The sequence below is a fragment of the Pseudomonas sp. PDM22 genome (assembly GCF_014851965.1).
In the GTDB taxonomy this organism is placed as follows: domain Bacteria; phylum Pseudomonadota; class Gammaproteobacteria; order Pseudomonadales; family Pseudomonadaceae; genus Pseudomonas.
Map to the genome: position 1 here is coordinate 281485 of NZ_JACVAR010000004.1, position 56709 is coordinate 338193.

A 56709-nucleotide genomic window follows, 5' to 3' on the forward strand; every position below is an offset into this window, starting at 1 on the left:
CAGAGCCAGTCGGCCTCGGCCACGGCGGGGGCTGCGTCCTCGACGCGCACCAGCCAGGGCTCGATGGCCAGCTGGAAGTGGCTGAAGGTATGGGTCAGGCCGGGCAGCTCGCGCCGCTCGCCCAGGCGCAGGGTGTGGCGCTGGGCCAGTGGGTCGAGGGCGGCCAGGTCGTCCAGTTCGGGGAAGCTCCACAGGCCGCCCCAGAGTCCGGTCGACGGACGGCGGTAGAGCAGGATGTCGCCCTCGCGGTTGGCCAGGATCGGCATCAGCGTGCGTTTCTGCGGCAGCGCCTTGCGCGGCTTGGATACCGGGAAGTCGGTCTCGCGGCCGAGAAAGTGCGCGCGGCAGCCCTCGCGCAGCGGACAGAGCAGGCAGCTCGGCTTGCTGCGGGTGCAGAGGGTGGCGCCCAGGTCCATCATCGCCTGGGTGTAGTGGTTGACCCGCTCCTGCGGCGTGAAGCGCTCGGCGGCGTCCCACAGCTGTCTGGCGACCTTGGGCTCGCCCGGATAGCCGTCGCAGGCGATGTAGCGCGCGAGCACGCGCTTGACGTTGCCGTCGAGGATCGGTGCACGCAACCCCATGGAGATGCTGGCGATGGCGCCGGCGGTGGAGCGGCCGATGCCGGGCAGCTCGGCGAGCTGTTCGACGTCGCGGGGGAATTCTCCGCCGTGCTGCTCCATCACCGTCTTCGCGGTCTTGTGCAGGTTGCGGGCACGGGTGTAGTAGCCCAGGCCCGTCCACAGGTGCAGCACTTCGTCTTCCGGCGCGTTGGCCAGGTCCGCCACCGTCGGCAGCGCCGTCATGAAGCGGTCGTAGTAGCCCATCACGGTGCTGACCTGGGTCTGTTGCAGCATGATTTCCGAGACCCACACCCGGTAGGGCGTGATGTTCTGCTGCCAGGGCAGGTCATGGCGGCCGTGCGTGTCGAACCAGTCGAGCACGGCCTGATTGAAGCTTTGCGGGGTCACTTCTTGAACAGCCCTTTGAGTGCGTCTTTGAGTTCGGGACTGACCTTGTCGCCGAGCTTCTCTTCGAGTTTCTGGTTCAGCCGGTCCCCGGCCAACCGTGCGGCGATCTTGCCGATGCCGTCCTTGTCCAGGCGGCAGGCCTTGGCGCCCAGTTCCAGCGGGCCGCGGCAGCGCAGCGGCCATTCGATGCCGACATAGCGCTTGTTCACTTCGCAGGCGGGGTCGGGCATGTCGCTCTTGTCGCCTTCGATGGTGACGCCGACGCGGTAGTCCATACCCAGCACGCGCAGGTCGAGGTCGCCGTCGGCCTTGACAGTCAGACCGGGAATGCTGGCCTTGAGGTCCGGGTTGCTGGCTACGCCATTGCGGAACACCAGGTTGCCCTGCAGCTCGCGGAACGGAGTGTCCTTGCCGCCATGCTCGCCAGTCAGCGACTTGCGGTTGAGCGTGGCGATGCCCTGGCACAGCTGCTGTTCAAGGTTGGCATTGAGCAACACGCCCTGGGTCAGGACGAAGTGCGCGGTGCCGTTGAGGTTGTCGATCCAGGCCTTTTGACTGTTGCCCTGAGTGGTGATGTCGGCGTCGAGGTCGAGCAGGCCCTTCACCGGCGGCTTCTGGCCCTGGGATTCGAGCAGGCGCTCTACCGGTACGTCGGCGATGTGCTTCTTCGCCTGCAGGGTCGGTACGTCCTGGCGCACGTCGAGGGTGGCGGTGGCGTTGAATTTGCCGTCGTAGAGCTCGCCGCGCAGGTCGTCGAGGTTGAGCAGGCCGCCCTGGCCGCGCAGCTTGAGCACGGCGTTGTCGATGGGCAGCTTGTCCAGGGTCAGCTGGCCGAGGTTCAGGCCGGCGTCGAGGTCCAGTGCGCGCAGGCGGGCGATGGGCAGCAGCGGGGCGTCGCTCCAGGCCTGCTGAGTCGGCTGGCTGGGCAGCGGGGTGTCGCCCTTGATGGCGTTCTGCGCGGTGGCGTCGACTTCGGCCTTGCGCGCGCTGTTGGTGGCGTCCTGGGCTTTCTTGACCTTGGCCGGCAGGTAGCGGTCGAGGTTCAGCTTGTCGCCGGACAGTTGGGCGCGGATCGCCTGCTTACCGAAGTCGGCGATGCCGAGATTGCCGCTGAAGGCGCTGTCGTCCAGCTTCAGGTTGATGTCGTTCAGGGCCAGGCTGTTGCGAGTACCGCTGATGCGAGTGGCCAGCTCCAGCTTGGTGAGGGTGGTGGTGTCGGCCATTTCCGGCAGGGTCTGGCCGATGCCTTCGAGGAATTCGCGCAGGTTGAAGGGTGCCAGCGACAAGCCGCCATCGAACTTGGGCTCTTTATCCAGCTCGCGGGCCTTCAGCTCACCCAGGGCGCGCAGCTGGTTGACGGTGACCTTCAGGCCGTTCCACTCGGCGACCTGGGCGGCCTGGTCGAGTACCAGCTGGCCCTGGGCGCTGTAGTTGGCGGTCTTGCCCTGGAACGGATCGCCGGAGACTTCGCCGGAGAGCTTGGCGTCTTCGAGCTGGTAGCGCTTGAGCGCGCGGTCGAAGCGCAGGTTGCCGGTCAGTTCGGTGCGCGCGCGGATCACCGGCTGGTTGGTGCCCAGGTGGGCGCTGAGCTTGAGCGGGATGTTGCTGCCTTCGCGGATGGCGCCGGTGGTCAGCTCGATGCCCTCCACGCTGTAGTTCTTGCCGCTCTGGGCATCGGCGTAATCGATGCGGGCGTTCTTCACGCTCAGGCTGTCGATGTCCAGCTTCATCGCCTGGTGGCCTTCGCCAGCGGCGGGCTTCGCCGGCTCGCTCGGCGCGGACGCCGGTTGTGCGGCGGGCGGGGTGCCGGCGGCCGGCTGGGCGGGCTTGCCGATGCTTTCCCAGTTGCCGACGCCGTTCTTGTCCTTGTTCAGGGAAAGGGTCAGGCCTTCGACGCGGATGTCGCTCATCTGCACTTCTTTACGCAGCAGCGGCAGCACGCGTACGGACATGGCCAGCAGCTGCGCGTCGGCGAACGGCTTGTCCGGTGTCTGCAGGCTCGCCACGCTGGTGTCATGCAGTTCCAGGCCCAGCCAGGGGAACAGGCTCCAGCCAATGTCGCCCTTGAGGTTCAGTTCGAGGTTGGCCTTGTCCCGGGCGAGCTGGCGGATCTCGTCCTTGTAGTCATTCGGATCGAAGAAATGGCTCAGCACGAAGCCGGCGGCGACGATGAGCAGCAGCAGGACCAGGGCAATGATGCCGATGATTTTGCCGAACGCTTTCATGGACGGGTCCTTGTTCAGGCGGCGGGTGGAATAGCGGGAAAGTATACCAATGACGCAGCGGCGCCCCAGCCCGGAAAGGCAGGCGCAGGTATTGCGGGGTTTGAACGGGGACTTGCGGCGCGGTTCCCCGGTGATGGCGGGTCAGGCTGGCAACAGTGTCAGGCCCAGGTGCTCGGCGAAGCGCGCGGCTTCGGGTTGATCTAGCGGAGCGCTCAGGCGCAGCGCGGCACCCTGCAGGACGGCCAGGCGCTGGGCTTCTTCCAGCAGGCGCCGGGCGACGCCACGGTTGCGGGTAACCTGGCGCACGCACAGGCGGGAAAGCCGCCAGGTGTCGTCGTCTCGCTCGATCCACGCAGCGCCCAGCAGGCGGTCGTTGAAGCGCCCGGTGAACAGCCGGCCCTCGGCAAGCCCGCGGGTGACCAGTGCATCGGCATCGGTGAACGGCGCCAGCAGCCATTGTGGCGCGTCGGCGTAGATCTTCAGCAGGTCCTGGCGGTCCTGGTCGCTGGGCTGGGTCAGGTGCTGGACGACGACGGGCATGGGCAATCCTCGGAAGGCGAGCCGCGCAGTGTAGGACTATCGGCCAGCGCCGACCACCGCCCATAGCCGCGCAGCGCCCGGCGCGCCTATAATGCCGCCCCTTCTTATAATTACGTGCAGTGTTAGCTGTGGAGCTGGTGATGGCCGAACGCAAGGCATCCGTCGCGCGCGACACCCTGGAAACCCAGATCAAGGTTTCCATCGACCTGGATGGAACGGGCAAGGCCCGCTTCGATACCGGGGTTCCCTTCCTCGAGCACATGATGGACCAGATCGCCCGCCACGGCCTGATCGACCTGGACATCGAATGCAAGGGCGACCTGCATATCGACGATCACCATACCGTCGAAGACATCGGCATCACCCTCGGCCAGGCCTTCGCCAAGGCCATCGGCGACAAGAAAGGCATCCGCCGATACGGCCATGCCTACGTGCCGCTGGACGAGGCGCTGTCGCGCGTGGTCATCGACTTCTCCGGCCGCCCCGGCCTGCAGATGCACGTGCCGTTCACCCGCGCCAGCGTCGGTGGCTTCGATGTCGACCTGTTCATGGAGTTCTTCCAGGGCTTCGTCAACCACGCCAACGTCACCCTGCACATCGACAACCTGCGCGGGCACAACACCCACCACCAGATCGAGACGGTGTTCAAGGCCTTCGGTCGCGCGCTGCGCATGGCCATCGAGCTGGATGAGCGCATGGCCGGCCAGATGCCGTCCACCAAAGGGTGCCTGTAATGCAGACGGTAGCCGTCATCGACTACGGCATGGGCAACCTGCACTCGGTGTCCAAGGCGCTTGAGCGCGTGGGCGCCGGTCGCGTGCTGGTGACCAGCGACGCCAACGTGATCCGTGAGGCGGACCGCGTGGTGTTCCCCGGCGTCGGCGCGATCCGCGATTGCATGGCCGAGATCAAGCGCCTGGGCTTCGACAGCCTGGTGCGCGAAGTCAGCCAGGACCGTCCGTTCCTCGGCATCTGCGTCGGCATGCAGGCGCTGCTGGAGCGTAGCGAGGAAAACGACGGTGTCGATTGCATCGGCCTGTTCCCCGGCCAGGTGCGCTTCTTCGGCAAGGACCTGCACGAGGACGGCGAGCACCTGAAGGTGCCGCACATGGGCTGGAACGAAGTGGCACAGAGCGTGGATCACCCGCTGTGGCACGACATCCCCGACCGCGCGCGTTTCTACTTCGTGCACAGCTATTACATCCAGGCTGGCAACCCGCGCCAGGTGGTCGGTCGCGGCCATTACGGCGTCGATTTCGCCGCCGCGCTGGCCGATGGTTCGCGCTTCGCCGTGCAGTTCCACCCGGAGAAGAGCCATACCCATGGCCTGCAGCTGCTGCAGAACTTCGCCGCCTGGGACGGGCGCTGGTAAGCCATGGCCCGCCAGAAGGACAAGCCGGCGATCCTCGAGCTCGACGGCGCCCAGCGCCAGAGCGCGGCGCGGGCGATCCAGCGTTTTCTCGAAGATCGCTTCGAGCTGGACGTCGGTTCCTTCGAGGCCGAAGAGGCGCTGGACTTCTTCCTGCGCGAGTTCGGCCCGCTGTTCTACAACAAGGCGATCTTCGACGTGCAGTCTCACCTGAAAGACCGGTTCGAGAGCATCGAAATCGACTTGTGGGCGCTCGAGAAGAGCTGACCCGACCCCATTCATCTTTGGATTCGAGCAGGTTCAACCCATGCTGATCATCCCCGCAATCGATCTGAAAGACGGCGCCTGCGTGCGCCTGCGCCAGGGCCTGATGGAAGACGCCACGGTGTTCTCCGACGACCCGGTGTCCATGGCCGCCAAGTGGGTGGAGGGCGGTTGCCGCCGTCTGCACCTGGTGGACCTGAACGGCGCCTTCGAAGGCAAGCCGGTCAACGGTGAAGTGGTTACCGCCATCGCCAAGCGCTACCCGAACCTGCCGATCCAGATCGGCGGCGGCATCCGCTCGCTGGAAACCATCGAGCACTACGTCCGCGCCGGCGTCAGCTACGTGATCATCGGCACCAAGGCGGTCAAGCAGCCGGAATTCGTCGCCGAAGCCTGCAAGGCCTTCCCCGGCAAGGTGATCGTCGGCCTCGACGCGAAAGACGGCTTCGTCGCCACCGACGGCTGGGCGGAAGTGAGCTCGGTACAGGTCATCGACCTGGCCAAGCGTTTCGAGGCCGATGGCGTCTCGGCGATCGTCTACACCGACATCGCCAAGGACGGCATGATGCAGGGCTGCAACGTCGAAGCCACCGCTGCCCTGGCCAACGCCACGCGTATTCCGGTGATCGCTTCGGGCGGCATCCACAACCTGGGTGATATCCAGAAGCTGCTGGACGCCCGTACGCCGGGCATCGTCGGCGCCATCACTGGCCGCGCGATCTACGAAGGCACCCTCGACGTCGCCGAAGCACAGGCACTGTGCGACAGCTTCAAAGGCTGACCTGAACGCAGGCCGGGCGTGCCGCGAAACGGCATGGCCCGGCACTGAGGACCTGGGGTGGTCCGGCAGCATGGGTATCGCTGCGCTCCACCCATCCTACGAGAGCATTGCTATGGCACTGGCTAAACGCATCATTCCCTGCCTCGACGTGGACAACGGCCGCGTGGTGAAGGGCGTCAAGTTCGAGAACATCCGCGACGCCGGTGACCCGGTGGAAATCGCCCGTCGCTACGACGAGCAGGGTGCGGACGAGATCACCTTCCTCGACATCACCGCCAGCGTCGATGGCCGCGATACCACCCTGCATACCGTCGAGCGCATGGCCAGCCAGGTGTTCATCCCGCTGACCGTGGGCGGCGGCGTCAGGACGGTGCAGGACATTCGCAACCTGCTCAACGCCGGTGCGGACAAGGTCTCGATCAACACCGCGGCGGTGTTCACCCCGGAGTTCGTCGGCGAAGCCGCCGCGCGCTTCGGCTCACAGTGCATCGTGGTCGCCATCGACGCGAAGAAGGTCTCGGCGCCGGGCGAAGCGCCGCGCTGGGAGATATTTACCCACGGCGGGCGCAAGCCCACCGGGCTGGACGCGGTCGAATGGGCGAAGAAGATGGAAGGCCTGGGTGCCGGTGAAATCCTCCTGACCAGCATGGACCAGGACGGCGTGAAGAGCGGCTACGACCTGGGCGTGACCCGCGCCATCAGCGAGGCCGTGGGCGTGCCGGTGATCGCCTCCGGCGGCGTCGGCAACCTGGAGCACCTGGCTGCCGGCATCATCGAGGGCAAGGCCGACGCGGTTCTCGCGGCGAGCATCTTCCACTTCGGCGAGTACAGCGTGCCGGAGGCCAAGGCCTACCTGGCCAGCCGCGGTATCGTCGTGCGCTGATCCCTTCCGGGCCGGGGTTCTCCCGGCCCGATGGCTCTCTCATGGGCCGTCCTTCCCCTGCGTCCGGTGGCCGCATTCCCTTTATGCGCATGAAGCTTGCTAGCTCAAGGCTTCGGTCAAGGTTATGGCGCATCCTGGTCAAGGTACTGGCGTTTTTGGATCGGGATACTGGCGTATCCATGTCCCATCGCCATATTCATAGGGTTTATTGACGTCAATTCTCCGAGTAAGCTCTGCGCCTTCTCAGAAATGTCATACGCAGGAAATATCTCGATGCTGAAGCGCATTCTGCTCGCATGGCTAGGCTGCGGCCTGCTTCTGGCCAGTGCGGCAAGGGCTGAAACGGATTCTTCGGACTACAGCGTGGTGCTGCTCACCGAGAACTTCCCTCCCTACAACATGGCCATCAACGGCAAGAACTTCGCCCAGGAAGACAGCATCGACGGCATCGCCGTGGATATCGTCAAGGAGATGTTCAAGCGTGCCGGCGTGCAGTACAGCCTGACCCTGCGCTTCCCCTGGGATCGCATCTACAAGCTGGCGCTGGAGAAGCCCGGCTACGGCGTGTTCGTCACCGCGCGCCTGCCCGAGCGCGAGAGCCAGTTCAAATGGGTCGGCCCGATCGGTCCGGACGACTGGGTCCTGCTGGCCAAGGCCGACAGCCCCATCGCCCTCAATAACCTGGATGAAGCGAAGAAATACCGCGTCGGCGCCTACAAGGGCGATGCCATGGCCCAGTACCTCGGCGAGCATGGCTTCGAGCCGGTGCTGGCGCTGCGTGACCAGGAGAATGCCGCCAAGCTGCGCGACGGTCAGATCGACCTCTGGGCCAGCGGTGACCCGGCGGGCCGCTACCTGGCCAAGCAGGTGGGCGTCACCGGCCTGAAGACCGTGCTGCGCTTCAACAGCGACCAGCTGTTCCTCGCACTGAACCGCGAGACTCCGGATGCCGTGGTGCAGAAGCTGCAGTCGGCGCTGGACAAGATGCGCGCCGAAGGCTTCGTCGACGACGTGCTCAACAGTTACCTGTAACACCCGAAGGCCGGCCACTCGCCGGCCTTCGTGTTTGGCGCCGACATCCCTCGGCGCCGGTTTTGCCACGGAAGGCAGACGAGCGAAGTATTCCGTCCCCCCTGCAGGGATGCCGCAAGCCCAATAACGATAACCAAGCGAGCGGTATGACCATGCTGAAAGTCCTGATCAAGACCCTTACCCTGGGTCTGTTGCTGGGGGCCGCCACGGCCCGCGCCGAGTTGCCCGCCGATTACAAGATGGTGCTGCTCACCGAGAACTTCCCGCCGTTCAACATGGCGGTGGATGACAAGAACTTCGCCCGTGACGATGGTATCGACGGCATCAGCGCCGACATCGTCCGCGAGATGTTCAAGCGCGCCGGCATCCAGTACAGCCTGAGCCTGCGTTTCCCCTGGGATCGCCTGTACAAGCTGACCCTCGACAAGTCCGACTACGGGCTGTTCTCCACCACCTACACCCCTGAGCGCGTGCCGCTGTTCAAATGGGTCGGGCCGATCGCCAAGACCCACTGGGTCCTGCTCGCGCCGCCGGGCAGCTCGATCAAGGTGAAGGACCTCAAGGACGCCGCCAAGTACAAGCTCGGCGCCTACAAGAACGACGCAGTCAGCCAGAACCTGGAGAGCCAGGGCATTCCGGTGCTCAACGCGCTGCGTGACCAGGAAAACGTGAAGAAGCTGACCACCGGCGAGATCGACCTGTGGGCGACCACCGACCCGGTGGGTCGCTACCTGGCCAAGCAGGAAGGCGTGTCCGGCCTGCAGACCGTGTTGCGCTTCAACGAGGCGCAGCTGTACCTGGCGATCAACAAGGACACTCCGGACGAGGTGGTGGCGAAGCTGCAGAAGGCGCTGGACGAAATGCGCGCCGATGGCTTCATCGAGCAGGCGACCAATAACTATCTGTAGGCCTGCAGTCCGGGCGCCCAGGCCTGACTGCTCTTGGTAGGAGCGAGCTTGCTCGCGAACCGCTCTCGGAAACTCCGGTGCCGGGGCTGTTCGCGAGCAAGAACTAGGCGTCCCCCTCGCTCCTACGAAAAGCCCGCGTCTAGCGGTAAATTCCGTTCTGCCCATGCCCCGCCATGGCGCGGTTGCCGCGCTCGGCGATCATCAGCGACGGCTGCACCAGCTCGAAGCCCTGGGCCTTCAGGGTCGGCAGCACGCGCTTGAGCACCGCCAGGGTCGCCGGCTTCGGGTGGCCGATCATCACCACCGTGCCCTGCTTGCGCGCCAGTTTCAGGCCGCGCTGCATCTGCTCCATCACCGCCGCTTCGCTCGGATCGTCGTCGAGGAAAACGTCCCGCGACAGGCTGGCGAGGCCGATCTTCTGTGCCTCGGCAGCAGCCACGGTGGCAGCGCTGGTGCGGCTGTCGAGCAGGAACAGGTGGCGCCGCTGCAGCTCAGCAGCCAGCCAGGCCATGGCCGGGCGGTCGGCGGTCATGCGGCTGCCTTCATGGTTGTTCACACCCTGCACGTAGGGCACTTTCGCCAGCGCGGCGTCGAGACGGCGCGCGCGCTCTTCCTGGGTCAGTTCCGGGGTCCAGGCGTAACCACCGCCGGCCGGGTCCATCGGCATGTGCAGCATCACGGTGCGCCCGCGCTGGTGCGCCTCGCGTGCCAATTCGGCGGCGTGGGGTGTATCGGGGATGATCGCCAGGGCGATGGCGGGGGAGATGTCGAGCACCTGGCGGTCGCGCGCCAGGTTCTGCCCGAGGTCGTCGATGACGATGCTGACCAGCGGCTTGCCGCCGTCCGGCCGGGGCGCGGCAGCCACCGGCAGGCACAGCAGCGCGCCCAGGCACAGGCCGAAAAGCAGCCGGGCCGGGCGCATCGGTCAGTTGTTGCCGCGGCTGACGCTGAGTCCTTTCAGCAGGCTGAGGGCTTGGCTGAGCTGGTAGTCGCCATCCTGCGGGCGATCCACCGGCGGTTTGCCGGAAGTGGTCGGACGGTCCTGGCCGCCATTGCCGTTGGCCAGGTGGCCCTGCAGGTCCGCTTCCTTGAAGCCGTCGAATTCGCTCTTCTCGCGGGTTACCTTGGCGCGTTCCACCTCGATGTCCGGGGTGATGCCCTGGGCCTGGATGGAGCGGCCATTGGGGGTGTAGTACAGCGCGGTGGTGAGCTTCAGGGCGCGGTCGTTGTTCAGCGGAAGCACCGTCTGTACCGAGCCCTTGCCGAAGCTGTCGGTGCCCATGAGGATCGCGCGCTTCTGGTCCTGCAGGGCGCCGGCGACGATCTCCGCCGCCGAGGCGCTGCCGCCGTTGATCAGCACCACCAGCGGGACGCCGTCGCTCGGGTCGGCCGGGTCGGCGGAGAAGCGCAGCTCGGAGTTCGGGATGCGGCCCTTGGTGTAGACGATCAGGCCCTTGGTGAGGAAGGCGTCAGCCACTTCCACCGCGGACTGCAGCACGCCGCCGGGGTTGTTGCGCAGGTCCAGCACAATGCCCTTGAGCTTGCCCTTGTTGTCATTGCGCAGCTTGGACAGCGCCTTGACGGTCTCCTCGCCGGTGTTCACCTGGAACTGGGTGATGCGCAGGTAGCCGTAGCCCGGTTCGAGCAGCTGGCTCTTCACGCTCTTGACCTTGATGACGGCGCGCTTGAGGGTGACGTCGAACGGCTTGCCGCCGCCGCGCACGATGGTCAGGGTGATGGGCGAGCCGGCCTTGCCGCGCATGCTGTCCACCGCCTCGTTCATCGACTGGCCCTTGGTCGGCTTGCCGTCGATCTTGACGATCAGGTCGCCCGGCTGGATGCCGGCGTTGGCGGCGGGGGTGTCGTCGATCGGCGAGATCACCTTGACGAAGCCATCCTCGCTGCCGACCTCGATGCCCAGGCCGCCGAATTCACCGCTGGTGCTTTCCTGCAGTTCGGCGAACTCTTCCGGGCCGAGGTAGGCGGAGTGCGGATCGAGGTTGCTGAGCATGCCCTTGATGGCATTTTCCAGCAGCGTCTTGTCGTCCACCGGTTCGACGTAAGCCGCCTTCACCCGGTCCAGGACCTCGGCAAAGGTGCGCAGCTCGTCGAGCGGCAGCGGAGCCTCCTTGCCGTTGGCCGCAGGGGATGCGGCCGGCGCGTCGGCGGCCTGGACCGCACCGACGCCGAGCAGCAAGGCCAGGGCCAGGGTAGTGAGACGGAAAGCTTGCGACATGTTTGGCTCCTAATGCGTGATCGCCGCTTATCCCTGCGTGCGACACCAGGTCGAAGGGTCCGCCGGGCGGCCCTGATGGCGAATGGCAAAATACACCGCCGGGGTACTCTGACCCCCGCTGGCTCCCACGGTTGCAATGGGATCGCCTGCTTTGACGGTATCGCCGGCGTCCTTCAGAAGACTTTGATTATGCCCATAAAGGCTGAGGTAGCCACCACCGTGGTCGAGAATGACCAGCAGGCCTGAGCCGCGCAGCCAGTCGGCGAACACCACGCGGCCGCCATGCACGGCGCGCACGGTACTGCCGGCGTTGGCGCCGATCAGCACGCCATCCCAGGTGGCGCGGGGGTCGTCGCCGCGCGGGCTGCCGTAGCGCGCCAGCACGCGGCCATCCACCGGCCAGGGCAGCTTGCCCTTGGTGGCGGCGAAGGCGCCGCCGAAGCCGGAGCCGCTGGAAACCAGCGGGCCGCTGTAGTCGGGGCGCCTGGAGGGCGTTGCGGGCTTCTCGCCGCGCGTGGCCAGCTCCTGCTCGCGCTTGACCCGCTCGCGCTCGGCGGCCAGGGCGCGCTGGCGCGCTTCCTCGGCTTCGCGGGCCTGGCGGGCGAGGGTTTCCTCGATGGTCTTGAGGACCTTGTTCAGGTCGTCCTGGCTCTGCTCGCGGTCCTTGAGCTTGCTGCTGCCGTCCTTCAGGTCGCTGTTGAGCTTGGCCAGGGTCTCCTGGCGCGCCTTGCGGGCGTCGGCCAGCTCCTGGCGGCGGGCTTCGAGGGCGGTCTGCTGGGCGACCTGCTCGTCCTTCTGCGAGGTGATTTCCTGTTCGACGTTGCTCAGCTGGCGCAGGGTCTCGTTGAAGGCCGAGAGCTGCTCCAGGCGCGCCTTGTTGATGTAGTCGTAGTAGGTGAGGGTGCGGCTGAACTTCTCGGGGTGTTCCTGGTTCAGCAGCAGCTTGAGGTATTCCTGGCGGCCGCTCTGGTAGGCGGCGCGGGCCTGGATGGCGATCAGGCGCTGCTGCTCAAGGCGTGCGCCCTGGAGTTTTTTTTTCTCCGAATCGAGGCGCTGGAGCTCTTCCTCGTTCTTCTTCATCTCGTCCTGGATCTGCCTGATCTGCTTTTCCAGGTCGCCCATCTGGGTTTCGGTGGACTTGAGCTGCTTCTGCACCCCGGACTTCTCGTCCTGGATGTTCTTCAGGTTCTTCTTCAGCTCATTGATGTCTTTCTGCGTCTGCTCCAGCTGACGTTGGGCGTCGGCACGTTCGTCGGCAACGACCGCGAGCGGGCTCAGGAGGCAGATCAGCAGCAGCGGGAGGAGGGCGCGGGGCATTGGGCGGCGGGCACCTGGATTCTGGACCGGGCTAGTATGCCCGTGGCGGGCGCTAAAAAAAACGCCCCAGGCCGCATGGCGTGGGGCGTTTGCTCTGACCGACGGGAGATGGCTCACGTTCCCGCGCAATCGTCGTCCTTAAAGGAGGGTGACGATCGATTTGCCGGTCATCTCTTTGGGCTGTTCCAGACCCATCAGATTCAGCAGGGTCGGGGCCACGTCGGCGAGCACGCCGCCCTCGCGGATGCTGACCTTGCGCTTGCCGACGTAGACGAAAGGCACCGGCTCGCAGGTGTGCGCGGTGTGCGCCTGGCCGGTCATCGCGTCTTCCATCTGCTCGACGTTGCCGTGGTCGGCGGTGATCAGGGCTTCGCCGCCGACCTTGTCCAGCGCCTCGACGATCCGACCGACGCAGGTATCCAGGCACTCGACGGCTTTCACCGCGGCCTCGAACACGCCGGTGTGGCCGACCATGTCGCCGTTGGCGTAGTTGACGATGATCACGTCGAAGCGCTGGTTCTCGATGGCGTCAACGATCCGGTCGGTGACTTCAGGCGCGCTCATTTCCGGCTGCAGGTCATAGGTGGCGACCTTGGGCGATGGGATGAGGATGCGTTCTTCGCCTTCGAACGGCTCTTCGCGGCCGCCGGAGAAGAAGAAGGTCACGTGGGCGTACTTTTCGGTCTCGGCGATGCGCAGCTGGGTCTTGCCGTTCTTGGCCAGGTACTCGCCCAGGACGTTGTCCAGGGATTCGGGCTTGAATGCGCTGGGTGCCGGGATGCTCGCCGCGTACTGGGTGAGCATCACGTACTGCGCCAGGTGCAGCTCGCGCTGGCGCGGGAACTCCTTGAAGCCTGGCTCGACGAAGGCGCGCGACAGTTCGCGGGCGCGGTCGGCACGGAAGTTCATGAAGACCACGGCGTCGCCGTCTTCCACACGCACCTGCTCGCCAATGCGCGTGGCCTTGACGAATTCGTCGCTCTCGCCGCGCTCATAGGCGGCGTTCAGCGCGCCCACGGCGGTGTCGGCGGTGAATTCGGCGGTGCCGTCGGTGATCAGGTTGTAGGCGGCTTCGACACGGTCCCAGCGATTGTCGCGGTCCATGGCGAAGTAGCGGCCGATGATGCTGGCGGTGCGGCCTTTGCCGATGCGGGCGAAGGCGTCGTCGAGCAGCTTCAGCGAAGGCTCGGCGCTCTTGGGCGGGGTGTCGCGGCCGTCGAGGAAGGCGTGCAGGTAGATCTTCTGCGCGCCACGCTGCGCGGCCAGTTCGGCCATGGCGATCAGGTGGTCCTGGTGGCTGTGCACGCCGCCATCGGAGAGCAGGCCGAGGATGTGCACGGCCTTGCCGGCACCCGCTGCCTTGTCGACGGCGCCGGTCAGTACCGGGTTCTGGAAGAACTCGCCGTCGCGGATGGCCTTGGTGACGCGGGTGAAATCCTGGTAGACGACACGGCCGGCGCCCAGGTTCATGTGGCCTACCTCGGAATTGCCCATCTGGCCGTCGGGCAGGCCGACGTCCATGCCCGAGCCGGAGATCAGGCCGTTCGGCTGGCTGGCCAGCAGGCGGTCCCAGTTGGGCTTCTTCGCGGCGTAGATGGCATTGAATTCAGGGCTATCGCTATGGCCGAAGCCGTCCAGGATGATCAGGACCAGCGGTTTGCGCGTTGCAGTCATAGGTACGGCTCTTTCCGAGAATAGGGGTCAGAAAAGGACCGACATTTTACCGGTTGGTGCCGACAGACGCCATGATTGGCAGGGTTCAGCCGTCAGATACGCGCGTGTATACTGGCCGGCATTTTTACGTCTGGATGTCCTGCGCATGTCTTCGTTTCTTCCTCGTCTGATCGAATTCGCCACCAACCACTACCTGCTGGTCGGTGCCCTGGTCATCCTGCTGGTGCTGCTGGCCCTGCACGAAATGCGCAAGGGCGGCCGCGCGTTGTCCACCCGCGAGCTGACCGCCATGGTCAACGCCGAGCAGGCCGTGGTGCTGGATATCCGTCCGACCAAGGAGTTCGCCACCGGCCATATCGTCGGCGCCCTGAACATCCCGGCGGACAAGCTGAACGCGCGCCTGAGCGAGCTGGACAAACACAAGGCCAAGACCATCATCGTGGTCGACGGCATGGGCCAGCATTCGGGCACCTGGTGCAGCGTGCTGCAGAAGGCCGGCTACACCGCCGCCAAGCTCTCCGGCGGCATCGGCAGCTGGCGTGGCGACAACCTGCCTCTGGTGAAGTGAGATGTCGTCGACCTTGATCTACACCAGCGCGTGGTGCCCTTATTGCATCCGCGCCAAGGCCCTGCTGGACAAGAAGGGCGTCGCCTACGAGGAAATCTCCGTGGACGGCAAGCCTGGCGTGCGCGCCGAGATGGCCAGCAAGGCGGGTCGGACTTCAGTGCCGCAGATCTGGATCGACGGAACCCACATCGGCGGCTGCGACGATCTTTACGCGCTGGAACGCGCGGGCAAGCTGGATACGCTGCTCTCGGCGTAATTCCTCATTCTGAAACGATGCACAAGAAGGTCCCGAAATGACTGAACAAGCCAGCAACGGCGCAGCCGAACAAGACAACAACCCGCAGTTCTCGCTGCAGCGCATCTACGTGCGTGACCTCTCCTTCGAGGCCCCCAAGGCTCCGGAAATCTTCCGTCAGGAGTGGCAGCCGAGCATCGCCATGGACCTCAACACCCGTCAGAAGCAGCTGGACGGCGACTTCTACGAAGTGGTCCTGACCGTTTCGGTGACCGTGAAGAACAACGAGGAAACCGCTTTCATCGTTGAAGTGCAGCAGGCTGGCATCTTCCTGATCAAGGGCCTGGACGCGTCCAGCATGAGCCACACCCTGGGTGCCTTCTGCCCGAACATCCTCTTCCCGTACGCCCGCGAAACCCTGGACAGCCTGGTTGTCCGTGGTTCGTTCCCGGCGCTGATGCTGTCCCCGGTGAACTTCGATGCGCTGTACGCGCAGGAAATCGCCCGCATGCAGGCATCCGGCGAGATCCCGGCCCAGTAAGCACTGACGCCGAACGAGAAAGGCGCCTTCGGGCGCCTTTTTCTTTGCCTGCGATTTTGGGGTGATCGATTTTTGATCAGGTCTGCGCGTGCTGCGTGGCTCCTGGCTCAGGCACGCTTATCCACAGGCTGTTCCAGTATTTGCTCAGGGTTGCTGTGGGTAAGGGCCGCGCGTTCAAGTTTGGTGCATGCGCACTAGCAGGGCGCAGCGGGCGGCGCGGCAGGGAGGCCCTGGGAGCCCCGTTTTAGAGGCCGGCGTGCGCTGCTTCGAGCGTTTGTGGAGATCCCTGGAAGCGCCTGGTTACGGGGCTTTCAGCCAGCCAGGGCGCGGCTTGTGACTGAGGCGGAATACTCGGCGAGCAATCTTGGCACGCCCTCTGCAATACCTCTGATAACAGCGATTTCAGGGGCCTCGGTACAGGCAGGCTGGGGAACCCCTCTTTTACAACTTGCGAGCGTGCCGTCCGAAGCGGTGGCCGTCGCAGCCGGTTCGGGGGTCCTGGTACAGGCAGGCCGGGAAAGCCCCCTTTTTATGCCCGCAGGCGCGCTAAGGCGAGCCGCGCACCCGTTAGGGGTCCTGGTACAGGCAGGCCGGGTAAACCCCTCTTTTATGCCCGCGAGCCTCCTTTCGGAGGGTTCGCTTCCCGCTTCGGGGCCCCGGACCAGGCAGGCCGGGAAAACCCCGCTTTTATTCGGGCCGCGCGCTGATGGTCAGGCGCCACCGGCCCCCGACCTCGGCGCTGTCCCAGTTGCCCTGCAGGCGCCGGGTCGACAGCAGCGTCAGCAGAACCCCGCGCTCCCTTGGTTCCAGCTTCCAGCGCACCGGCGCATCGCCGATCCGCAACTGGCCCTGCTGCGCGTTGCCGCTGGCCTCGATCTGCACGGCCAGGGCGCCGTCCAGATGGCCGGCGCGAACGGCGGGCTGCGCGTCCAGAGTGACTACCAATCCATCGGCAGAAGGCTCTACCGCAAGGATCTGCGGGGGGCCCTCGTGTGGCGGATTCACCAGGCGGCCAAGCATCAGTCCCAGCAGCAGGCCGAGCACGCACAGCGAAACCAGCACCTTCAACCAGGGCCTTGGCCGCATTTGCTCCTTGGCGGGGGTAGAATGCCCGCCGTTCTCAGGCTCGGAGCGCTGCATGTTCCACGTAATCCTTTTTCAACCGGAAATCCCCCCAAACACCGGCAACATTATCAGGCTGTGCGCCAACGCGGGTTGCAGCCTGCACCTGATCGAGCCGCTGGGCTTCGAGCTGGACGACAAGCGTCTGCGTCGCGCCGGGCTGGATTACCACGAGTACGCCAGCGTGCGCCGTTATGCGAGCCTGGAAGAGTGCCTGGAGCAGCTCGGCCAGCCGCGCCTGTTCGCGTTCACCACCAAGGGGTCGCAGCCGTTCCACGAAGTGGCCTATGAGCGTGGCGACGCTTTCCTGTTCGGCCCGGAAAGCCGTGGCCTGCCGGAAGAAGTGCGCGACGCCCTGCCACCGGAACAGCGCGTGCGCCTGCCGATGCGCCCCGGTTGCCGCAGCCTGAACCTGTCCAACACCGTGGCCGTGACTGTCTATGAAGCCTGGCGTCAGCACGGCTTTGCGATGGATTGAGCGTTTTCTGATCGATTCGCGCAAACCCGCGCGGGGCGGGGAGCGCAGCGGCTTGCCCCAAGCTTATCCACAGGCGGGCACACAGTGGATGTGGGCAAGCCGGAAATTCCTGCACAGAAACCACGCAAACCTCCAGACCGCGCGTGCTCTGGGCTGTAGCACGTTCCTTCCCCGTTCCGTGCACAGTGTTATCCACAGGTTCTGGGGATAGATGTTGCCGGGATATGACCGCGTTCAGCCTGCGCAGCCCTTGGGCCAGGGGCGTTTTTGAGGAGCGCCGCGCAAGAAAAAAGGGGCCTTCTGGCCCCTTTCTCGTGGAAGGACGTCAGTCCTCGCCGTCGTCGTCCGGGCCGTCGATCTTCATGCCCAGTTCCTTGATCTTGCGGGTCAGGGTATTGCGGCCCCAGCCCAGCAGCACGGCGGCATCGCGGCGGCGGCCGGCGGTGTGCTTGAGCGCGGTCTCGATCATGATCCGTTCGAAAGCTGGAACGGCGGTATCCAGCAGGCTGGACTGCCCGCGGCCCAGCGCCTGGTCGGCCCAGTGGCGCAGGGCCTGCTCCCAGTTGGCGGCCGGTACGTTGTCCTGCGGCTGGGTCATCAGCTCCGGCGGCAGGTCATCGATGTGCACCTCGCGGCCGGAAGCCATGACGGTGATCCAGCGGCAGGTGTTCTCCAGCTGGCGCACGTTGCCCGGCCAGCCAAGGTTCTTCAGGTATTCCTCGGTTTCCGGCTTGAGCAGCTTGGGCTCCACCGCCAGTTCCTGCGCGGCGCGGGAGAGGAAGTGCCGGGCCAGCGCGGGGATGTCTTCGCGGCGGTCGGCCAGGCGCGGGATGTGCACGCGGATGACGTTCAGGCGGTGGAACAGGTCTTCGCGGAACTTGCCCTCGCGCACCAGGTTTTCCAGGTTCTGGTGAGTCGCGGCGATGATCCGTACGTCCACCTTCACCGGGGTGTGGCCACCCACGCGGTAGAACTCGCCGTCTGCCAGTACGCGCAGCAGGCGGGTCTGGGTGTCGGCCGGCATGTCGCCGATCTCGTCGAGGAACAGCGAGCCGCCGTCGGCCTGCTCGAAGCGGCCGCGGCGCTGGTTGGCCGCGCCGGTGAAGGCGCCTTTTTCATGGCCGAACAGCTCGGACTCCATCAGGTCCTTCGGGATCGCCGCCATGTTCAGGGCGATGAACGGCGAGGCCGCGCGAGGGCTGTGGCGGTGCAGGGCATGGGCAACCAGTTCCTTGCCGGTGCCGGACTCGCCGTTGATCAGCACGGTGATGTTGGAGTGCGAGAGGCGGCCGATGGCGCGGAACACCTCCTGCATCGCCGGCGCCTCGCCGATGATCTCCGGGGTGCGCGTCTGGTTGGTCGGCGCTTCCAGGCCCTGCTGCTCCTGGGCGTGCTGGTTGGCGCGCTTGACCAGGGAGACCGCCTCGTCGACGTCGAAGGGCTTGGGCAGGTACTCGAAGGCACCGCCCTGGTAGGAGGCCACGGCGCTGTCCAGGTCCGAGTGCGCGGTCATGATGATCACCGGCAGGCGCGGGTGCACCTCGCGGATCTGCGCCAGCAGGTCGAGGCCGCTGGAACCGGGCATGCGGATGTCGGAGATGATCACGTCCGGCTGCTGCCGGCCCAGCCGGCTCATGACGCTGTCGGCGCTGTCGAAGCTGACGGTGGTCATGCCTTCCTGTTGCAGGGCTTTTTCCAGTACCCAGCGGATGGAGCGGTCGTCGTCGACGATCCAGACGGTCTCTGATCGGCTCATGGTCAATGCACTCCTTGTTCCAGGGGCAGGAACAGACTGAATACGGTGTGGCCCGGATGGCTTTCGCATTCGATCAAGCCCTGGTGCTGGCTGATGATGTTCTGGGTAATCGCGAGGCCCAGGCCGGTGCCGTCGGCACGGCCGCTGACCATCGGATAGAAGATGGTGTCCTGCAGTTCGGCCGGTATGCCTGGGCCGTTGTCGATGATCTCCACCTTGCACACCAGGCGATGGCGAGTGTGGCCGATGGTGAACTGGCGCAGGGTGCGGGTGCGCAGGGTGATGCGCCCCAGCTTGAGTTCGTTCTGCGCGGCGATCGCCTGCATGGCGTTGCGCACGATGTTGAGCACGGCCTGGATCATCTGCTCGCGGTCGATCAGCAGGTCAGGGATGCTCGGGTCGTAGTCGCGCACCAGCGGAATGCTGCCCTGGGTCTCGGCCTCCACCAGGCTGCAGACGCGTTCCAGCACTTCGTGGACATTGGTCACCGAGAGCTGCGGCAGCTTGTTCGAGCCGAGCATGCGGTCCACCAGGTTCCTCAGGCGGTCGGCTTCTTCGATGATGACGTTGGTGTAGTCCTTGAGCGATTCCTCCGGCAGCTCGCGGGAAAGCAGCTGCGCCGCGCCGCGAATGCCGCCCAGCGGATTCTTGATCTCGTGGGCCAGGCCGCGCACCAGCAGCTTGGTGGTTTCCTGCTTGGACAGCTGCGCCTCTTCCTTGGTGATCCGCAGCAGTCGGTCGCGCGGGTGGACTTCCAGCAGCAGCAGGGTGTCGCGACGGTCGAGGATCGGCGTCACCGCGTAGTCCACGGTGATGGTCTGACCGGTCAGCGAGGTCAGGCTCGCCTCGCGCTTGGTGAAGGGGTGCGCCTCCTCCACCGCCTGGCGCAGCGACTGCAGTGCTTCGGGCGATTCGGTGAACAGCTCGCTGATGAACTGCCCGTGGCTGCGCTGGCCGCTGACCGCCAGCAGCATTTCCGCCGCCGGGTTCATGTACTCCAGGCGCAGCTCGGCATTGAGCAGGATCACCGCCGTGGTGAGGTTGTCGAGCAACAGGCGGAGCTGGGTTTCTGTAGGCATGGCGTAAGAGATGTCCCAAGACTGTGCGGGAAAATGCAAAAAGCAAACCAGGCCCTGAAAAGACGCGTATTTCGCGGCATCGCGCTGATTTGCGGTGCGCAAGCTGCCGATCCGGTCAGTCGGAGTGACCCGAAATGGGGAGAGTATAGAAAGTGGTGCAGGCGTATGCACCGATATGGTGCATTTGTGCCTGGCCGCACGCCGCGTCAGCGGTTGGCGGCGGCGAGCGGGTGGGTAGTCTCCAGATCGGCCGCTTCGGCCACGGAAACGCGGAACATGTGGAAGGGCTGGCTGGGCGTCTGCTCGATGGTGCGGCCGAGGGTGTCGATGATCTCTACCGAAAGCTGGTGGGTGCCCCGGTCGATGTTGTTCAGCGGGAACACCGGGCTGCGGCCGGGCTCGCCCACGGGCTTGCCGTCCAGCAGCAGGCGGTAGAGATGCCCGGGCAGCAGGGCCGGGTCGCTGGTGGCAGAGACGATCAGCGCGCCGTCATTGGCTCGCACGGTGGCATCGGGCTCCGGCACGATGATGCGCAGCAGCTGGTAGGCCGGTGGGCCGGGTGGCAACTCGGGTGTGGCCGGTGCGTAGAGCGGTGGCGGCATGCGCACGCCGTTGGGCGAGCCGGGTTGGGAATTGATCGGCGCCAGCTGCAGCTTCTGCGCGTTGCCGCGCGGCGGCTGATCGGTGAAGACGCGATTACCTTCCTTGTCGATGTAGGTGTAGACCTCGGCGCTGGCTGACAGGCAGAACAGCGCCGACAACAGGGTCACCGACAAGAGAGTCACCAGATAGCGCATGGTCAGCCGCCCGTCCTGGGCTGGACCTTGGGCCGTTGCGGGCTGTTGGTGCTGATGCGTTGCAGGGTGAAGTTCACCGGCGCGCTGGCCTGGATCACACGGCTGCCCTGCAGTACCTGGACCGCCAGGGTATGGTCGCCACGGTCGAGGCTCTGCAGGCCAATGCTGGTGCTGCTGGTCGGTGTGCCATAGGGCTGGCCGTCGAGCACGAGTTGCAGTTGATGGCCGCCAGCCAGGGCGGGCTGCACCACGACATTGACGATGAAGGTGCCGTTGTTCTGCCGCAGTGATTCGTCGTCCGGCAGGTTGCTCAGGGCGAGAATCGCGTAGGCGTTGCTGGCCTGGTTCGCAGTGCCGCTGTCGGCGGGCACTGCGACCGGACCTTGCGGGCCGACGGTGTTGGTCGGCGGCAGCTCCACGGGCTTGGCGTCGACATTGGTCGGCGGCTGGTTGGTGAACACCGTCTTGCCGTTGGCGTCGGTGTACTTGTAGATCTGCGCGCTGGCAGGCAATGCGGCGGCGAGCAGCAGGGCGGTGAGGATCAGGCGCATGAAGAATCTCCGGATGGTCATGCCAAGCCTTGCACCGCCGACGGCGGCTGGCAAGTTGCCTATTGTCTTTCAGCGGGGCGCCGCGCGTTGTGCGCTGCTGCTCGTGGGGGGACCTTTCCTGCGTGGGACGGGTCCGAGCCTGGCGCCGGCGTCTGTATGATGCGGGCAAGCGTGATTGTCCATGTTGGTGGGGTATGCCTGTGAGTCCGATTCGTTACCTGCTTCGTCAGTGGCTGCTGCTGTGCTGCCTGGGCCTCGGCTTGTCCGTCGCCGGGCCAGCGCTGGCGGCGCTTCCCGGGCCCCTGGCCGGGGTGACGGGAGGTGGCGAGGCGAAGGTCAGCGATGCCCAGCTGGAGCAGTCGCTGAACCAGGTGATCAAGACCCTGGAGAATGACCAGCAGCGCGCCGACCTGCTGAAGAAACTCAAGCAGTTGCGCGACGCCACGCAGAAGAGTTCCGAGGACCAGGGCGGAGTGCTCGGCCTGATCGGCGATACACTGGGTAGCCTGGAGCGCCAGTTCGAGGGCGCCAACAGCCCGGTGGTGCGCTGGAGTGAGCTGTTCCAGGGCGCCGGCTTTGAGCTCGACGCCCGCACCCCGTCGCTGGCGGAATGGCCGGGGATGATCCTCGATTTCGCCCTGGTCATCCTCATCTGGGCCTGCGTCGCGCTCGGCCTGCGCTGGATCGCCGGGCGCATGCGCAAGCGCTTCGGCCTGGAGGGCGAGCTGCCGCAACACCCCAAGACCCGCGACCTGCTGCTGTTCGCCCTGCGCAAGCTCGGTCCCTGGCTGGTGGCCTTCCTGATCACCGTCTACCTGTCCCTGGTGCTGCCCAGCTCGCTCGGCAAGCTGGTGGCGATGGTGATCGCCTACACCCTGGTGTGCGGCACGCTGTTCTCCGCGCTGTGCGTGATCTCCCTGTCGCTGCTCAGCGGCCCGCACCGCATGCGTGCGCTGGACATCCTGCGCCGCCGCGCCTTCCGTCCGCTCTGGCTGATCGGCAGCCTCGCGGCGCTGGGTGAAGTGATGCACGACCCGCGCGTCATCGAGAGCCTGGGGATGAACATCTCGCTGTTTGTCGGTTCCGTGGCGAACATCTGTGCCGCGCTGCTCACTGCACTGTTCGTCCTGCAGTTCCGCCGGCCCATCGCCCACCTGATCCGCAACCAGCCGCTGGAGCGTCGCCTCAAGCGCCGGGGCCTGAGCGACCTGGTGGAGCTGATCGGCTCGATCTGGTTCCTGCCGGTGCTGGTGCTGGTGGGCATCTCGCTGTTCGCCACCATCGTCACCGCCGGCGACAGCAGCTACGCCCTGCGCCGCGCCCTGGTCTGCGCTGCCGTTGCGGTGGTGGCGATGACCGTCAACGGCCTGATCCGCCGCGCCCACCAGCGCTCCGCGCGGCGCGGTGCGCGTCGCCATGCGCCGTACATCGAGCAGTTGCAGAGCTTCGGCTACACGCTGCTGCACATCGGCAGCCTGCTGTTCTTCCTGGAGATTGGCTTGCGCGTCTGGGGCATGTCGCTGGTGCGTTTCGCCGAAGGCGACGGCTCGCAGATCAGCCTCAAGCTGTTCAGCTTTGGTACCACCCTGCTCGTTGCCTGGCTGGTCTGGATTCTTACCGACACCGCGGTGCAGCACAGCCTCGGCCTGGGCGGCAAGAAGAGCGCCAACGCCCGCGCGCTGACCATGCTGCCACTGATCCGCAACGTGCTGTTCGTGACCATCGCGGTGATCGCGCTGATCGTTGCGCTGGCCAACATGGGCATGAACGTCACGCCGCTGCTTGCCGGTGCCGGTGTCATCGGCCTGGCCATCGGCTTTGGTGCGCAATCGCTGGTGGCGGACCTGATCACCGGCCTGTTCATCATCATCGAGGACTCGCTGTCCATCGACGACTACGTCGACGTCGGCGGCCACCTCGGCACGGTGGAGGGCCTGACCATCCGCACCGTGCGCCTGCGCGACCTGGACGGCGTGGTGCACACCATCCCGTTCAGCGAGATCAAGAGCATCAAGAACTACTCGCGGCAGTTCGGCTACGCCATGTTCCGCTGGCCGGTGCCGGCGAGCATGCCGATCGACGACGCGCTGGCGCTGGTCAAGGAAGTCTCCGGCGAGCTGCGCGGCGACCGCACCATCAACCGCGCCATCTGGTCGCCGCTGGAAATCCAGGGCATCGAGAGCTTCGACGCCGGCCAGGCGATCCTGCGCTTCCGCTTCAAGACCGCGCCGATCCGCCAGTGGGAAGTGCAGCGTGCCTTCAATCTGCGCCTGCGGCAAAAGCTCGACAAGGCCGGGCTGGAGCTCTCCATGCCGCGCCTGAACGTGCAGCTCTCGCGCATGCGCAAATCGCGCCGCGAGGACGACGAGGAGCAGGGCGTGCCGGCGGACGGCGGGATCTGATCCAACTGCTTTTCGTAGGAGCAAGCTCGCTCCTACAGGTCGGTGACGCCGCGCTCGCCTGTAAGAGCGGGCCATGCCCGCGATCGCGCGCATGAGGCGCTCCTGCAAAGGCGCCTGCGCGCTTTCCTGAGCCCATAAAAAAGGCCTCCCGAAGGAGGCCTTAATGGTGTCGCTATTTATAGGTATTCGTGGATCAGACGCTGTAGTACAGGTCGTATTCCAGCGGGTGCACGAAGGTGCGCACCTTGATTTCTTCTTCCGACTTCAGCTCGATGTAGGCATCGATGAACTCGTCGGTGAACACGCCGCCCTTGGTCAGGAACGCACGGCCCTTGTCGAGTTCTTCCAGCGCTTCTTTCAGGCTGCCGCAAACCTGCGGGATTTCCTTCGCCTCTTCCGGCGGCAGGTCGTACAGGTTCTTGTCGGCGGCATCGCCGGGGTGAATCTTGTTCTGGATGCCGTCCAGGCCAGCCATCAGCAGTGCGGCGAAGCACAGGTAGGGGTTGGCAGCCGGGTCCGGGAAGCGCGCTTCGATGCGGCGGGCTTTCGGGCTGGAGACGTACGGGATACGGATCGAGGCGGAACGGTTGCGAGCCGAGTAGGCCAGCATGACCGGGGCTTCGAAGCCCGGAACCAGACGCTTGTAGGAGTTGGTGGCCGGGTTGGTGAAGCCGTTCAGCGCCTTGCCGTGCTTGATGATGCCGCCGATGAAGTACAGGGCGGTATCGGACAGACCGGCATAGCCTTCGCCAGCGAAGGTGTTCTTGCCATCCTTGGAGATGGACATGTGAACGTGCATGCCCGAGCCGTTGTCGCCGTACAGCGGCTTCGGCATGAAGGTCACGGTCTTGCCATAGGCGTCGGCAACGTTGTGGATGCAGTACTTCAGGGTCTGAACTTCGTCAGCCTTGGCAACCAGGGTGTTGAACTTCACGCCGATTTCGTTCTGGCCGGCAGTCGCCACTTCGTGGTGGTGAACTTCGATGACCAGGCCCATTTCTTCCATGGCGTTGCACATGGCGGTACGGATTTCGTGGTCGTGGTCGACCGGCGGTACCGGGAAGTAGCCGCCCTTGACGCCCGGACGGTGGCCTTTGTTGCCGGTCTCGATGTCAGCGTCGGTGTTCCAGGAGGCCTGCTCGGAGAAGATCTTGAACATCGAGCCGGAGATGTCGGACTTGAACTTCACTTCGTCGAAGATGAAGAACTCCGGCTCCGGGCCGACGAATACGGTGTCACCGATACCGGTGGACTTCAGGTATTCCTCGGCGCGCTTGGCGATGTTGCGCGGGTCGCGCTCGTAGCCTTGCATGGTGCTCGGCTCGATGATGTCGCAAACGATGATCAGGGTCGGCTCTTCGGTGAACGGGTCGAGCACGGCGGTGCTGTCGTCCGGGAGCAGGATCATGTCGGAGGCTTCGATGCCCTTCCAGCCTTCGATGGAGGAGCCATCGAACATCTTGCCGGCTTCGAAGAACTCGTCGTCCAGCGCGTCGCGGGCGGGCATGGTGACGTGCTGCTGCTTGCCTTTGGTATCGGTGAAGCGCAGGTCAACCCACTTCACGTCATGATCTTTGATCAGTTGTTGCGACTTGTACGACATGCTGTCCTCCAGGAGGGATTAGAGCTGGGAGCTTTCTGTGCCCCAGTAACGGGTGATGCCGGCCGGCATAGTCGGCCAGGGCAACCTGCCTCACAAGAGAGCAAGTTGCGTGCCAGTGCCCGTAAATGGGCAGAGGCCCTGAAATCACGGGGTGTGGCGGGTGTTATAGAGGATTGCGCGATAATAGTGCACCGCTTTGGTGCTTCATCGTGGTGCGTCAGTCCATTTTGGTGCACTAAAAAGAAAGTCTCCGATTTCTGCTCAAGTCTTGAGCAATTTCGGATATAATTCCGCCCCTTTTTTTCAGTCCCATGGCAATCGCCCGATCCGCATGAAACTCATCGTCAAGGTCTTCCAGGAAATCACCATCAAGAGCCGGCCGGTGCGCAAGCGCTTCATCCGCCAGCTGGCGAAGAACATTCGCACGGTGCTCCGCGATCTCGATCCCGAGCTGCTGGTCGAAGGCGAGTGGGACAACCTCGAGGTCGAGACCAAGGTCACCGACCCGAAAGCCCTGCGCGAGATGATCGAGCGCCTGACCTGCACGCCGGGCATCGGCCACTTCCTGGAAGTGCACGAATACCCGCTGGGCGATTTCGACGACATCCTCGAGAAATGCAAGGCGCACTTCGGCGACCAGCTGCCGGGCAAGATCTTCTCCATGCGCTGCAAGCGCGCGGGCAAGCACCCCTTCACCTCCATCGATGTGGAGCGTTACGTCGGCGGCGGCCTGCGCCAGCATTGCGGCGCGGCGGGCGTGTCGCTGAAGAACCCGGAAGTGCAAGTGCGCGTGGAAATCCGCCATGACCGCCTCTACGTGATCCACGCCCAGCACGATGGCCTCGGCGGCTACCCGCTGGGCGCGCTGGAGCAGGTGCTGGTGCTGATGTCCGGTGGCTTCGACTCCACCGTGGCGGCCTACCAGATGATGCGCCGCGGCATGATCAGCCACTTCGTGTTCTTCAACCTCGGCGGCCGTGCCCACGAACTGGGCGTGATGGAAGTCGCGCACTACCTGTGGAAGAAGTACGGCAGTTCCCAGCGCGTGCTGTTCGTCAGCGTGCCCTTCGAGGAAGTGGTCGGCGAGATTCTCACCAAGGTCGACGACAGCTACATGGGCGTGACGCTCAAGCGCATGATGCTGCGCGCCGCCAGCCGCGTGGCAGAGCGCCTGGAGATCGACGCGCTGGTGACCGGCGAGGCGATTTCCCAGGTCTCCAGCCAGACCCTGCCCAACCTCTCGGTGATCGACCGGGTGACCGACACCCTGGTCCTGCGCCCGCTGATCGTCAGCCACAAGCAGGACATCATCGACACCGCGACGAAGATCGGCACCGCCGAGTTCGCCAAGCACATGCCAGAATACTGCGGCGTGATCTCGGTAAACCCGACCACCCAGGCCAAGCCGTACCGCGTCGACCACGAAGAAACCAAGTTCGACATGGCCGTGCTCGACCGCGCCCTGGAGCGTTCCACCCAGATGACCGTCGACCGCGTGATCGACGAGCTGGGCAAGGACCTGGCCGTGGAAATGGTCGACGAAGTGCTGGCTGGCCAGATCGTCGTGGACATCCGTCACCCGGATGCCCAGGAAGATGAACCGCTGGCCATCGAGGGCATCGAAGTCCTGGCCATGCCGTTCTACGCGATCAACAGCAAGTTCAAGGAACTGGACCCCAATCGCCAGTACCTCCTGTATTGCGACAAGGGCGTGATGAGTCGCCTGCACGCCCACCACCTGGTCAACGAAGGGCACACCAATGTGCGTGTTTACCGTCCGCAATAAAGGCGCGGACCAACGCCGCCAGCCCGGACTGTTCGGCGGCAGTATCCGCCACCGACCTCCCGACACATTCGGTGCGTAGGCTCACGCCCTGACCTTTTGCACCGCCGCGCCACGGCCCGGCCCCCGCTGCCGAAAACGGCAGCCGAAGATTCACTATCGAGACTGACACTGTGATCGAAAAACTGCGCAACATCGCCATCATCGCCCACGTCGACCATGGCAAGACCACCCTCGTAGACAAGCTCCTGCGCCTGTCCGGCACCCTCGACCGCAAAGAAGCGGAAAACGAGCGTGTGATGGACTCCAACGACCAGGAAAAAGAGCGTGGCATCACCATTCTGGCGAAGAACACCGCCCTGAAATGGAATGACTACAGCATCAACATCGTCGACACCCCCGGCCACGCCGACTTCGGCGGTGAGGTTGAGCGCGTGATGTCGATGGTCGACTCCGTGCTGCTGGTGGTCGACGCCCAGGACGGCCCCATGCCGCAGACCCGCTTCGTGACCCAGAAGGCTTTCAAGGCCGGCCTGCGTCCGATCGTCGTGGTGAACAAGATCGACCGTCCGGGCGCGCGTCCTGACTGGGTCATCGACCAGATCTTCGACCTGTTCGACAACCTCGGCGCCACCGACGAGCAGCTGGACTTCCCGATCGTCTACGCCAGTGCCCTGAACGGCATCGCCGGCATGGACCACGAGAAGATGGACGACAACATGGACGCGCTGTTCCAGGCGATCATCGACCACGTTCCGGCGCCGAAAGTCGACGTCGACGGTCCGTTCCAGATGCAGATCTCCCAGCTGGACTACAACAGCTTCCTCGGCGTGATCGGCATCGGCCGTATCGCCCGCGGCAAGGTCAAGACCAACACCCCGGTCGTGGCCATCAGCGACGACGGCACCAAGCGCAACGGCCGCATCCTGAAGATCATGGGTCACTCGGGCCTGCAGCGCGTTGAAGTCGCTGAAGCCGAAGCCGGTGACATCGTCTGCGTCTCGGGCATGGACGAGCTGTACATCTCCGACACCCTGTGCGACCCGCAGAACGTCGAAGCGCGCCCGCCGCTGACCGTTGACCAGCCGACCGTGAGCATGACCTTCCAGGTCAACGACTCGCCGTTCGCCGGTAAGGAAGGCAAGTTCGTCACCAGCCGCAACATCAAGGACCGTCTGGACAAGGAACTGCTGCACAACGTGGCCCTGCGCGTCGAGCAAGGCGACTCCCCGGAGAAGTTCAAGGTCTCCGGCCGTGGCGAACTGCACCTCTCGGTACTGATCGAAACCATGCGCCGTGAAGGCTTCGAACTGGCCGTAGGCCGTCCGGAAGTGGTCATCATCGAGACCGCCGACGGCGAGAAGCAGGAGCCTTACGAGAACGTCACCATCGACATCGAAGAGCAGCACCAGGGCTCGGTGATGGAACAGATGGGCCTGCGCAAGGGCGATCTGACCAACATGATCCCCGACGGCAAGGGCCGCGTGCGCCTGGAATACACCATCCCGGCGCGTGGCCTGATCGGCTTCCGTAACAACTTCCTGACCCTGACCTCGGGCACCGGCATCCTGACCTCGACCTTCAGCCACTACGGCCCGATCAAGGCAGGCGAAGTGACCAACCGTCAGAACGGCGTACTGGTCTCCATGGCCACCGGCACCGCGCTGACCTACTCGCTGGAAACCCTGCAAAGCCGCGGCAAGCTGTTCCTCGGCCCAGGCGACGAGATCTACGAAGGCCAGCTGGCCGGCATCAACAGCCGTGACAACGACCTGGTGATCAACCCCACCAAAGGCAAGAAGCTCGACAACATGCGCGCTTCGGGCAAGGACGAAGTCATCGCCCTGGTTCCGCCGATCCGCTTCACCCTGGAGCAGGCGCTGGAATTCATCGCCGATGACGAGCTGGTGGAAGTGACTCCGAAGTCCATCCGTCTGCGCAAGAAAATGCTCAACGAAAACGACCGCAAGCGCTACGAGCGCGCCAAGGTCTGATTCGACTGGTAGCAAGGAAAAGCCGGGCATCTGCCCGGCTTTTTCGTTTCTGCGTGGCTGCAAGGCAACTTCGCGACGTCAGAGTATTCGAAGCTGAGAGTTAGTGGACGCAGGCCAGGGAACCGGGCCGATATACTCAGCCTGCCGGACGTTGCCGTCCGGTTCGGGATGGATTCGCACAGAACCTCAAGGATTCGAAAGCATGCAATGGATTTTCATGCTGGTCGGCCTGGTCATCGGCGCCGCTGCGGGCGAGTCGATCACCGGGGCGGTATTGGGCGCGGTGGTTGGTCTCGCGCTGGGGCAGACCTTCGCGCTGCACAGCCTGCAACGGGAGAACGCCAGCCTTCGCGGTGAGCTGAAGGCCTTTGGCGAGCGCTTCGACCAGGGCACCAAGGCCCTGTATGAGCGGCTGCTGCAAGTGGAGCGTGGCGCGAGCGGGCAGACGCTGCCGCCGGCCGTTGCCGAGTATGTTGCACCGGAAACGCCGGTTGCGCCGGACGTGCCCGAGCCTGAGGCGCCCGTCAGCGAACCCGCTGCCGCCGAGCTTGATTGGAACATCGAGCTGCCCGCCGACGAGCTGGCCCCGGCCCCTGCCGCGCGGGTGGAAGCGCCCATCGAGTGGTCCGACCTGGTGCTCGAACCGATGCAAAGGCCTGCCTCCCAGGCTCGCGCCGAGGAGTCCGGGGCCCAGCCGCAGCCGGCTCCTGCCGCACCACCGCTGCCGCCATCTCCGTCCGTGCCTTCCCTGTTCGACCGCGCCTTCGGCGCCGCCCGCGACTGGCTGCTGGGCGGCAACACCGTGCTGCGCGTCGGCGTTGTGCTGCTGTTCCTCGGCCTGGCCTTCCTGCTGCGCTATGCCACCGAAGGCATGACCATGCCGCCGCAAGGCCCCTACATCGGCACCGCCGCCGCCGCGCTGGCGCTGCTCGGGCTCGGTTGGTGGCTGCGTCATCGGCGCCCGGCCTATGCATTGATCCTCCAGGGCACCGGCGTCGCCGTGCTCTACCTGACGGTGTTCGCCAGCATCAAGCTGTACCCGGCGATGAACCATGGCGACGTGCTGATCGACCCGAAAGCCGGCTTCGTGCTGCTGGTGGCGGTCACCCTGTTCTCGGCGATCCTCGCTATCCTGCAGGATGCCGTGGGCCTTGCCGCCGCCGCGGCGCTGGGCGGTTTCGCCGCGCCGATCCTGGCGTCCACCGGCGGTGGCAGCCATGTCGCGCTGTTCAGCTACTTCGCCCTGCTCAACGCCGGCATCTTCGCCATCGCCTGGTTCAAGGCGTGGCGGATGCTCAACCTGATCGGCTTCTTCGGCACCTTCGGCATCGGCCTGGCCTGGGGGCTGCGGTCATACAAGCCGGAGCTGTTCGGCACGACCGAGCCGTTCCTGATCCTGTTCTTCCTCACCTACGTCGCCATCGGCCTGCTGTTCGCCCGCCGTCGCCTGCGCGAGGCGGCTGGCGAGCCGGAGGATGATTCCCGCGAGGCGCTGCTGCGCTGGTCGGCGCGGCAGACCGACTATGTCGACGGCACTGTGCTGTTCGGCACGCCGCTGGTGGGCTTCGGCCTGCAATACGGGATCATCCAGCACCTGGAGTTCGGCGCGGCGTTCAGCGCCTTGGCGCTGGGCCTGTTCTACATGCTTCTCGCCCGCCTGCTGGACGGGCGCACCGCCGGCCGCGCGCTGCTGCTGGTGGAAACCTGCCTGGCGCTGGGCGTGGTGTTCGGCACGCTGGCGATCCCGCTGGGCCTGGATGCACGCTGGACTTCCGCCGCCTGGGCCGTGGAAGGCGCCGGCATCTTCTGGCTCGGCTTGCGCCAGCAGCGGCCGCTGGCGCGGATTTTCGCCTTGCTGCTGCAAATCGGTGCGGCGCTGGCCTTCCTCGGCGAACTGCGCGCCGACCCGCAGTCGCTGACGCTGCTCGAAGGCGCACCGCTGGGCGCACTGATGCTCGGCGTGGCGCTGCTGTTCAGCTTCTGGAACCTGCGCAATGCCGATGCGCAGACCCTGCGCAGCTGGGAGCCGAACGCCCGCCCGGTGCTGGCGGCCTTCGGTCTGGCCTTCCTTTACCTGATCGCGCCGCTGCTGATGGGCGCGGACGGAACCGCCATGAGCTGGGCCGTCGCCGGGCTGGCGACCCTGTTCGCCGCGCTGCGCCTGCGCTCGCGCACCTTCCTGGCTTGCGCCTTTGCGGTGCAATTGCTGGGTGGCGCGGTGTTCCTCCTGCATCTGCACGGCGCGCAGGAGGGCAGTGGTGTGCTCGGCTCAGGCTGGCGCGGACTGGTGACTGCCTCGCTGATCGGCCTGGCGCTGATCGCCGCCATGCTGATCGCCGCGCGCGATTCCCTGGTACGTGACGACCGCCGGCTGATGCTCGGCCTGAGCGTAGTCCTGCTGCTGGGCCTGGCCTTCATCAACCTCGCCGTACTCTTCGTGCTGCCATGGCAGACCGCCGCCGCCGTCTGGGCCGGCAGCGGGCTGCTGATCCTGTGGCTGAGCCTGCAGTTGCAGCAGCGCGCGGCTTTCGTCTTCGGCCTGGTGCTGCAGGTGATCGGCGCCGGGGCCTTCCTGCTCGGCGGCTCGGCGCTGTTTGGCGACCTGCCCAGCGAGGGCCTGAAGCCGCTGGCGCACATGGGCTTCTGGACTCCGGCAGTGCTGGCACTGGCCGCGCTGGTAGGTGCCTGGCGTCTGCACCGGGCCAGCGAGCGCGAGCGCAACCTGGCGCTGGGCGGCCTTGGCCTGGAGCAGTTGTCGCAGCTGCTGCTGGTGTGGGGCGCCGGCTGGTGGGCGTTGACCGCGCTGTGGGAGATCGCCCGCTTCGTGCCGAGCGAGATGCGTGAACACACGGCGTTGCTGGTAGCGGCGGTCAGCGTCGGCCTCTGGTCGCTGCTGGCGCGCCGCGAGCAATGGCGTGCGCTGGCGCTGCTGTGCCTGGCGCTGGTGCCGGTGTCGTGGGTGGCGCTGGCCAGTGCCTGGAACCTGCAGTACCACCCGCTCGCCGAGCTGGGCTGGCTTGGCTGGCTGGCGGTGTTCGCGGTGCACTTCTTCACTCTGCGCCGGCTCGATGCCTTGCTGCCGCACCGTGCGGCACAGGCAGCCCATGTGCTGGGCTGCTGGCTGATCCTCGGCGTGCTGGCGCTGGAGCTGCGCTACCTGTTCTTCGCCCTGGCCGAGCATTACAACGCCTGGCGCTGGCTGGGCTGGGCGCTGGTGCCGAGCCTGTTCCTCATCCTCATGGGCGGAGTCGCGCGCCTGCCGTGGCCGGTGGCGGCCTTCGAGCGCGAGTACCGCGCCATCGCCGCCGCCCCGGTAGCCCTGGCGCTGCTGGGCTGGTTCTGGCTGGTCAACCTGTTCAGCAACGGCGCGGCCGACCCGCTGCCCTACCTGCCGCTGGTGAACCCGCTGGAGCTGGGCATGCTCATCGTGCTGGCGGCGATCTTCCAGTGGACGCGTCTGGGCCTGCCGCAACTGGGCGTGGCTGAGTCGACTCTGCGCCTGCCGGTGCAGGCGCTGCTGGGCGCTTCGTTGTTCGCCCTGCTGACCATGGCCGTGTGCCGCGCCGCCCACCACTGGGGTGGCGTGCCGTTCGAGTTCGATTCCCTCAGCCAGTCCATGCTGGTGCAGGCCGGCCTGTCCATCGTCTGGGCGCTGATCGCCCTGGGCCTGATGATCGCCGGGCACTTGCGCGGCCGCCGCGACTTCTGGCTGGTCGGTGCGGTGCTGCTGGTCGTGGTGGTGATCAAGCTGTTCCTCGTCGACCGCGCCAGCGGCGGCAGCCTGGAACGCATCATTTCCTTCATCGGCGTCGGCGTGCTGATGCTGATCGTCGGCTACTTCGCCCCGCTGCCGCCGCGCCGGCCGGTGCCCGAAGCGCAACCGCAACAGGAGCAACCCTGCGCATGAAGCTCAATACCCTCATCCTGCTCGCCGGTGCCTGCCTGTCGGGCAACCAGGCCAGTGCCGCACCCACGCCGGCGGACTTCGCCAACCGTGTTCCGCTGGAAGTGTCCGGCGACGGTCCGTGGTACCGCGTGCAATTGCCCATCGAGGTGCTGTTCGCGGCCCGCCATGGCGACCTGCGAGACGTGCGCATCTTCAATGCCGAAGGCGAGGCGCTGCCCTACAGCCTGCGCACCAGTGCGGCCAGCGAGAAGGAGGTGCGCAGCGAAGTGCAGGCGCGCATCTTCCCGCTGCGCGGTGCTTCCGGCAGCGCGGCCGGCGACAACCTGAAGATCGTCCGCAGCACAACCGGCACCATCCTCGAAATCACTCCGAACGCGCCTGCCCAGGACAAGACCCAGGTACTGCGCGGCTGGCTGCTGGAAACCGGTTCCGGCGATTTGCCGCTGGACCGCCTGCAGCTGGACTGGACGGCGGACAGCGACGGCTTCCAGCGCCTGCGCATCGAGGCCAGCGACGACCTGGAGCACTGGCGTTCCCTGGGGGAAGGGCAGCTGGCGCGGCTGGATTTCAACGGCCAGCGCATCGAGCAGAACGACATCGCGCTGCCCGGCCAGACGGCGCGCTACCTGCGCCTGTGGTGGGAATCGCCGGAGCAGGCCGCACAACTGGTCGGCGCCACGCTCAGTGGCAGCCGCAGCAGTAGCGGCCCGGTGCCGATGCTCTGGTCCGAGCCGCTGGCGGCCAAGGCCGACAACAATGGCGATTTCAGCTGGAGCCTGCCGCTGGCGCTGCCGGTAGAGCGCGTGCGGATTCCCCTGCAGCAGGACAATACCCTGGCGCCGGTGGTGATCTCCGGCCGCCATGACGGCAATGTGCAGTGGACTCCCCTGACGCGCGGCGTGTTGTATCGCCTGCCGGGGCAGGGTGGCGAAATCACCCAGGAGGAGCTGGAACTGCCGGGCACCACCCTGGGCCAGCTGCGTCTGCAGGTGGATTCGCGCGGCGGCGGCCTCGGCGGTTCGACGGCGCACCTGAGCGTGGGCGTTCGCGCCAGCGAACTGGTGTTCCTCGCCCGCGGCGGCGCGCCCTATGAACTGGCGGTGGGCAGCGGCTCGATCAGCGATGGCAGCCTGCCGCTGACTACCCTGGTGCCCGGCTACGAGCCCAAGCGCCTGGCGAGCATGGGCGAGGCGCGGCTCAAGGGCACTCTTCAGGCGCCGGCGACACAATTGCCCGCCGATGTCGCGAAAGCCGATACCCACTGGAAACGCTACGGCCTGTGGGCGCTGCTGCTGGCTGGCGTCGGCCTGCTCGCGCTGATGGCGCTGAGCCTGCTGCGGAGCAATCGCCAGGCGAGCTGATCGACGCGGATCGCCGCAAGATAGGGGTGTCGCCTGTAGAAATTCTGATACTGTCTGGGTTGTTCTGATTACCAATAACAACAAAGCATGGAGTAGCAGAATGATCAGAAAGGCGCTCACCCCGCTGGCGGCTGCGTGCGCGTTGGCCATTGCCGCACAGGCCTCCGCAGCCCCTTCGCCGTATTCCACCCTGGTCGTCTTCGGCGACAGCCTGAGCGATTCCGGACAGTTCGCCGATGCCGGCGGCCCGGCCGGCGCCAGCATCCGCTTCACCAACCGCGTCGGCCCGACCTACCTGGACGGCAGCGGCGAGATCTTCGGCCCCACCGCACCGATGATCCTGGGTGGCAAGCTGGGCATCAGTGGCACCGACCTGAACCCCTCGACCTCGCTGGTCCCCGGCACCGTGGACGGCAACAACTGGGCAGTCGGCGGCTACCGCACCGACCAGATCTACGATTCGATCACTGCAGCCGGTGGTTCGGTGGTCACCTCCGGTTCCACGAGCCGCACCCGCGACGGCTACCTGGTGAACAACCGCGCCGACCCGAACGCGCTCTACTACCTCACCGGCGGCGGCAACGACTTCCTCCAGCTGCGCATCACCAACGACCCCACCGCCCGCGCTGCGGCCGGCCGCCTGGTGGATAGCGTGGATGCGCTGCACAACGCCGGAGCGCGCTACATCATGGTCTGGCTGTTGCCCGACCTCGGTCAGACCCCGGCCACCAATGGCACCGCGCTGGAGTCCTTCGGCACCCAGCTGTCGGGCATCTTCAACGAGGAGCTGGTCAGCCAGCTGGCGGCCTCCGACGCCAACGTCATTCCGCTGAACATCCCGGCAATGTTCAAGGAAGTACTGGCCAATCCGGGCGCCTATGGCCTGGCCACCGATCAGAACCTGATCGGCACCTGCTTCAGCGGCAACAGCTGCCCCGAGAACGCGGTGTACGGCCGCCACGGCACCAACCCCGATCCGACCAAGCTGATCTTCAACGACGGCGTGCACCCGACCATCGCCGGCCAGAGCCTGATCGCCGACTACGCCTACTCGGTGCTCTCCGCCCCGTGGGAGGCGACCATGCTGCCGGAAATGGCCCTGGGCACGTACAACGCCTACCAGGACCAACTGCGCAGCCAGTGGCTGGCGGACTGGGAAAACTGGCAGGGCACCGGCCAGTGGCGCGGCTTCGTCACCGGGGGCGCACAGCACCTGGACTACGACGATCAGGACAGCGCGGCCGACGGCTCCGGCTACGGTGCCAACCTGACCCTGGGCACCAGCTACCGCCTCGATGACGCCTGGCGTGTCGGCGGCTCGCTGGGCTTCTACCGGCAGAAGCTGGAGCTGGGTTCTGACGACTCCGACTACAAGCTGGGCAGCTACCTGGGCAGCCTGTTCGTGCAGTTCCAGCAGAACCGCTGGTGGGCTGACGCGTCCGTGACCGGCGGCAAGCTCGACTACGAGGACGCCAATCGGAAGTTCTCCATCATCAATCACGAGGTCGAGGAGAAGGCCGATACCGACGGCAGCCTCCTGGCCTTCAGTGGCCGCCTGGGCTACGACATCGCCCAGGGTGGCGAGAACTGGCACCTGTCGCCCTTCGTCAGTGCCGACTGGGCGCGGGTGAAGGTGGACAGCTACGAAGAGGACAGCGGCCGCTCCACCGCGCTGGCCTTTGAAGAGCAGAACCGCTACTCCCGCCGCCTCGGCGTCGGTCTGCAGGGCAAACTGGACCTGTCCCAGGACACCCAGCTGTTCGGCGAGGTCGCCGTGGAGCGCGAATACGCCGACGACACCCAGAACGTCGGGATGAACTTCACCAGCCTGCCGGACGTCGGCTTCAGCCTGCAGGGCTACACCCCGCAGAGTCACCTGCAGCGTGCCACCATCGGCTTCGCCCAGAAGCTGACCCCGGAGCTGTCGCTGCGCGGCGGCTACAGCGCGCACCGCAGCAGCGACGACCTGGCCCAGGGCATCAACCTGGCGCTGAGCCTGGACTTCTGATCGTCTGATCCGAGCGTCGCGGGGTGACGGGCGGTTGCGGCCGTCACCCCGCTTTCTTTCCAGCGCACCGCTCGCCGCGCGGCCGAAGGTCGCGGGGCCGATCGCCTTTGGGGAACTGCCCGTGCGCGGCGGGCTCCAAGCATTCGGCGAGCCTCTGCGCAAGGAGGCATCGCGGTCGTTTCCACGCTAGAATGCGCCCTGATTTTTTCCATCTTCTCCCCTGGAGTCTTCCATGTCCCGCGTTACCCTGAGCCGCTACCTGATCGAGCAGACCCGCAGTCACAACACCCCGGCCGACCTGCGTCACCTCGTGGAAGTGGTGGCCCGCGCGTGCAAGGAGATCAGCCACGCCGTGTCCAAGGGTGCGCTGGGTGGCGTGCTCGGCAGCATGGAAACCGAGAACGTGCAGGGCGAGGTGCAGAAGAAGCTGGACGTGCTGTCCAACGAAATCCTCCTGGAAGCCAACGAGTGGGCCGGTAACCTGGCCGGCATGGCCTCCGAGGAAATGGACCACCCCTACCAGATTCCGGGCAAGTACCCGAAAGGCGCCTACCTGCTGGTCTTCGACCCGCTGGATGGCTCCTCCAACATCGACGTCAACGTCTCGGTCGGTACCATCTTCTCCGTGCTGCGCTGCCCGCAGGAGTACCTGAGCCAGAACGACAGCCTGCGCGAGGAAGCCTTCCTCCAGCCGGGCACCACCCAGGTCGCCGCCGGCTACGCCATCTACGGCCCGCAGACCATGCTGATCCTGACCCTGGGCAACGGCGTGAAAGGCTTCACCCTGGACCGCGAGCTGGGCAGCTTCGTGATGACCCACGACAACATCACCGTGCCCACCAGCACCGCCGAATTCGCCATCAACATGTCCAACCAGCGCCACTGGGAAGCCCCGGTGAAGCGCTACGTCGACGAGCTGCTGGCCGGCAAGGAAGGCCCACTGGGCAAGAACTACAACATGCGCTGGATCGCCTCCATGGTGGCCGACGTGCACCGCATCCTGACCCGCGGCGGCGTGTTCATGTACCCGCGCGATTCCCGCGAGCCGGAGAAGCCCGGCAAGCTGCGCCTGATGTACGAAGCCAATCCGATGTCCTTCATCATCGAGCAGGCCGGCGGCGCCGCCACCAACGGCCGCCAGCGCATCCTCGACATCCAGCCCGATAGCCTGCACCAGCGTGTTGCGGTGTTCCTGGGCTCGAAGGAAGAAGTCGAGCGCGCCACCGCCTACCACCTGGAAGGCTGATGAGCACCGCGCCCTGGCAGACCCTGCTCGACTGGTGGTTCGGCACTGCGCTGGATGCCAATGAGGTCGCCGCCCAGCGCAACGCGCTGTGGTTCGGCAAGAGCGGCTGCCAGGACGTGGACTCGGAAAACCGTTTCGGCGGCCTGGTGCGCCAGGCCCTGGACGGCGGGCTGCAGGAGTGGGAGCGCGAGCCGCAGAGCTGGCTGGCGCTGATCCTGCTGCTGGACCAACTGCCGCGCATGGTCTTCCGCGATTCTCCGCGCGCCTACGCCGGCGACGCTCGCGCCCAGCAACTGGTGCGCCAGGGCCTGCAGGCCGGTTTCGACCGCCAGCTGCCGCGCATCGAGCGGGTGTTTGTCTACATCGTGCTGGAGCACGCCGAAGACCTGGCCAGCCAGAACGAGGCAGTGCGTCTGTATGAAGCCCTGCAGGGCGAATCCAGCGAGAGCGAGAAGGTGCTGTTCGCCGGCTACCTCGCCTACGCACGCAAGCATCAGGTGGTAATCGAGCGCTTCGGCCGCTTCCCCCACCGCAACGCCATTCTCGGCCGCGACTCCACGGCTGAAGAAGCTTCGTTCCTCACGGAACCTGGCTCACGTTTCTGACTCCAACCCGGCGGCCGAACCGGTCGCCCTGTGCCAAGCTTGTTGGCCTCCCCCCAAAACAATGGAGTTGTCGATGTCCTTCCGCCGCCTCGCGCTCGTCGCGTTCTGTGTCGTCCTGGCCGCTTGCAGCAAAGTGAACCAGGAGAACTATTCCAAGATCAAAACCGGCATGGCCAAGGCTGAAGTGGAAAGCCTGCTCGGCAAGCCCACCGAATGCTCCGGCGCCCTGGGCGTTTCCAGCTGCACCTGGGGTGACGACAAGGCCTTCATCAGCATCCAGTACGCCGGCGACAAAGTGCTGCTGTTCTCCGCCCAGGGTTTGAAATAAGAGCGCCCGGGCAGGGCAGGCGGCCAAGGAGGAGAGAATGCGCCGATACACCCCTCGATCCCTCACCTGGCTGGCCTGCCTCGCCGCCCTGAGTGGCTGCGCGGGCTCCACCCAGCAGCCACCGCAGACCGTGCAGGTCGACCTCAAGCGCTACGAGGGCACCTGGTACGAGCTGGCGCGCAAGCCGATGTTCTTCCAGCGCCAGTGCGCGCAGTCCGAAGCCCACTACCGCCTGCAGGACGATGCCAGCATCGCCGTAACCAACCGCTGCCTGACCAGGGACGGCGAATGGGACCAGGCCACCGGCCGCGCCGAGGCGCAGGTGCCGGGCCGCACCGACAAGCTCTGGGTGCGCTTCGACAACACCTTCTCGCGGATCTTCCCCGGCCTCGCCAAGGGTGATTATTGGGTGCTCTATGTCGATGACGACTACCAGACCGCGCTGGTCGGCAACCCCAACCGCGAATACCTCTGGCTGCTCTCGCGCCAGCCGGTGGTGCCGGACGCCACCCGCATGAAGCTGCTGGAGCTGGCTCACGAGCGCGGTTACCAGACCGACGACCTGATCTGGCGGGCGGGGGAGACCTCCACCGCGCCCTGACGAAAAAACGCCCCGAGGGGCGTTTTTTCATGGCCGGCATTTCCCGAATCTCACCGTGTGCCTCGACGTAGGATGGGTGACAGGGTCAGCCCAGCAGCTCGCGGAGCACGAGGGCGAAGTCGCGGGCGCTCTGTTCTTCCAGCGCATGCCGGCCACCGCGCACGCGCCACTGCCCGGCCACCATCACGTCGCGCACCTGGCGATCGCCGCCAGCGAACAGCCAGCGGTTGAGGATGGCGTCGCCACGGGCGGTCTGCAGGTACGGGTCGCCGCCGTCCAGCACCAGCAGGTCGGCGCGCTTGCCCACCGCCAGTTCGCCGGTGGATTGGCCGAGAGCCTGGGCGCCGCCGGCCAGCGCTGCATCGAACAGGGTGCGGCCGACCATCGGCTGGTTCTGCCCGTAGAGGCGGTTGCGGCGCTGGTCGCGCAGGCGCTGGCCGTATTCCAGCCAGCGCAGTTCCTCGACCACGCTGAGCGATACGTGGCTGTCCGAGCCGATGCCGAAGCGACCGTGCTGGGCGAGGTAATCCACCGCCGGGAAGATGCCGTCGCCCAGGTTCGCCTCGGTGGTCAGGCAGAGGCCGGCGACCGCGCCGCTGCGGGCCATGGCGGTCACTTCGTCGGCTTCGGCGTGGGTGGCGTGGACCAGGCACCAGCGCTCATCCACCTCGACGTTCTCGTACAGCCATTGCAATGGACGACGGCCACTCCAGGCCAGGCAGTCGTCGACTTCCTTCTGCTGCTCGGCGATGTGGATGTGCACCGGGCAACCGCTGGAATCGGCGCCGAGCACCTCGGCGATCTGCTGCGGCGTCACTGCGCGCAGGGAGTGGAAGCACAGGCCGAGGCCCTGCTGCGGCTGCGTCGCCAGGTGGGCGCGCAGGCCGTCGATCAGTTTCAGGTAGTTTTCGGTGCTGTTGATGAAGCGGCGCTGGCCTTCGCTGGGCGCCTGACCGCCGAAGCCGGCGTGGGAGTAGAGCACCGGCAGCAGGGTCAGGCCGATGCCGGCGTCCGTCGCCGCCTGGCTGACCCGCAGGGCCAGTTCCGCCGGGTTGGCGTAGGGCTTGCCGTCGACGTCGTGGTGCACGTAGTGGAATTCGGCGACGCCGGTGTAGCCGGCCTTGAGCATCTCGATATACAGCTGGCGGGCGATGACGCCGACCTGCTCGGGCGACAGGCGGCCGACCAGCCGATACATCAGGTCGCGCCAGGTCCAGAAGCTGTCGTTGGGGTTGCCGGCGACTTCCGCCAGGCCCGCCATGGCGCGCTGGAAAGCGTGCGAATGCAGGTTCGGCATGCCAGCCAGCAGCGGCCCGGCGACCCGCTCGGCGCCTTCTGCGCTGGCGCCCGGGGTGATCGCGGTGAACAGGCCGTCGGCATCGATCTCGAAGCGGACATTGCGCGCCCAGCCGGAGGGCAGCAGGGCGGATTCGGCGAACAGGACGGACATGCGCAGGGCCCTCGCGAGCTTCTTGGAATTTGTATATACATATACAGACGTTTGCCGGGGCCGTAAACTGCAAGGCACCCGGCGGTCGTCACAGGACTTGTATGCACCGGTCGAATCCGGTACATGCCGGAGTCAGACCACAGTCGCTTCGCGCCGTCGCCCAGACAAGGAGTTCCCCGTGCCCGCATCGCCCACGCCTACCCCGCCCGCCGAGGGTTCGTCGCTCGCCGCGCAGATGGGGGAAATTCCCGCGCCGCTGTATGCCCGCGTCAAGCAGCTGATCGTCCAGCAGATCCAGTCCGGCACCTGGCCGCCGCACCACCGCGTGCCGTCCGAGGCGGAGCTGGTCGAGGAGCTGAGCGTCAGCCGGATGACCATCAACCGCGCGCTGCGCGAGCTGACCGCCGATGGCCTGCTGGTGCGCATGCAGGGCGTCGGAACTTTCGTCGCCGAACCCAAGGGCCAGTCGGCGCTGTTCCAGGTGCAGAACATCGCCGAGGAAATCACCGCCCGCGGCCACAAGCACCACTGCGTGGTGGTCAGCCTGATCGAAGAACTGGCCACCGCCGAGCGCGCGCTGGCGCTGGACGTGCGCGAAGGTCAGCGCATCTTCCACTCGATCATCGTGCACTTCGAGAACGATATCCCGGTGCAGATCGAGGACCGCTACGTGAACGCGGCCGTGGCGCCGGAGTACATGAAGCAGGACTTCACCGGGCAGACGCCGTTCGCCTACCTTACGCAAGTCGCGCCGCTGAGCGAGGGCGAGCACGTGGTCGAGGCAGTGCTGCCCAGCCCCGAGGAATGCAAGCTGCTTTCCGTGGACCGCCACGAGCCGTGCCTGCTGATCCGCCGGCGTACCTGGTCGGGGCGCAATACCGTCACCAGCGCGCGCCTGCTGTATCCGGGTTCGCGCTACCGCCTGGAAGGACGTTTCAGCTCATGACCGATATGAAGTTGCTGCGCGCCGCCGACTACCCGGCGATGCCCTGGAAGAACGGCGCGGGCACCACCCGCGAGATCGTCCGCGACGCTGGCGACGGCCTGGAAGGTTTCGGTTGGCGCGTGTCCATCGCCGACGTCGGCGCACCGGGCCCGTTCTCCGCGTTCACCGGCTACCAGCGGGTCATCAGCGTGCTGGAAGGCAAGGGCATGCGGCTGAAGGTGGACGGCGCCGACTCCCGCGACCTGCGCGCGCTCGATGCCTTTGCCTTCGATGGCGCCAGTGCGGTGGATTGCACGCTGCTGGGCGGCGCGATCCGCGACTTCAACCTGATCTATTCGCCAGCTCGCTACCGTGCGCGCCTGCAATGGCTGAAGCTGGATGGCTCGGTGCACTTCTTCAGCAGCGCTTCGACCGTGCTGTTGTTCAGTGCGGGCGAGGGCATCCATGTCAGCCTCAACGGCGCGGCCAGCGGTGTGCTGGGCCTGCATGACACATTGATCGCCGAGGGCGACGGTTCGTTGCGCGAGTGGCGGTTGACGGTGGTGGGGAGTGCGGATATCTGCGTGATTGAACTCGATGCACGCTGAACAGAAAAGGGCGCCGGGAGGCGCCCTTTGCATTTGCAGGATGTGTGGAGCGAAGCGATACCCATTAATCACAGCGCGGCAATCCGCATGGGTATCGCTCCGCTCCACCCGCCCTACGGCACTGCTTTGACTTGGGCATTCCGGCGCCGCTTCGGCGTACGCGCGGACTCCTTGTTTCGCCCCCTCGGGCGAGTCCCTTTTGGCAAACGCCCCAAAAGGAACCAAAAGGTCTTGCCCCGGACATCCGGTTTTTCGCTTAGGCGAAAAATTCCCTCGTTGAAGCGAAGTTTCAGGGGCACGCTGCGAAGGGCCGTCCCTGGCCCATCGCAGCTCTCGCGGCATCCATGCCGCTCAACCCCTGAAACTCCGCTTCAACGAGGCCTCCTGAACGGGGCCGTTCGGAGTGCTTGGACATTTCTCTGGAAGTCTTCACAGCTGGCTCTTCGTAGGAGCGAGCTTGCTCGCGAACCGCATGGCACGGTGTTCCCGTGTAGGAGCGGGCCATGCCCGCGATGGCGTAAAACGCCATCTATCAGCCGTACAGTCGTGCGTAACCGATCCAGCGGCTCATCACCCCATCCTCCACCCACGCCCGCGCCGCGGCGATATCCGGGGCGAAGTAGCGGTCCTGCTCGTAGTGCGGCACCTGGCTGCGGATCAGCGTGCGCACTTCCTGCAGTTGCGGAGAACTCTGCAGCGGCGCGTGGAAGTCCACGCCTTGCGCGGCGGCGAGCAATTCGATGGCGACCACGCCGGCGCTGTTGCCGGCCATGTCCTGCAGGCGGCGGGCGGCGAAGGTGGCCATGGAGACGTGGTCTTCCTGGTTCGCCGAGGTCGGCAGGCTGTCCACCGAGGCCGGGTGGGCCCAGGTCTTGTTTTCCGAGGCCAGGGCCGCCGAGGTGACCTGGGCGATCATGAAGCCGGAGTTCAGCCCGCCTTCCTTGACCAGGAAGGCCGGCAGCCCGGACATCGCCGGGTCCACCAGTTGGGCGATGCGCCGCTCGGACAGCGCACCGATCTCCGAGATCGCCAGCGCCAGCACGTCGGAGGCCATGGCCACCGGCTCGGCGTGGAAGTTACCGCCTGACAGCACATCGCCGTCAGCGCTGAACACCAGTGGGTTGTCGGAAACGGCATTGGCCTCGCGCAGGAAAACGCCAGCGGCGAAGCGCAGGTGATCCAGGCACGCGCCCATCACCTGAGGTTGGCAGCGCAGCGAGTACGGGTCCTGCACGCGCTTGCAGTCGATGTGCGAGTGGTTGATCGGGCTGTCGTGCAGCAGCTCGCGGTACAGCGCGGCAACCGCGATCTGCCCCGGCTGGCCGCGTACTTCCTGGATGCGCGCATCGAAGGGCACGAACGAGCCCTTCAGCGCTTCCACCGTCAGGCTGCCGGCGACCACGGCCGAGATGAACAGCTTCTCCGCCGCGAACAACCCGCGCAGGGCCAGCGCGGTGGAAACCTGGGTGCCGTTGATCAGCGCCAGGCCTTCCTTGGGCCCCAGCACCAGCGGCTCGGCGCCGGCGATGGCGAGGCCTTCGGTGGCTTCGAGGATGCGCCCTTCATGGCGCACCTGGCCGACGCCCAGCAGGGTCGAGGACATGTGCGCCAGCGGCGCGAGGTCGCCCGAGGCGCCCACCGAGCCTTGCGACGGGATGCACGGGTAGACCCGCGCCTGGTACAGCTTGAGCAGTGTCTCGATCACCGGCAGGCCGACGCCCGAGAAGCCGCGCGCCAGGGAGCCGATCTTCAGCGCCATGATCAGTGCAACGCTGGCGTCGTCCAGCAGCGGGCCGGTGCCGGTGCAGTGGGAGAGGATCAGGTTGCGCTGCAGGGTGGCGAGCTGGTCCTCGGCGATGGAGGTGCGCGCCAGCAGGCCGAAGCCGGTGTTGATGCCGTACACGGTGCGCTGGTCGGCGATGATCTGGCTGACCGTCTGCGCGCTGCGCAGGATGGCTTCGCGGCAATGGTCCGCGAGCTGCAGGTCGGGTTGGTACTGGTAGATGGCGCGCAGCTGGTCGAGGTCGAACTGGCCGGGCGTCAGGAGCAGGGTTTCGGACATGTCAGCATCCTGGGTTCGGTGAAAGTGTTACCGTGGATCGTTCCTGTATATACAGGTATAGCAATCGCTATGCCATGGCACGCAGGGGCGCGTGGTTCGGCATTTCACCCTGGCGTGCGGTGGTGCATGGAGGGAGTGAATGTCACCGCCGGTGGCATTTCCAGTCCGATGGTCGTGGGCAAAACGCGGATCGGCGGCTAAACCCAATGGGACACCAACGCGCCCGGAGACGCCCATGTCCACCCCCCGTTGCCTGTTCGCGCTGCTGCTGGCCCTGGGCCTGTGCGCGCAGACTTTCGCCGCCTGCCCCTACCCGAAGTCTGTGGTGTTCGCCGGGCTGAACTGGGAAAGCGGCATGTTCACCACCGACGTGCTGCGCTTCATCCTGGAGAAGGGCTACGGCTGTCAGACCGACGCCGTGCCGGGTAACACCGTGACCATGGAGAACGCGCTGAAGCAGAACGACATCCAGGTCACCGGCGAGCAATGGGCCGGGCGCAGCACCGTCTGGCAGCAGGCGGAGAAGGCCGGCCAGGTGTTCTCCGTGGGCGAGACGGTGAAGGGCGCGAATGAGGGCTGGTGGGTGCCGGATTACGTGGTGCACGGCGACGCGAAGCGGGGCATCAAGGCCTCCGCGCCGGAGCTGAAGTCCGTCAGCGACCTGCCCAGGTACAAGGCGCTGTTCAAGGATGACGAGGAGCCGGACAAGGGGCGCTTCTACAACTGCCCCACCGGCTGGACCTGCGAGATCGTCAACACGCAGAAGCTCAAGGCCTACGGGCTCACGGACAGCTTCGTGAACTTCCGCACCGGCGCCGGCCCTGCGCTGGATGCGGCGATCAGCTCGGCCATCGCCCAGGGCAAGCCGGTGCTCTTCTATTACTGGGCACCGACGCCGCTGCTGGGGCGCTTCAAGCTGGTGCAACTGGAGGAGCCGCCGTTCGACGAGGCGGCGTGGAAGACCCTGACCGATGTCAACGATCCCAACCCGAAGGGCTCGCGCTCGCTGCCGGCGAAGATCAGCATCGGCGTGTCCCGCGACTTCCATGACAAGGCGCCGGCGCTGGTGCAGGTGTTCGAGAAGGTCGAGCTGCCGTTGCCGCTGTTCAACGCGCTGCTGGCGGACATGGCCGAGCACCACCGGGACGTGGCGGACGTGCGGGCGACGTTCTTCCGCGAGCATCGGGAGCTGTGGTCGAAGTGGGTGACGGCGGAGGCGGCGACGCGGATCGATGCGGCGTTGAAGTAGCGCGGCAGTATGCGGTTCGCTGCCGACTTGCATTTCCTGCTCGGACATAGCTTGTCTATATAACCTGTGTCCCTTGGTAGCGAGCGGTGTTACCGAACGCAACGAAACGGTGCAGCGAAGCCTGCTTTTGGTGCAATTGTCTGAAGGACAGCGATGTCTGTCAGCCGCCAGCGAATCACTAGAATTCTGTTTTAATCCTTATAAATCAATCAGTTGATCTAGGTGAATAGCTGGCGGAATACCCCGCCAGCCAAGGTTGGCCCTCGCTTTGCTTATACTTGTACATACAAGCATAGACATGATGGTGGCGACCCCTCGACACCGTCGAACGAACCGCCAGGCCGCCCCCACGGCCAACGACCCGAGCAAAGCGAAGGAGCCTTCCGTGACCAAATTCCGCGACGTCGAAATCCGTGCCCCGCGCGGCACCCAACTGAACGCCAAGAGCTGGCTGACCGAAGCGCCGCTGCGCATGCTGATGAACAACCTCGACCCGGAAGTTGCCGAGAACCCGAAGGAGCTGGTGGTGTACGGCGGCATCGGCCGCGCCGCGCGCAACTGGGAGTGCTACGACAAGATCGTCGCGACCCTGAAGGAGCTGAATGAAGACGAGACCCTGCTGGTGCAATCGGGCAAGCCGGTCGGCGTCTTCAAGACCCACGCCAACGCCCCGCGCGTGCTGATCGCCAACTCCAACCTGGTGCCGCACTGGGCCAACTGGGAACACTTCAACGAACTGGATGCCAAGGGCCTGGCGATGTACGGCCAGATGACCGCCGGCTCCTGGATCTACATCGGCAGCCAGGGCATCGTCCAGGGCACCTACGAAACCTTCGTCGAGGCCGGCCGTCAGCACTACGACGGCAACCTCAAGGGCCGCTGGGTGCTAACCGCAGGCCTGGGCGGCATGGGCGGCGCCCAGCCGCTGGCCGCGACCCTGGCCGGCGCCTGCTCGCTGAACATCGAGTGTCAGCAGAGCCGCATCGATTTCCGCCTCGCCAGCCGCTACGTCGACGAGCAGGCCAAGGACCTCGACGATGCCCTGGCGCGCATCGCCCAGTACACCGCCGAAGGCAAGGCCATCTCCATCGCCCTGCTGGGCAACGCCGCGGAAGTCCTCCCGGAACTGCTCAAGCGCGGCGTGCGTCCGGACATGGTCACCGACCAGACTTCCGCCCACGACCCGCTCAACGGCTACCTGCCCGCCGGCTGGACCTGGGAACAGTACCGCGACCGCGCTCAGACCGACCCGGCAGCCGTGGTGAAAGCCGCCAAGCAGTCCATGGCCGTGCACGTCAAAGCCATGCTGGAGTTCCAGAAGCAGGGCATCCCGACCTTCGACTACGGCAACAACATCCGCCAGATGGCCAAGGAAGAGGGCGTGGACAACGCCTTCGACTTCCCCGGCTTCGTCCCGGCCTACATCCGCCCGCTGTTCTGCCGTGGTGTCGGTCCGTTCCGCTGGGCCGCGCTGTCGGGCGACGCCGAGGACATCTACAAGACCGACGCCAAGGTGAAGGAGCTGATCCCGGACGACGCCCACCTGCACCGCTGGCTGGACATGGCCCGCGAGCGCATCAGCTTCCAGGGCCTGCCGGCACGCATCTGCTGGGTCGGCCTGGGTCAGCGCGCCAAGCTCGGCCTGGCGTTCAACGAAATGGTCCGCAGCGGCGAGCTGAAAGCGCCGATCGTGATCGGCCGCGACCACCTCGACTCCGGCTCGGTGTCCAGCCCGAACCGTGAAACCGAGGCCATGCAGGATGGCTCCGACGCCGTGTCCGACTGGCCGCTGCTCAACGCCCTGCTGAACACCGCCAGCGGCGCCACCTGGGTTTCGCTGCACCACGGCGGCGGCGTGGGCATGGGCTTCTCCCAGCACTCGGGCATGGTGATCGTCTGCGACGGCACCGACGAAGCGGCGGCGCGCATCGCCCGCGTCCTGACCAACGACCCAGGCACCGGCGTGATGCGCCATGCCGACGCCGGCTACCAGATCGCCATCGACTGCGCGAAGGAGCAGGGCCTGAACCTGCCGATGATCACCGGCAAGTAATCGCGTAGGGCGCATAACCTGGAACAGGTTATCCGCCGTTGTGTCGGCGGATAACGCTGGCGCGTTATGCGCCCTACGGACCGGTAATTCGGTAGCAGAAATTCAGGACCAGGGAGAGGGCCGCCGCACGGTGTCGTGCGGCGGCCCGGTCCGTGAAGCAGCAGTACATCGACAGACAATAAATCCCTTCGGGAGAACAATAACGATGTCCCAGGCCAGTGATAGCTCCAAACCCCTGATCGAAGTGCGTTCGATCAACTACATCCCCGAGGCCGAGCGCCACGGCAAGCTCTACAGCCAGTTCACCCTGTGGCTGGGTGCCAACCTGCAGATCACCGCCATCGTCACCGGCGCCCTGGCCGTGGTGCTGGGCGGCGATGTGTTCTGGTCGCTGATCGGCCTGCTCATCGGCCAGCTGCTGGGCGGCGGCGTGATGGCGCTGCATGCCGCGCAAGGGCCGAAGCTCGGCCTGCCGCAGATGATCTCCAGCCGCGTGCAGTTCGGCGTCTACGGCGCGGCCATTCCGATCGTGCTGGTGTGCCTGATGTACCTGGGCTTCACCGCCACCGGCACGGTGCTGTCCGGCCAGGCGCTGGGCCAGCTGTTCGGCGTCAGCGACAGCGTCGGCATCCTGATGTTCGCCAGCGTGATCGTGCTGGTGACCGTGCTCGGCTACCGGGTGATCCACGTGATCGGTCGCATCGCCAGCGTCATCGGGGTGATCGCCTTCATCTACTTGTTCAGCCGCCTGGTGAACCAGACCGACGTCAGCGCGCTGCTGCAGATTCGTCATTTCAGCTGGAGCAGCTTCCTGCTCGCGGTGTCCTTGGCGGCGTCCTGGCAGATCGCCTTCGGCCCCTATGTCGCCGACTACTCGCGCTACCTGCCGAGCAAGACTTCCTCGGTGAAGACCTTCCTCGCCGTGGGCGCAGGTTCGGTGATCGGCGCGCAGGTGGCGATGATCTTCGGCGTGTTCGCCGCGGCCGGGGCCAACGGCCAGTTCGCCGGCCATGAAGTGGCCTACATCGTCAGCCTGAGCGGCAGTGGCGCCGTCGCCGCGCTGCTGTACTTCAGCATCGCCTTCGGCAAGATCACCATCTCGACGCTGAACTCCTACGGCAGCTTCATGTGCATCGCCACGGTGATCAGCGGCTTCCGTGGCCACCTGGAAGTGAGCCGCGTGCAGCGCCTGGTATTCGTCCTGCTGATCGTCGGCGCCGCGACCCTGATCGCGCTGCTCGGCCAGCATTCGTTCCTCGGCGCCTTCAAGTCCTTCATCCTCTTCCTGCTGGCCTTCTTCACCCCGTGGAGCGCGGTCAACCTGGTCGACTACTACTGCATCACCCGCGAGCATTACGACGTGCCGGCGCTGGCTGATCCCGATGGCCGCTACGGCCGCTGGAACATCCCCGGCATCAGCGTCTACGTGATCGGCGTGCTGGTGCAGCTGCCCTTCATCTCCACCAAGTTCTACACCGGCCCGCTGGTGGATGCCCTGGGTGGCGTGGATATCTCCTGGATCATCGGCCTCGTGGTTCCGGCCGTTCTCTATTACCTGGTCGCCCGCCGCGTCACGCGGGCAGTACCGGACCGGCTGATCCTGCCGGCCCGCACCTGAACAGACCGGCCCGGCTGCGCAGCTACAAGCTCGCGCGGCCCTTGCACTGCCCAACCTCATTCACGTTTAGGAGCATCAGATGAACAACACCAAGAAGACGCTGCTGGGCCTGTTCCTGTCCGCCGGACTGCTGGGCGGCACCCTGGCATCGGCCCAGGCCGCCGGCTGGTGCGAGAGTGGCAAGCCGGTGAAGTTCGCCGGGCTGAACTGGGAGAGCGGCATGCTGCTCACCGACCTCATGCAGATCATCCTGAAGAACGGCTACGGCTGCGAAACCGACAGCCTGCCGGGCAACTCCATCACCATGGAGCAGGCGCTGGCGAACAACGACATCCAGATATTCAGTGAGGAATGGATCGGCCGCAGCGACGCCTGGAACAAGGCCGCCGCCGCGAACAAAGTGGTCGGCGTGGGCGCGCCCATCGTCGGCGCCACCGAGGGCTGGTACGTACCGCGCTTCGTGATCGAGGGCGACAAGGCGCGCAACATCGAAGCCAAGGCGCCGAACCTGAAGGCCGTGACCGACCTTGCGCAGTACTCCGAAGTCTTCCGCGACCCGGAAGAGCCGGGCAAGGGCCGCTTCTACAACTGCCCGGCCGGCTGGACCTGCGAGCTGGAAAACTCCGAGATGCTGAAGAAGTACGGCCTCGAGGACAAGTACACCAACTTCCGCCCCGGCACCGGCCCGGCCCTGGATGCCGCCGTGCTGTCGAGCTACAAGCGCAAGGAGCCTATCCTCTTCTACTACTGGTCGCCGACGCCGCTGATGGGCCAGGCCGACCTGGTGAAGCTGGACGAGCCGGGCGTGAACAAGGATGTGAAGATCCAGGTCGGCCTGTCCAAGGCCTTCCACGATCAGGCCCCGGAACTGGTGGCGGTGCTGGAGAAGGTCAACCTGCCCATCGACCTGCTGAACCAGAACCTGGCGAAGATGGCCAAGGAGAAACTCTCCTCCGAGCAACTGGCCAAGGCCTTCCTCAAGGAGCACCCGGAAGTGTGGACCACCTGGGTCAGCGAGGACGCTGCGAAGAAGGTCCAGGCCGCGCTCTGACGCCGCCGAATCCGGGGAGGCTCTGCTTCCCCGGTGATGCCCACTCCTGACGAGTACGTGCCATGTTTCCCGAACGCTTCACTTTCTCCATCGCCGACTGGGTCAACGGTTGGGTCGATGCCCTGGTTACCAACTACGGCGACGTGTTCCGCCACATCTCCGACACCCTGCTGTGGGCCATCGTCAACCTGGAGAGCGTGCTGCGGGCCACTCCCTGGTGGCTGATGCTGGCCATCGTCGCCGGCATCGCCTGGCACGCCACCCGGCGCATCCTGCCGACCGTGGTCATCGTCGGCCTGCTGTTCCTGGTAGGCGCCGTGGGCCTGTGGGACAAGCTGATGCAGACCCTCGCGCTGATGATGGTGGCGACCATCATCTCGGTGCTGATCGGCATTCCGCTGGGTATCGTCGCCGCGCGCAGCGACCGCTTCCGCGCCGTGCTGCTGCCGATGCTGGACATCATGCAGACCATGCCCAGCTTCGTGTACCTGATCCCGGTGCTGATGCTGTTCGGCCTGGGCAAGGTGCCGGCGATCTTCGCCACCGTGATCTACGCCGCTCCGCCGCTGATCCGCCTCACCGACCTGGGGATTCGCCAGGTCGACCGCGAGGTGATGGAAGCCATCACCGCCTTCGGCGCCAACCGCCGCCAGCAACTGTTCGGCGTGCAGCTGCCGCTGGCGCTGCCGAGCATCATGGCCGGCATCAACCAGACCACCATGATGGCCCTGTCGATGGTGGTCATCGCCTCGATGATCGGCGCCCGTGGGCTGGGCGAGGACGTGCTGGTGGGCATCCAGACGCTCAACGTCGGCAAGGGGCTCGAAGCGGGTCTGGCCATCGTCATCCTCGCCGTGGTCATCGACCGCATCACCCAGGCATACGGCCGCTCGCGCCACCATGAGGCCAGCAAATGAGCAAGATCCAGGTCAAGAACGTCTACAAGATCTTCGGCGCCAAGGCCGATGCGGCGCTGGCGATGATCCGCCAGGGCAAGAGCAAGGCCGAGGTGCTCGCCGCCACCGATTGCGTGGTCGGCGTCAACGACCTCTCGCTATCCATCGAGGCCGGGGAAATCTTCGTCATCATGGGCCTGTCCGGCTCCGGCAAATCGACCCTGGTGCGCCACTTCAACCGCCTGATCGACCCCACCAGCGGGCAGATCCTGGTGGATGGCGAGGATGTGCTCGCCTATGACTCGGCCGCGCTGGAGAACTTCCGCCGGCGCAAGATCAGCATGGTGTTCCAGAGCTTCGGTCTGCTGCCGCACAAGAGCGTGCTCGACAACGTCGCCTACGGCCTGAAGATCCGTGGCGAGAGCAAGGCGCTGTGCCAGGAGCGCGCGCTGCACTGGATCGCCACCGTGGGCCTGAAGGGCTACGAGAAGTCCTACCCGCACCAGCTTTCCGGCGGCATGCGCCAGCGCGTCGGCCTGGCCCGCGCACTGGCCGCGGACACCGACATCATCCTCATGGACGAAGCCTTCAGCGCCCTCGACCCGCTGATCCGCGCGGATATGCAGGACCAGCTGCTGGAGCTGCAGAAGACCCTGCACAAGACCATCGTCTTCATCACCCACGACCTCGATGAAGCCGTGCGTATCGGCAACCGGATCGCCATCCTCAAGGACGGCCAGCTGATCCAGGTGGGCGCGCCCGCCGACATCCTGCACAAGCCCGCCGACGAGTACGTCGACCGCTTCGTCCAGCGCCGCGTCGCCGCGCTGTAACACCATTCGCCGGCGGGGAAGGGGGCTTCCCCGCCTACAGGAGTTCCGCATGTCGTCCTCTTCCACCATCACCTTCGGCAACGGCCCGCTGCGCTGGCAGGACCTGGTCGAGGTGGCCCGCCAGGGCGCGCACCTGCAACTGTCGACGGCCGCCTGGGCGCGCATCGACAACGCCCACGGCATCGTCGAGAGCATCGTCAGCCGGGGCGAGCGGGCCTATGGCATCAGCACCGGCCTGGGTGCGCTGTGCAACGTGGTGCTGCAGGGCGAGCAACTGGCGCAGCTGTCGCGCAACACCTTGCTCAGCCATGCATGCGGCGTGGGCGAGCCGCTCAAGGACGAACAGACCCGCGCGATCATCGCCGCCGCCATCGCCAACTACAGCCATGGCAAATCCGGCCTGCACCGTCGCGTGGTGGAAGCACTGCTGGCGCTGCTCAACCACGGCATCACCCCGCGCGTACCGGCACAGGGCTCGGTGGGCTACCTGACCCACATGGCCCATGTCGGCGTGGCGCTGCTCGGGATCGGTGAAGTGAGCTATCGCGGCGAAGTGGTTCCGGCCTTCCAGGCGCTGGCCGCCGAAGGCCTGGAGCCGGTGCAGCTGGGCGCCAAGGACGGGCTCTGCCTGGTCAACGGCACACCCTGCATGACCGGCCTGAGCTGCCTCGCCCTCGACGAGGCAAACCGCCTCGCGCAGTGGGCCGACGTGATCGGCGCCATGAGCTTCGAAGCCCTGCGCGGGCAGATCGACGCGTTCGATGCCGAGATCATCGCGCTCAAGCCGCATCCGGGCATGCAGAAGGTCGGCGCCAACCTGCGCGCGCTGCTCGAGGGCAGCGAAGTGATCGCTTGCAGCAAGGGAGTGCGCACGCAGGACGCCCTGAGCATCCGCTCCATGCCGCAGATCCACGGCGCCTGCCGCGACCAGTTGGAGCATGCGGCGAAACAGATCGAGACCGAACTCAATTCCGCCACCGACAACCCGCTGGTGCTGGGTACGCCGGACGACTACCGGGTGGTGTCCCAGGCCAACCCCCACGGCGAATCCGTGGCCATGGCCGCCGACCTGCTGGCAATCGCCGTGGCCGAGCTGGGCGGGGTCTCCGAGCGACGCCTGGACCGCCTGATCAACCCGCTGGTCAGCGGCCTGCCGGCCTTCCTGGTCAGCCAGCCGGGGGTCAACTCGGGGATGATGATCGTGCAGTACGTCGCCGCCTCGCTGGCCGGCGAGAACCGCCAGCTGGCGCAGCCGGCGGTGGTGGACAACTTCGTCACCTCCGGCCTGCAGGAAGACCACCTGAGCCTGGGCACCAGCGCCGCGCTCAAGCTCGGCCGCGCCCTGGACAACAGCCGGCGCATCCTCGCCATCGAATACCTGCTGGCCGCCCAGGCCTTCGAATTCCTCAAGCCGCAGCGCTTCGGCAGCGGCACCGACTGCGCCTGGAGCCTGCTGCGCGAGCAGGTGCCGGCCTATGACAGCGATCGCTGGCTGGCGCCGGACATCGCCCGCGCCGCCGAGCTGCTGGCCAACCCGGCGGCGCTGCACAGCGTCGGCGCGAGCATCGGGAGACTGCAATGAGACACCTCTGGCAGCACTGCCACGCAGCGACCATGAAGGACGGCCGTTACTCGATCATCGAGGATGCCGCGATCATCACCGAGGGCGAGCGCATCAGCTGGATCGGCCCGCGCGCCGAACTGCCCGAACGCCCCATCCAGAGCACCGACCTGGGCGGCGCCTGGGTCACGCCCGGCTTCATCGACTGCCATACCCACCTGGTGTTCGGCGGTGACCGCAGCGGCGAGTTCGAGCAGCGCCTGAACGGTGTCAGCTATGCCGAGATCGCCGCAGCCGGCGGCGGTATCGCCAGTACCGTGCGCGCCACCCGCGAAGCCAGCGAGGACGAACTGCTGGCCAGCGCCATCAAGCGCGCCCGCCCGCTGCTGGCCGATGGCGTGACCGTGCTGGAAGTGAAATCCGGCTACGGCCTGGACCTGGACAGCGAGCAGCGCATGCTGCGGGTTGCCCGTCGCTTGGAGCAGGAGCTGCCGGTGACGGTGCGCACCACCTGCCTGTCCGCCCACGCCTTGCCGCCGGAATACGCCGGCCGCGCTGACGAGTACATCGAGCAGGTCTGCAATCACATCCTCCCGGCGCTGGCCGAAGAGGGGCTGGTGGACGCGGTAGACGCCTTCTGCGAGCACCTGGCGTTCTCGCCGGCGCAGGTCGAGCGGGTATTCCAGGCAGCCCAGTGCCTGGGCTTGCCGGTGAAGCTGCATGCCGAGCAACTGTCCTCGCTGCATGGCTCCAGCCTCGCTGCGCGCTATGGCGCGCTGTCCGCCGACCACCTGGAGTTCATGGACGAGAGCGACGCCATCGCCATGGCCGAGGCCGGCACCGTCGCCGTGCTGCTGCCGGGCGCCTTCTTCGTCCTGCGCGAAACCCAGCTGCCGCCGATGGATGCCCTGCGCAAGCACGGCGTGAACATCGCCATTGCCAGCGATCTCAACCCCGGCACCTCGCCCGCGCTGTCCCTGCGCCTGATGCTGAACATGGCCTGCACCGCCTTCCGCCTGACCCCGGAAGAAGCGCTGGCCGGCGTCACCCTCAACGCCGCGCGCGCACTGGGCATGGCCGGCAGCCACGGTAGCCTGGAAGCGGGCAAGGTCGCCGACTTCATCGCCTGGGACATCCAGCGCCCCGCCGAACTCGCCTACTGGCTCGGAGGCGACCTGCCCAAGCGCGTCATTCGTCACGGCGAAGAGCTGTGAGTCTGCTCTTCGTAGGAGCGAGATTGCTCGCGAACAGCCCTGCTGCGGAGCTCGGTTCGCGAGCAATAACGATGGCGTCCCCCTCGCTCCTACACGCAATGCGTACATCTCGCCCGTACTGGAGATAGCCCCATGGACAACGTTCTCGAATTCAAACGCGGTCGCGTACCGCTGCTGATCAGCATGCCGCACCCCGGCATCCGCCTGACCCCAGCCGTGGAAAACGGCCTGGTAGATGAAGCCCGCGAGCTGGCCGACACCGACTGGCACATCCCGCAGCTCTATGCCTTCGCCGACGAACTGGGCGCCAGCACCCTGGCTGCCGGCTACTCGCGCTACGTCATCGACCTCAACCGCCCGGCCGACGACAAGCCGCTGTACAGCACCGCCACCACCGGCCTCTACCCGGATACCTTGTTCGACGGCCGCCCGCTGTTCAAGGACGGCCAGACGCCGTCTGCCGAAGAGCGCGCGCGCTACCTCGCCGAAGTCTGGACGCCCTACCACTGCACCTTGGCCGGGGAGCTGGCGCGCCTGAAGGCCGAGTTCGGCTACGCGCTGCTGTGGGACGCCCACTCGATTGCCTCGGTGATCCCGCACCTGTTCGACGGCAAGCTGCCGGACTTCAACATCGGCACCAACAGCGGCGCGAGCTGCGACGCGGAACTGGCCGAGCGACTGGTCGCGGTGTGCGCCGATGCGCCGGCCTACCGGCACATCCTCAACGGCCGCTTCAAGGGCGGGCACATCACCCGCCAGTACGGCCAGCCGCAGGACAACGTGCACGCGGTGCAACTGGAGATCGCGCAGTGCAACTACATGGATGAGCACGCGCCCTTCGGCTACCGCGAAGACCTCGCCGCGCCGACCGCCCAGGTGCTCCGGCGCCTGCTGGAAACCTTCATCGCCTGGGGCCGCGAGCGCTACGGCCGCTGAGTTTTACGCAGCTTCCTGCCGCGCCGGGACTGTCGGCGCGGCGCCGCCGGACCACGCATCTCGGCGGCGCTTCCCCGGTGCGGCAGGGGGCTGTCTTTTCATTCGCAACATCGCTTCAGGAACGCACACCTTCCAGCGTGCATTCGATGTGCTCGACGCACCGCTGATCGTTCGCCCAGTCGGCCAGGACCGCGCGCAACTGGGCTTCGTCGTTGGTAGCGACGGCAAGCAACTGCTCCTGCTGCCAGCTTTCCTCTTCCTCCAGCTCGTGATCGTGCTGCTCGTGCGGGTGGCCTTCCGAGCATTGGCGGCACAGCACGCGCACGTTCTTCGACCAGGATTCGTTGGCGATCTCCAGCTCATCCAGGTGTTGCTGCAGCTCGTCGAGGTCTTCCGGCGAGCCGAGGCGGAGGTCGATTTCGTAGGTGCTGTGCGGGGAGGCGGTGAACAGCTCGAGGACGTTGAACACCGGATATTCGCGGCCCTGGTTTTCGCGGTAGCCGACCGCGGCGCCGTCGTGCAGGACGATGTCGCCATGGCGGAAGCCTGAATCCGGGTAGGGGATGTTCAGCAGGCTGGCGCGCACCGGGTCAATGCGCTGTGCCCATACGACCTTGGCACTCTCGTCGGCATTCAGGCGCACCGGGGTCATGCCGAAGTCGGCCTCGATGGGCTGGTCACCCAGCTCGATGGCGATCCCGAGCCGGTTCCACACGGCCCGCGCGCAGCTCCAGTCGCGCAGCGCCGTGGCGGCGATGGCGAGGTTCCAGTTGGCCGCTTCATCGTCCGGCGTCAGGTCGACGGCCTGCTGGTTGTAGCGCTGCGAAGCCGGCCAGTCGCCGCGGTATTTGTAGATCAGGCCGATGTTGTAGTGGGTTTCCGACTTCTCCGGTGCGAGCTCGATGGCCTGGAGATACAGCGCCAAAGCCGCATCGCTATCGCCCTGGTCGTCCAGGTTCATGGCTTGTTGGTGCAGTGCGTCGGCTTGCTCGCGAGACATGGCTTTCCTTGTCGATTCCGGTTCAACGGTGTCCTGAAACGCCCATGAGTGAAGACGGGCGCAGATGGGGCGCCACTTTAAACCAAGGATG

General features: G+C 65.9%; 48 protein-coding genes (1 of these 48 only partly in view). 32 read left to right on the plus strand and 16 right to left on the minus strand.

The genetic code is table 11. From position 1 onward, the window contains the following. From mutY to panM, 3 genes are all read right to left on the minus strand, one after another. Positions 1-968 carry the 5' portion of an A/G-specific adenine glycosylase gene (gene mutY, locus IB255_RS16270; protein WP_081515335.1) on the minus strand. 100 nt of this gene lie to the left of the window's left edge, so 968 of the gene's 1068 nt are visible here — the first part of the coding sequence; the start codon lies at positions 966-968; its stop codon lies off the left edge, out of view. Then, positions 965-3193: an AsmA family protein gene (locus IB255_RS16275; protein ID WP_081515336.1), complete on the minus strand. Its 2229-nt coding sequence runs from the start codon at positions 3191-3193 to the stop codon at positions 965-967. The genes mutY and IB255_RS16275 overlap by 4 nt, the downstream gene beginning before the upstream one ends. 141 nt (positions 3194-3334) lie before the next feature. Continuing rightward, on the minus strand, positions 3335-3733 hold the full coding sequence (gene panM, locus IB255_RS16280) for an aspartate 1-decarboxylase autocleavage activator PanM (RefSeq protein WP_081515337.1): 399 nt from the start codon (positions 3731-3733) through the stop codon (positions 3335-3337). A gap of 140 nt (positions 3734-3873) precedes the next feature. On the opposite strand from panM, the gene hisB reads away from it, so the two are divergent. The 7 genes from hisB (at position 3874) to IB255_RS16315 (ending at position 8970) form a co-directional block, all read left to right on the plus strand. Then, positions 3874-4467 carry an imidazoleglycerol-phosphate dehydratase HisB gene (gene hisB / locus IB255_RS16285; RefSeq protein WP_015479330.1) on the plus strand — a complete coding sequence of 198 codons (594 nt, stop codon included), beginning with the start codon at positions 3874-3876 and terminating at the stop codon, positions 4465-4467. Beyond that, positions 4467-5105 (plus strand): imidazole glycerol phosphate synthase subunit HisH, encoded by a 639-nt coding sequence (hisH, locus tag IB255_RS16290; RefSeq protein WP_081515338.1) that lies wholly within the window; start codon positions 4467-4469, stop codon positions 5103-5105. The genes hisB and hisH overlap by 1 nt, the downstream gene beginning before the upstream one ends. A 3-nt stretch (positions 5106-5108) precedes the next feature. After that, on the plus strand, positions 5109-5369 hold the full coding sequence (locus IB255_RS16295; protein WP_081515339.1) for a DUF2164 domain-containing protein: 261 nt from the start codon (positions 5109-5111) through the stop codon (positions 5367-5369). A gap of 40 nt (positions 5370-5409) precedes the next feature. After that, a complete protein-coding gene (gene hisA / locus IB255_RS16300; protein ID WP_054910490.1) occupies positions 5410-6147 on the plus strand; it encodes a 1-(5-phosphoribosyl)-5-[(5-phosphoribosylamino)methylideneamino]imidazole-4-carboxamide isomerase in 738 nt (245 codons plus the stop codon). 112 nt (positions 6148-6259) lie between these two features. Then, a complete protein-coding gene (hisF, locus tag IB255_RS16305) occupies positions 6260-7030 on the plus strand; it encodes an imidazole glycerol phosphate synthase subunit HisF (RefSeq protein ID WP_081515340.1) in 771 nt (256 codons plus the stop codon). 276 nt (positions 7031-7306) lie between these two features. Further along, complete coding sequence (locus IB255_RS16310; RefSeq protein WP_405307450.1) at positions 7307-8062, plus strand: substrate-binding periplasmic protein; 756 nt, start codon at positions 7307-7309, stop codon at positions 8060-8062. A 152-nt stretch (positions 8063-8214) separates the two neighbouring features. Next, on the plus strand, positions 8215-8970 hold the full coding sequence (locus IB255_RS16315) for a substrate-binding periplasmic protein (protein WP_081515775.1): 756 nt from the start codon (positions 8215-8217) through the stop codon (positions 8968-8970). Between the two features lie 139 nt (positions 8971-9109). On the opposite strand, the gene IB255_RS16320 is transcribed toward IB255_RS16315, so the two are convergent. The 4 genes from IB255_RS16320 to gpmI all read right to left on the minus strand — a co-directional run bounded on the left by IB255_RS16320 (position 9110) and on the right by gpmI (position 14197). After that, positions 9110-9892 carry a divergent polysaccharide deacetylase family protein gene (locus IB255_RS16320; protein ID WP_081515342.1) on the minus strand — a complete coding sequence of 261 codons (783 nt, stop codon included), beginning with the start codon at positions 9890-9892 and terminating at the stop codon, positions 9110-9112. Positions 9893-9895: 3 nt separating this feature from the next. After that, positions 9896-11206, minus strand: a complete 1311-nt coding sequence (locus tag IB255_RS16325; protein WP_081515343.1) for a S41 family peptidase — start codon at positions 11204-11206, stop codon at positions 9896-9898. A gap of 27 nt (positions 11207-11233) precedes the next feature. Beyond that, the gene (locus IB255_RS16330; protein ID WP_081515344.1) at positions 11234-12523 is read right to left on the minus strand and encodes a murein hydrolase activator EnvC family protein; all 1290 of its coding nucleotides are present in this window, start codon (positions 12521-12523) and stop codon (positions 11234-11236) included. 138 nt (positions 12524-12661) lie between these two features. Then, positions 12662-14197: a 2,3-bisphosphoglycerate-independent phosphoglycerate mutase gene (gene gpmI, locus IB255_RS16335; RefSeq protein WP_081515345.1), complete on the minus strand. Its 1536-nt coding sequence runs from the start codon at positions 14195-14197 to the stop codon at positions 12662-12664. A 145-nt stretch (positions 14198-14342) separates the two neighbouring features. Here gpmI and IB255_RS16340 point away from each other — a divergent pair, with 145 nt between their 5' ends. From IB255_RS16340 to secB, 3 genes are read left to right on the plus strand one after another with little or no spacing between them, the layout of a single operon-like run. Next, positions 14343-14765, plus strand: a complete 423-nt coding sequence (locus tag IB255_RS16340; protein ID WP_081515346.1) for a rhodanese-like domain-containing protein — start codon at positions 14343-14345, stop codon at positions 14763-14765. Position 14766: 1 nt separating this feature from the next. Next, complete coding sequence (gene grxC / locus IB255_RS16345) at positions 14767-15021, plus strand: glutaredoxin 3 (protein WP_045215790.1); 255 nt, start codon at positions 14767-14769, stop codon at positions 15019-15021. Between the two features lie 37 nt (positions 15022-15058). Further along, positions 15059-15541 (plus strand): protein-export chaperone SecB, encoded by a 483-nt coding sequence (gene secB, locus IB255_RS16350; RefSeq protein WP_017517171.1) that lies wholly within the window; start codon positions 15059-15061, stop codon positions 15539-15541. A 687-nt stretch (positions 15542-16228) separates the two neighbouring features. Here secB and IB255_RS16355 read toward each other — a convergent pair. Then, a complete protein-coding gene (locus IB255_RS16355) occupies positions 16229-16681 on the minus strand; it encodes a hypothetical protein (protein WP_081515347.1) in 453 nt (150 codons plus the stop codon). Here IB255_RS16355 and trmL point away from each other — a divergent pair. Beyond that, complete coding sequence (gene trmL / locus IB255_RS16360) at positions 16680-17141, plus strand: tRNA (uridine(34)/cytosine(34)/5-carboxymethylaminomethyluridine(34)-2'-O)-methyltransferase TrmL (protein ID WP_081515348.1); 462 nt, start codon at positions 16680-16682, stop codon at positions 17139-17141. The genes IB255_RS16355 and trmL overlap by 2 nt on opposite strands. Positions 17142-17466: 325 nt before the next feature. Here trmL and ntrC read toward each other — a convergent pair whose 3' ends face one another. From ntrC to IB255_RS16380, 4 genes are all read right to left on the minus strand, one after another. Further along, positions 17467-18897 (minus strand): two-component system response regulator NtrC, encoded by a 1431-nt coding sequence (ntrC, locus tag IB255_RS16365; protein WP_081515349.1) that lies wholly within the window; start codon positions 18895-18897, stop codon positions 17467-17469. Between the two features lie 2 nt (positions 18898-18899). Next, positions 18900-19976, minus strand: a complete 1077-nt coding sequence (gene glnL, locus IB255_RS16370; RefSeq protein WP_081515350.1) for a nitrogen regulation protein NR(II) — start codon at positions 19974-19976, stop codon at positions 18900-18902. A 206-nt stretch (positions 19977-20182) separates the two neighbouring features. Then, positions 20183-20773, minus strand: a complete 591-nt coding sequence (locus IB255_RS16375; protein ID WP_192210564.1) for a DUF4124 domain-containing protein — start codon at positions 20771-20773, stop codon at positions 20183-20185. Positions 20774-20775: 2 nt separating this feature from the next. Beyond that, positions 20776-21324: a DUF4124 domain-containing protein gene (locus IB255_RS16380; protein WP_081515351.1), complete on the minus strand. Its 549-nt coding sequence runs from the start codon at positions 21322-21324 to the stop codon at positions 20776-20778. A 194-nt stretch (positions 21325-21518) separates the two neighbouring features. On the opposite strand from IB255_RS16380, the gene IB255_RS16385 reads away from it, so the two are divergent. Continuing rightward, on the plus strand, positions 21519-23726 hold the full coding sequence (locus IB255_RS16385) for a mechanosensitive ion channel family protein (protein ID WP_081515352.1): 2208 nt from the start codon (positions 21519-21521) through the stop codon (positions 23724-23726). 193 nt (positions 23727-23919) lie between these two features. Here the strand turns inward: IB255_RS16385 and glnA are convergent, their stop codons facing one another. After that, positions 23920-25329, minus strand: coding sequence for a glutamate--ammonia ligase (glnA, locus tag IB255_RS16390; RefSeq protein ID WP_045215805.1), 1410 nt, complete (start codon positions 25327-25329; stop codon positions 23920-23922). Positions 25330-25660: 331 nt separating this feature from the next. Between glnA and thiI the strand changes: the two genes are divergently transcribed. From thiI to IB255_RS16435, 9 genes are all read left to right on the plus strand, one after another. After that, positions 25661-27115 carry a tRNA uracil 4-sulfurtransferase ThiI gene (gene thiI / locus IB255_RS16395; protein ID WP_081515353.1) on the plus strand — a complete coding sequence of 485 codons (1455 nt, stop codon included), beginning with the start codon at positions 25661-25663 and terminating at the stop codon, positions 27113-27115. A 170-nt stretch (positions 27116-27285) separates the two neighbouring features. Then, positions 27286-29106: a translational GTPase TypA gene (typA, locus tag IB255_RS16400; RefSeq protein WP_081515354.1), complete on the plus strand. Its 1821-nt coding sequence runs from the start codon at positions 27286-27288 to the stop codon at positions 29104-29106. A gap of 202 nt (positions 29107-29308) precedes the next feature. Next, positions 29309-33013, plus strand: a complete 3705-nt coding sequence (locus tag IB255_RS16405; RefSeq protein ID WP_081515355.1) for a DUF2339 domain-containing protein — start codon at positions 29309-29311, stop codon at positions 33011-33013. Next, positions 33010-34374, plus strand: a complete 1365-nt coding sequence (locus tag IB255_RS16410) for a DUF3999 domain-containing protein (RefSeq protein ID WP_081515356.1) — start codon at positions 33010-33012, stop codon at positions 34372-34374. Before IB255_RS16405 ends, IB255_RS16410 begins: the two co-directional genes overlap by 4 nt. A 100-nt stretch (positions 34375-34474) precedes the next feature. Next, positions 34475-36382 (plus strand): esterase EstP, encoded by a 1908-nt coding sequence (estP, locus tag IB255_RS16415; RefSeq protein ID WP_081515357.1) that lies wholly within the window; start codon positions 34475-34477, stop codon positions 36380-36382. A gap of 232 nt (positions 36383-36614) precedes the next feature. Then, positions 36615-37628 (plus strand): class 1 fructose-bisphosphatase, encoded by a 1014-nt coding sequence (locus IB255_RS16420; protein ID WP_081515358.1) that lies wholly within the window; start codon positions 36615-36617, stop codon positions 37626-37628. Beyond that, on the plus strand, positions 37628-38233 hold the full coding sequence (locus IB255_RS16425) for a DUF924 family protein (protein ID WP_081515359.1): 606 nt from the start codon (positions 37628-37630) through the stop codon (positions 38231-38233). Before IB255_RS16420 ends, IB255_RS16425 begins: the two co-directional genes overlap by 1 nt. Positions 38234-38306: 73 nt before the next feature. Further along, a complete protein-coding gene (gene bamE / locus IB255_RS16430) occupies positions 38307-38561 on the plus strand; it encodes an outer membrane protein assembly factor BamE (RefSeq protein ID WP_081515360.1) in 255 nt (84 codons plus the stop codon). Between the two features lie 37 nt (positions 38562-38598). Continuing rightward, positions 38599-39162 (plus strand): lipocalin family protein, encoded by a 564-nt coding sequence (locus IB255_RS16435; RefSeq protein WP_081515361.1) that lies wholly within the window; start codon positions 38599-38601, stop codon positions 39160-39162. An 85-nt stretch (positions 39163-39247) separates the two neighbouring features. On the opposite strand, the gene IB255_RS16440 is transcribed toward IB255_RS16435, so the two are convergent. Continuing rightward, positions 39248-40612 (minus strand): formimidoylglutamate deiminase, encoded by a 1365-nt coding sequence (locus IB255_RS16440; RefSeq protein ID WP_081515362.1) that lies wholly within the window; start codon positions 40610-40612, stop codon positions 39248-39250. A 235-nt stretch (positions 40613-40847) separates the two neighbouring features. Between IB255_RS16440 and hutC the strand changes: the two genes are divergently transcribed. Then, complete coding sequence (hutC, locus tag IB255_RS16445) at positions 40848-41558, plus strand: histidine utilization repressor (protein WP_081515779.1); 711 nt, start codon at positions 40848-40850, stop codon at positions 41556-41558. Beyond that, positions 41555-42145: a HutD family protein gene (locus tag IB255_RS16450; RefSeq protein WP_081515363.1), complete on the plus strand. Its 591-nt coding sequence runs from the start codon at positions 41555-41557 to the stop codon at positions 42143-42145. Before hutC ends, IB255_RS16450 begins: the two co-directional genes overlap by 4 nt. 532 nt (positions 42146-42677) lie before the next feature. On the opposite strand, the gene hutH (IB255_RS16455) is transcribed toward IB255_RS16450, so the two are convergent. Next, positions 42678-44207: a histidine ammonia-lyase gene (hutH, locus tag IB255_RS16455; protein WP_081515364.1), complete on the minus strand. Its 1530-nt coding sequence runs from the start codon at positions 44205-44207 to the stop codon at positions 42678-42680. A gap of 235 nt (positions 44208-44442) precedes the next feature. Here hutH (IB255_RS16455) and IB255_RS16460 point away from each other — a divergent pair, with 235 nt between their 5' ends. From IB255_RS16460 to hutG, 9 genes are all read left to right on the plus strand, one after another. After that, on the plus strand, positions 44443-45456 hold the full coding sequence (locus IB255_RS16460; protein WP_081515365.1) for an ABC transporter substrate-binding protein: 1014 nt from the start codon (positions 44443-44445) through the stop codon (positions 45454-45456). A gap of 385 nt (positions 45457-45841) precedes the next feature. Beyond that, complete coding sequence (hutU, locus tag IB255_RS16465; RefSeq protein WP_081515366.1) at positions 45842-47509, plus strand: urocanate hydratase; 1668 nt, start codon at positions 45842-45844, stop codon at positions 47507-47509. A gap of 205 nt (positions 47510-47714) precedes the next feature. Next, positions 47715-49127, plus strand: a complete 1413-nt coding sequence (locus IB255_RS16470) for a purine-cytosine permease family protein (protein ID WP_192210565.1) — start codon at positions 47715-47717, stop codon at positions 49125-49127. Between the two features lie 79 nt (positions 49128-49206). Continuing rightward, a complete protein-coding gene (locus IB255_RS16475) occupies positions 49207-50178 on the plus strand; it encodes an ABC transporter substrate-binding protein (protein WP_081515368.1) in 972 nt (323 codons plus the stop codon). A gap of 62 nt (positions 50179-50240) precedes the next feature. Next, positions 50241-51095, plus strand: coding sequence for an ABC transporter permease (locus IB255_RS16480; RefSeq protein WP_045215843.1), 855 nt, complete (start codon positions 50241-50243; stop codon positions 51093-51095). Beyond that, entirely contained in the window at positions 51092-51907 is an 816-nt protein-coding gene (locus IB255_RS16485) for a quaternary amine ABC transporter ATP-binding protein (RefSeq protein ID WP_081515369.1), read from the plus strand. The genes IB255_RS16480 and IB255_RS16485 overlap by 4 nt, the downstream gene beginning before the upstream one ends. A 49-nt stretch (positions 51908-51956) precedes the next feature. After that, positions 51957-53489, plus strand: a complete 1533-nt coding sequence (hutH, locus tag IB255_RS16490; protein ID WP_081515370.1) for a histidine ammonia-lyase — start codon at positions 51957-51959, stop codon at positions 53487-53489. Continuing rightward, positions 53486-54682 carry an imidazolonepropionase gene (gene hutI / locus IB255_RS16495; RefSeq protein WP_192210566.1) on the plus strand — a complete coding sequence of 399 codons (1197 nt, stop codon included), beginning with the start codon at positions 53486-53488 and terminating at the stop codon, positions 54680-54682. The genes hutH (IB255_RS16490) and hutI overlap by 4 nt, the downstream gene beginning before the upstream one ends. A gap of 132 nt (positions 54683-54814) precedes the next feature. Next, complete coding sequence (gene hutG, locus IB255_RS16500; RefSeq protein WP_081515372.1) at positions 54815-55618, plus strand: N-formylglutamate deformylase; 804 nt, start codon at positions 54815-54817, stop codon at positions 55616-55618. Positions 55619-55733: 115 nt separating this feature from the next. Here hutG and IB255_RS16505 read toward each other — a convergent pair whose 3' ends face one another. Then, the gene (locus IB255_RS16505; protein WP_081515373.1) at positions 55734-56618 is read right to left on the minus strand and encodes a tetratricopeptide repeat protein; all 885 of its coding nucleotides are present in this window, start codon (positions 56616-56618) and stop codon (positions 55734-55736) included. Between the last annotated feature and the right edge of the window lie 91 nt (positions 56619-56709).

Excerpts from the sequence above, each read along its gene's own strand:
- IB255_RS16275 (WP_081515336.1), bottom strand. The coding sequence starts at position 3,193 with ATGAAAGCGTTCGGCAAAATCATCGGCATCATTGCCCTGGTCCTGCTG.
- panM (WP_081515337.1), bottom strand. The coding sequence starts at position 3,733 with ATGCCCGTCGTCGTCCAGCACCTGACCCAGCCCAGCGACCAGGACCGC.
- hisB (WP_015479330.1), top strand. The coding sequence starts at position 3,874 with ATGGCCGAACGCAAGGCATCCGTCGCGCGCGACACCCTGGAAACCCAG.
- hisH (WP_081515338.1), top strand. The coding sequence starts at position 4,467 with ATGCAGACGGTAGCCGTCATCGACTACGGCATGGGCAACCTGCACTCG.
- IB255_RS16295 (WP_081515339.1), top strand. The coding sequence starts at position 5,109 with ATGGCCCGCCAGAAGGACAAGCCGGCGATCCTCGAGCTCGACGGCGCC.
- hisA (WP_054910490.1), top strand. The coding sequence starts at position 5,410 with ATGCTGATCATCCCCGCAATCGATCTGAAAGACGGCGCCTGCGTGCGC.
- hisF (WP_081515340.1), top strand. The coding sequence starts at position 6,260 with ATGGCACTGGCTAAACGCATCATTCCCTGCCTCGACGTGGACAACGGC.
- IB255_RS16315 (WP_081515775.1), top strand. The coding sequence starts at position 8,215 with ATGCTGAAAGTCCTGATCAAGACCCTTACCCTGGGTCTGTTGCTGGGG.
- IB255_RS16320 (WP_081515342.1), bottom strand. The coding sequence starts at position 9,892 with ATGCGCCCGGCCCGGCTGCTTTTCGGCCTGTGCCTGGGCGCGCTGCTG.
- IB255_RS16325 (WP_081515343.1), bottom strand. The coding sequence starts at position 11,206 with ATGTCGCAAGCTTTCCGTCTCACTACCCTGGCCCTGGCCTTGCTGCTC.
- IB255_RS16330 (WP_081515344.1), bottom strand. The coding sequence starts at position 12,523 with ATGCCCCGCGCCCTCCTCCCGCTGCTGCTGATCTGCCTCCTGAGCCCG.
- gpmI (WP_081515345.1), bottom strand. The coding sequence starts at position 14,197 with ATGACTGCAACGCGCAAACCGCTGGTCCTGATCATCCTGGACGGCTTC.
- IB255_RS16340 (WP_081515346.1), top strand. The coding sequence starts at position 14,343 with ATGTCTTCGTTTCTTCCTCGTCTGATCGAATTCGCCACCAACCACTAC.
- grxC (WP_045215790.1), top strand. The coding sequence starts at position 14,767 with ATGTCGTCGACCTTGATCTACACCAGCGCGTGGTGCCCTTATTGCATC.
- secB (WP_017517171.1), top strand. The coding sequence starts at position 15,059 with ATGACTGAACAAGCCAGCAACGGCGCAGCCGAACAAGACAACAACCCG.
- trmL (WP_081515348.1), top strand. The coding sequence starts at position 16,680 with ATGTTCCACGTAATCCTTTTTCAACCGGAAATCCCCCCAAACACCGGC.
- IB255_RS16355 (WP_081515347.1), bottom strand. The coding sequence starts at position 16,681 with ATGCAGCGCTCCGAGCCTGAGAACGGCGGGCATTCTACCCCCGCCAAG.
- ntrC (WP_081515349.1), bottom strand. The coding sequence starts at position 18,897 with ATGAGCCGATCAGAGACCGTCTGGATCGTCGACGACGACCGCTCCATC.
- glnL (WP_081515350.1), bottom strand. The coding sequence starts at position 19,976 with ATGCCTACAGAAACCCAGCTCCGCCTGTTGCTCGACAACCTCACCACG.
- IB255_RS16375 (WP_192210564.1), bottom strand. The coding sequence starts at position 20,773 with ATGCGCTATCTGGTGACTCTCTTGTCGGTGACCCTGTTGTCGGCGCTG.
- IB255_RS16380 (WP_081515351.1), bottom strand. The coding sequence starts at position 21,324 with ATGCGCCTGATCCTCACCGCCCTGCTGCTCGCCGCCGCATTGCCTGCC.
- IB255_RS16385 (WP_081515352.1), top strand. The coding sequence starts at position 21,519 with ATGCCTGTGAGTCCGATTCGTTACCTGCTTCGTCAGTGGCTGCTGCTG.
- glnA (WP_045215805.1), bottom strand. The coding sequence starts at position 25,329 with ATGTCGTACAAGTCGCAACAACTGATCAAAGATCATGACGTGAAGTGG.
- thiI (WP_081515353.1), top strand. The coding sequence starts at position 25,661 with ATGAAACTCATCGTCAAGGTCTTCCAGGAAATCACCATCAAGAGCCGG.
- IB255_RS16405 (WP_081515355.1), top strand. The coding sequence starts at position 29,309 with ATGCAATGGATTTTCATGCTGGTCGGCCTGGTCATCGGCGCCGCTGCG.
- IB255_RS16410 (WP_081515356.1), top strand. The coding sequence starts at position 33,010 with ATGAAGCTCAATACCCTCATCCTGCTCGCCGGTGCCTGCCTGTCGGGC.
- estP (WP_081515357.1), top strand. The coding sequence starts at position 34,475 with ATGATCAGAAAGGCGCTCACCCCGCTGGCGGCTGCGTGCGCGTTGGCC.
- IB255_RS16420 (WP_081515358.1), top strand. The coding sequence starts at position 36,615 with ATGTCCCGCGTTACCCTGAGCCGCTACCTGATCGAGCAGACCCGCAGT.
- IB255_RS16425 (WP_081515359.1), top strand. The coding sequence starts at position 37,628 with ATGAGCACCGCGCCCTGGCAGACCCTGCTCGACTGGTGGTTCGGCACT.
- bamE (WP_081515360.1), top strand. The coding sequence starts at position 38,307 with ATGTCCTTCCGCCGCCTCGCGCTCGTCGCGTTCTGTGTCGTCCTGGCC.
- IB255_RS16435 (WP_081515361.1), top strand. The coding sequence starts at position 38,599 with ATGCGCCGATACACCCCTCGATCCCTCACCTGGCTGGCCTGCCTCGCC.
- IB255_RS16440 (WP_081515362.1), bottom strand. The coding sequence starts at position 40,612 with ATGTCCGTCCTGTTCGCCGAATCCGCCCTGCTGCCCTCCGGCTGGGCG.
- hutC (WP_081515779.1), top strand. The coding sequence starts at position 40,848 with ATGGGGGAAATTCCCGCGCCGCTGTATGCCCGCGTCAAGCAGCTGATC.
- IB255_RS16450 (WP_081515363.1), top strand. The coding sequence starts at position 41,555 with ATGACCGATATGAAGTTGCTGCGCGCCGCCGACTACCCGGCGATGCCC.
- hutH (WP_081515364.1), bottom strand. The coding sequence starts at position 44,207 with ATGTCCGAAACCCTGCTCCTGACGCCCGGCCAGTTCGACCTCGACCAG.
- IB255_RS16460 (WP_081515365.1), top strand. The coding sequence starts at position 44,443 with ATGTCCACCCCCCGTTGCCTGTTCGCGCTGCTGCTGGCCCTGGGCCTG.
- IB255_RS16470 (WP_192210565.1), top strand. The coding sequence starts at position 47,715 with ATGTCCCAGGCCAGTGATAGCTCCAAACCCCTGATCGAAGTGCGTTCG.
- IB255_RS16475 (WP_081515368.1), top strand. The coding sequence starts at position 49,207 with ATGAACAACACCAAGAAGACGCTGCTGGGCCTGTTCCTGTCCGCCGGA.
- IB255_RS16480 (WP_045215843.1), top strand. The coding sequence starts at position 50,241 with ATGTTTCCCGAACGCTTCACTTTCTCCATCGCCGACTGGGTCAACGGT.
- IB255_RS16485 (WP_081515369.1), top strand. The coding sequence starts at position 51,092 with ATGAGCAAGATCCAGGTCAAGAACGTCTACAAGATCTTCGGCGCCAAG.
- hutH (WP_081515370.1), top strand. The coding sequence starts at position 51,957 with ATGTCGTCCTCTTCCACCATCACCTTCGGCAACGGCCCGCTGCGCTGG.
- hutI (WP_192210566.1), top strand. The coding sequence starts at position 53,486 with ATGAGACACCTCTGGCAGCACTGCCACGCAGCGACCATGAAGGACGGC.
- hutG (WP_081515372.1), top strand. The coding sequence starts at position 54,815 with ATGGACAACGTTCTCGAATTCAAACGCGGTCGCGTACCGCTGCTGATC.
- IB255_RS16505 (WP_081515373.1), bottom strand. The coding sequence starts at position 56,618 with ATGTCTCGCGAGCAAGCCGACGCACTGCACCAACAAGCCATGAACCTG.